Raw genomic sequence first — 55,776 nt, 5'->3', positions numbered from 1 at the left:
GAAGAGAAAACAAATTGCGATGCGGCGTGGGATCTTCTGACGAGAGACGCTGAAAAAATTCCAGAATATGTGATTCATGCCAGAGGCAAGATAATCGGCTGGACGTTTCGTTATGATGTCGTCGGCGGAGAATGCGTTTTGAGCAACGAACTGCGCTTGCCAAAAGGCCAAACCGTCGCCCTCAATTATACTTCTATAGATTACGACTCATTCGATGCGTTCCCAAAGCTTTGGATCAGCACCTTGGGGATAGATATCACCGCTCTTCCCGGTCGTGTCTCGACGATAAATGTCACTGCGCCGCACGAAGGGAAACTTGAGGCCAAAGCGAGTCAAGAAGCGTTAGGCTCCAACACGACGAACGACGCAACAAAGCGTCTGACTGTGCCAGCAGAGGTTGTCAGCGTCGAAGCATACAAGGCGTGGATAGGCGAGAATGCCCGTACGGACTGCGAGTCATAATCAGCACATCATTCCTGTGAACTGGCACACCTAGTCAAAACCCCACCCGTCACCGGCTGCCTCACCCCAGTCGTGCCGGGATATGTCAGTGGCAAGCCTCTGAGCGACCGCACGGCCAGATAGGCCCAGGCCTCCGCCTCCATCGCCCCACCATCAAAACCCGCTTCCTCCGCCGCGATCACCTTTGCGCCAAGCTTCGCTGCCTGCTCAGAAAATTCCGCCATGATGACGGGGTTCAGCCGACCGCCGCCACAGACAACATATGTCTTTGCCGATTGCGGCAGATAGTTTGCAGATTTGAGGATCGCCGCGCCGGTTAGATGCGCCAGCGTCCGCGCGCCGTCTTCAAGCGATACCTCACCCTTTGCGGGCGGAGTAAAATCTGACCGATCCAGCGAACGCCGGATATTGGCGGAAAAGAACGGGCTTTCCATATATCGTGAAACGAGCGACGGAACGACAGCACCCCGCGCCGCCGTCCCACCGCCCTTGTCATATGCCTTGCCGGTATGCGCTTCGATCCATTGATCGATCAGCATATTGCCCGGGCCGCTATCGAAGGCTGCCAGTTCGCCGTTTTCGCCAATATAGGTGAGGTTCGAAATGCCGCCGATATTAACGAACACGGCGGGCGTTTCGAACTGCTTGGGCAGATTGGCCGCCAATGCTGCGTGGTAGACCGGAATAAGCGGTGCGCCCTGCCCGCCATGGACCATGTCATTGGCGCGCATGTCATAGACGACATCGATGGCGGCTTCCTCAGCCAGCAGAGGACCATCACCAATCTGCACGGTCAGTGCATCATCCGGGCGGTGCAGAACGGTCTGACCATGAAAGCCGACGACATCAATCGAATCGGCGCTTAAGCCATGACGAGACAGGAAGGATTTGACCGTTGCTGCGTGGGCAAGCGTCAGCATTCTCTCCGCCTCACCCAAATCCTGCGGCCGCTCATTGCGCTGACGGATGGATTTGGCCGTAAGGAGCGCCTTCTGCCACGTGGCGCGCAGCGTGGCATCATAGGGAAAATAGCCGCTCGGACCGTGCCGGACGACGCTTTCCCCATCCGTTCGCAGCAGGGCGATATCGATGCCATCCATGGACGTGCCGCTCATCAGCCCTATCGCTGTTTTGACCTCGCCCATGCCGCTTCTCCTGCCTGATGGAATCATCTCGTTACCGATTGCCGATATTCATGGCGCAAACGGGTGCATTTTACAAAAAACAATGCTAATGGCGCGGCATTCACCGGCTTTTCGGTGATGCAATAGACCCAACCAGAAAGAAAAAGGTTATGTCCAGGTTCAAGTCCGATTTCCTCCGCACGCTTGATGAGCGCGGCTTCATTCACCAGGTCTCCGATGAGGCAGGTCTCGATGAACTCTTTGCCAAGGAAACCGTGACTGCCTATATCGGCTTTGATCCGACCGCGCCCAGCCTGCACGCTGGCGGTCTGATCCAGATCATGATGCTGCACTGGATGCAGAAGACCGGCCACCAGCCGATTTCCCTCATGGGTGGCGGCACTGGCATGGTTGGCGACCCCTCTTTCAAGGATGAAGCGCGGCAGTTGATGACGGTCGATACGATCGAAAGTAACATTGCCTCCATCAAGCGCGTATTCTCGAATTACCTCGATTACGACCGTGCGACCACGCCTGCCATGATGATCAACAATGGCGACTGGCTGCGCGATATCAACTACCTCGAATTCCTGCGCGACGTCGGCCGTCACTTCTCGGTCAACCGCATGCTGTCCTTCGAGAGCGTCAAGACGCGTCTGGACCGTGAACAGTCGCTGTCCTTCCTCGAATTCAACTACATGATCCTTCAGGCCTACGACTTCGTAGAGCTGAACAAGCGCACTGGCTGCCGTTTGCAGATGGGCGGCTCGGACCAGTGGGGCAACATCATCAATGGTATCGACCTTGGCCACCGCATGGGCACGCCGCAGCTTTACGCGCTCACCTCGCCGCTTCTGACCACCTCGTCTGGCGCCAAGATGGGCAAGTCGATGAATGGTGCCGTGTGGCTTAACCCGGATATGCTCTCGGCCTATGATTTTTGGCAATACTGGCGCAACACGGAAGATGCGGATGTTTCGCGCTTCCTGAAGCTCTACACCACGCTGCCAATGGACGAGATCGCCCGCCTTTCGGCGCTCGGCGGCTCTGAAATCAACGAGGTCAAGAAGATCCTGGCGACCGAAATCACCGCCATGTTGCATGGCCGTGAGAATGCCGAACAGGCCGCCGAAACGGCCCGCAAGACCTTTGAAGAAGGCGCGCTGGCAGACAACCTGCCCTCCATCGAGGTGCCGAAGGCCGAGCTCGAGGTAGGCATTGGCTTGCTGTCGCTGATCGTGCGCGCTGGCCTTGCAAGCTCCAACGGCGAAGCTCGCCGCCATGTGCAGGGCGGCGCGGTCAAGATCAACGACCAGAGCATGTCGGATGAGCGTCAGGTCATCGGCGCTGGCGAGATCACAGCAGATGGTGTCATCAAGCTGTCGCTAGGCAAGAAGAAGCACATTCTCGTTCGGCCTGCCTAAGGTCTCGAACGGCGCACAATGCAAAAAGGCAGCCTTGGGGCTGCCTTTTTCCGTTTCGATATGCGGTTGAACGATCAGTTTCTGAGCTTGTAGCCAGTCTTGAACATCCAGCTGATGATGCCAAGGCAGACAGCCAGAAAGACCGTGATCATGACAATGCTCAAGACCGGATTGACGTCCGATATCTCGTAGAAACTCCAGCGGAAGCCGCTGATGAGATAGAGAACCGGATTGAAGTGACTGACCGTCTGCCAGAAAGGCGGCAGCATGCTGATGGAATAGAAGCTTCCGCCGAGGAATGTCAGCGGCGGAACAACCAGCATGGGAATGAGGTTCAACTGCTCGAAATTCGACGCCCACATGCCAATGATGAAGCCAAAAAGGCTGAAGCTGACGGCGGTGAGCACGAAGAAGAGCAGCATCACGAAGGGATGCGCGATCGAGACATCGACGAAGAATGAGGCGGTGATCAGAATGATCGTGCCGATCAGCAGCCCCTTGGTTGCCGCCGCGCCGACATAACCAGCCAGAATTTCCGTCATGGCCACCGGGGCAGAGAGGATCTCGTAAATCGTGCCGGTAAACTTCGGAAAATAGATGCCGAATGAACCGTTGCTGATGCACTGCGTCAGCAATGTCAGCATGATCAGGCCGGGCGTGATGAACGCGCCGTAGGAAACGCCATCCACTTCCTGAATGCGCGAGCCGATGGCCGTACCGAAGACGATGAAGTAGAGCGAGGTGGAAATGACCGGCGATACCACGCTCTGCAACAGGGTGCGTCGCGTGCGTGCCATTTCAAACAGATAGATGGATTTGATGGCTTCGAAATTCATTTTTGACCTCCCACCAGCGCCACGAAAATATCTTCGAGTGAGCTCTGGCGTGTCGAAATATCCGTGAAGTGAATGCCCGCAGCGGAAAGCGCGGCCAACAGATCGGCGATGCGGCCTTGTTCGCCATTGCCTTCATATTCGTAGGTCAGGCAAGTTCCGTCTTCGGAAAGGGAAAGGTGAAAGCCGGAAAGACTATCCGGCAGAACCCTGATCGGCTCGATCAGCTCCAGCGAAAGCTGTTTGCGGCCCAGCTTCTGCATCAAAGCAGTCTTGTCTTCCACCAGAAGCAACTCGCCGCCGCTGATGACGCCAACGCGGTCGGCAATCTCTTCGGCTTCTTCAATGTAGTGCGTCGTCAGAATGATCGTGACACCGGTGGCGCGAAGCCCTTCCACGACCTTCCACATATCGCGGCGCAGTGCCACATCAACGCCTGCTGTCGGCTCATCCAGAAACAGAATTTGTGGCTCGTGCGCCAACGCCTTGGCAATCAACACACGACGCTTCATGCCGCCGGAAAGCTCCCGCAGCATGTTGTCCTTCTTGTCGAAGAGCGAGAGGGATTTGAGAATGCTCTCGATGAGTTGTGGATTTTTCTTCTGGCCGTGAAGACCTCGGGAAAAGCTCACGGTGTTCCAGACCGTTTCGAACTGGTCCGTCGTCAATTCCTGCGGCACAAGGCCGATCAAGGCCCGGGTCTTGCGAAAGTCGCTGACGACATCATGCCCGTCCACCAGCACCCTGCCCTCGCCGGGGTTAACGAGGCCGCAGATGATGGAAATGAGGGTGGTCTTGCCCGCGCCGTTCGGCCCGAGAAGCGCCAGAATTTCACCCTTGTAAATATCGAGCGTAACGCCCTTGAGTGCCTGAAATCCATTGGCGTAGGATTTGGTCAGGTTCTGGATGGAAACGATTGGCTTTTGGGGGGAGTTCATAAGACATCTTTCAACACAATCCTGCTCGATATCATATAGGTTCCAGCTTGCGCGAAAACCATCCCTGCCGCGAAATCATACTCCATTTAACCCGGTTATTGGCCGTTTATTCTCAGTCGCAATGGCGATAGCCGGATTTGCGTGTGCGAAGATCGAAGTGGAAATGGTTCCAGTGGTTTGGGTCGCTGCCGGGGCCAAGCACTGTGGAGAAATACTTGCAGCTATCACTGCGGACCGCTTTCAAAAGACCCTTTTCGCGGAAGGCAAACAGGCTCTTTTTACGCACATCGATTTCCTTGCCGTTTTTCAAGGTGATGGTGCCGATGTCGATGGCGTTGCCGCGCGCATGCTCGGACCATGGGTTGCTGGAACGCGAATTCATCTTGCGGCATGAATAGCCACCCATCGGCGTAATACGCTCCACGCCGGAGAGATAACGGAAGCGCGACGATGGCACGAGCTCGAACTTGACCCATTTGGCAAAGGCTAGCGTGACCTGACAATTGAGCTTCACCGCAGGACGGATTGCCACGCCGCTGGCAAGGCCCGAAAGCTCAATGGGGTAATCGATACCGCAGGTCGGTCCATCCGACACGCGCGCCACATCGCGAAATGCAACGCCGAGCCTGCGCAGTTCAGAACGGCAAGACACCTCGGCCTGCGGCATCATACCTGGTGGAGCAGACATGCGGCGTTCCTGCATCGGGTTCTGCGGCATCAGCATTGCTACGTCCTGCACGGGCTGGCGTTGCTGGCCCTCACCGGGCGGTGGCAAAAGACGCGATTGGCTGGCTGACTGGCGGCGTAAGGGCGCAGAGGGCGGCTGGCTGTCCAGCTCATCCATCGTCGCAGGACTGGATCTACCGGATACTTCCATATCCTGCTCTTCCGCCAAACCGCGCACGGGTGCAACGCCAAGGCCATCATCCATATTCACCCCGCCCTGCCCCTCGGCCATGTCAGCCGAGGGCTGCGGCGCGACATCAGTGCCGCCAAGGCGTTGTTGCTGCGCATCCAGTGTTGAATATTGCTGCCCCGGCCCTGCCTGAAGAAGCGGATCACGCGATGGTTGCTGTTCCGGCATGGGCTGAGACATGGCCAAGTCATCGTTCATTGATTGGCCTGGAACACCGGCTGCGGGAGGCGCGCTGTAATTCTGCTGTTGCGCGGAACGGATGGAACTGACCCGTGTGGCACCGTCTACCTCAGCCGGCGGCACCAGCCCTTCGGCAGAGCAGGATGCAATCACCGTGGAGATCGTCAGCAACGTCACAAAACGACGCGGAAGGGAAACATACGCCATACAAGAACCCGTACCCTCAGCGGCCACAAAGAGTGGCAATCGAATCAAATCATAAAGAAATTTGGTAAAGGAAATCTTTGCGAGCGTGAGGTTCTTTTCGGTTTGCTTAAATAACGAAAACGGGCGCCGCAAAGCTGCGCCCGTATAGAGAGTATCGGGTTTGACGATCAGGCAGCGCGTGAAAGGCCCTGACATGCCGCATCGCCGGAAAGCTGAAAGCGCGACAAAAGCGAACGAAGCTGTTGGCTTTCTTCCGCCAGTGTCTGGCTGGCAGCCGTCGTTTCCTCCACCATTGCCGCATTTTGCTGCGTCATCTGGTCCATGTGGTTCACGGATGCGTTGATCTCGTGAAGGCCAGTCGCCTGCTCGCGGGCCGCGGTGGCGATGGTGTTGACGTGGCCATCGACGCGGTTGACCAGAACCATGATTTCGTCGAGCGCATCTCCCGTGGAGCGGACAAGCGAGACACCGCCGCCCACATGTTCAGCAGAGCTGTTGATGAGCGACTTGATCTGCTTGGCGGCATTGGCGGAGCGCTGCGCAAGCTCACGCACCTCCTGCGCGACAACGGCAAAGCCCCGACCTGCCTCACCAGCGCGTGCGGCCTCGACACCGGCATTCAGCGCAAGAAGATTGGTCTGGAAGGCGATCTCATCAATGACGCCGATGATCTGGCCGATCTTCTGGGATGAATCTTCGATACGGTTCATCGCATCCACTGCATTGCGGACGATCTGGCCCGAACGGTCTGCACTGCTCTTCGTCTCCGTCACCATCTGGCGCGCCTCGTTGGCACGTTCAGATGATGTGCGAACGGTCGATGTGATCTCATCCAGCGCCGCTGCGGTCTCTTCCAGTGCTGCAGCCTGTTGTTCGGTACGTTTGGAAAGATTGCCGGTCGCCTGGCTGATGTCGGAAGCACTATCGTTGACGACATGGCTGGTGCGGGCAATGGCGCCGATGACATTGTGCAACTCGCCAACCGCGCTGTTAAAATCATGCCGCAGCTTTTCATACTCCTGGCCAATGGCACTGACCTGAACGGTCAGATCGCCACCTGCCAGACGCTCAAGTGCCCTTGCGAGTTCGGCCATTGCATGGGATTGCTGCTGGGTCGTCGCGTTGATGATCTTCTCATTATTGATCCGGGCTTCCTCCAGAGCACGCTGCTGCTCGGCTTCGCGCAATTGGGATTGGCTGCGCTGATTGACGGAGTCGCGCAGGATCAGCAACGTCTTGGCCATAGCGCCGATTTCATTGCGGCGATCTGTATAGGACACCTCGGCATTGCCATCACCATCGGCGATACGGGCCATGCTTTCCTTGAGCGATGCCACGGGCCGGGTAACCCCACCGACGACGAAAGCCGCGGCACCCATGACGAGGATGGCGCTGCCTGCACAAATGCCACCAACCCAAAGCGCCTCATCCCAGAACGCAGCTTTCAGGTCGTCCACATAGACGCCCGTGCCGACAATCCAGCCCCAGGGAGCAAATCCTGCCACATGGGAAAACTTCTCGACCGGATCAGGCGAACCAGGCTTTGGCCAATAGTAATCGACAAAGCCCTTGCCATTTGCCTTGACGGTGCTGACAAACTCCATGAACAGAAATTTGCCATTCGGATCTTTATTGCCCGAGAGGTCCGTGCCGTTCAGCTCCGGCTTGACCGGATGCATGACCATTTTCGGACCCATGTCATTGATCCAGAAATAACCGCTGCCATTGTCGTAACGCATGGCGGAGAGGGTCGCTTTGGCCTGCAGTTGAGCAGCTTCGCGCGTCAACGCCCCGCTTTGCTCCAGGCGGTAATAATTATCAAGAATAGCGACGGCGGTCTGGGTCATGGATGCAAGTCCGGCTTTACGCTCCTCTTCCGTCCCCTTGTATCCGCCAAACAAACTGAAGGTGAGAGCTGCCACCATGATGCTCAGGAATAAAGCGACAAGCGCATATAAGCGCATCGAAATGGTCATGTGTTTCATGCCGTTACAGTCCCCCACTTTTATACGAGGAGAGACTATAGTTATTAAAAAATTATTATTAATAATTCTAGCAGTCTTAACGAATACAGTTCGGAATGCCTTAGGAAGCGAATGAAATTATTATGTCGCAATTGTCATTGTATAAATTTAACACTTCTCCGAATATACAAATTTTTTACAGTAAAATAAATCTGATTTATTTTTTATAGTTGAAAAATGACAGAATTCACATGCCGCTAAAGAAGCGTTAATCATCCCTGAGTATCGTTATGGCATGCAACTAACCATGAGGGGGCTCGAAGATGGCCGTGCCAAGCTTCCGTTTTACACACTACGATCTCAAAGTATTGCGCGCCGGTGCGGTTATTGAGGTATCACTGAACGCCGTCAACAATGTGCGGCTGATGACCTCGGGCAACTATCAGCGCTTCACCGAAATGCTGGATTTCAAATTCATGGGCGGCGTTGCGAAGAAATCGCCGCTGCGTTTGACCATTCCTGAAACCTCGCACTGGCACCTTATCGTAGACTGCGAAGGTCATCACGCGCTTGCGGAATCGTCCGTAAAAATGCTGCCGCCCCGCACCGTCACGCATATTCGCGAAAACGCGGTGGCCATGCGCTAGGCAGTTACTTGGCGTTTCGCTCGCGCCTAAGCTTCGCCCACCAGTCCAGCCGTTTGCGAATATCGCGCTCGAAACCACGATCCGGCGGATCATAAAACGTGGTCCGCCCCATCTTCTCCGGGAAATAATCCTGCCCTGAAAACGCATCCGGCTCGTCGTGGTCATAACGATAGCCATCGCCATAGGCTTCGCTTTTCATCAGCTTCGTTGGCGCGTTGAGAATATGCTTGGGCGGAAGCAGAGAGCCGTTTTCCTTCGCCGCACGCATGGCCGCCTTGTAAGCGGTATAGACGGCATTGGATTTGGGGGCCGTCGCCAGATAGATGCAGGCCTGCGCCAAGGCGAGTTCCCCTTCCGGCGATCCGAGATAATCATAAGCATCTTTGGCGGCATTGCAGATGACCAGCGCCTGTGGATCAGCAAGCCCGATATCCTCCACCGCCATGCGCACCAGACGGCGCCCGAGATAAAGCGGGTCTTCGCCCGCATCCAGCATCCGTGAAAGATAATACAGCGCGGCATCGGGATCAGACCCCCGCACGGACTTATGCAGCGCCGAAATCAGATTGTAGTGGCCATCCTGCGCCTTGTCATAAACCGGCGCACGCCGTTGCACGATATGCGTCAGGCCTTCGGTATCGAAAATCTCGTCCTTGCGGACAGCGCGCCAAACCTCTTCCGCCAGCGTCAGCACCGCACGACCATCGCCATCCGCCATGCGAATGAGAGATGCACGGGCATCATCCGTCAGCGGCAGGGGCTTTTCCTCGACCGTCTCAGCGCGTGTCAGAAGTTCGCCAAGGCTTTCCTCATCATGGGACTTGAAGGTCAGCACGCGGGCGCGGGACAAAAGAGCGGCGTTGAGCTCGAAGGATGGGTTTTCGGTCGTCGCGCCGACCAGAATGATCGTGCCATCTTCCATGACAGGCAGGAAACTATCCTGCTGGGCGCGATTGAAACGATGGATTTCGTCCACGAACAGCAGCGTCTGGCGCCCGTTCATGCGCCGCGCACGCGCACCTTCAAAGACCTTTTTCAAATCCGCCACGCCGGAAAAGATGGCGGAGATCTGCTCGAAGGCCAGTTGCGCCTCGCCCGAAAGCAGGCGCGCAACCGTCGTCTTGCCAGTACCGGGCGGTCCCCAGAAGATCATCGAGCCGAGGGAACCGCTCTCTATCATCCGGCGCAGAACGCCCTCTTCGCCCGTCAGATGCGACTGGCCCGTGACCTCGGCAAGCGTGGTCGGGCGCAGCCTGTCAGCCAAAGGCCGCCTGTTGGCGACCTCTGCCGGTATCTGTGGCGCGAAGAGATCGCCGCTCATCGCAGAAATTGCCGAATGCGCTGGCCATCGCGAATAAGCTCCAACCGCCAGAAGCCGGGATTGTCATCCAATGCCTTCTCGACATCCGCCGAGGTCGCCATCTCAGCGCCGTTGAGAGACACAATGATGTCCTTGGGCTGAAAGCCGACGCGGGCCGCTGGAGAACCACGCTTCACATCCATGATGACAACACCCTCAGCACCTGTCGGCAACCGCAGCTCATCGGCAAGCTTGGGCGAAAGATTGGCGACAGTTGCGCCCGCAAACGGATTGCGACCTTCCAGTAGCCGTTCGTCACGCGGGGCGGTTTCCGGCGCTGAATCCAGCGCTATGGTGAGGTTCTTTTCCTTGCCCTTGTCGATCACGGTGATGGTCGCGGACTTGCCGATGCCGGCGGTGGTCAGGCGGTAGCCCAGCGCATCGGGATGCTCCACCTCGATACCATTGACGGCTGTGACCACCTGGCCCGGCTCGATGCCCGCCTTTTCCGCAGGACCGTCCTTGACGACACCAACGACAAGCGCGCCGCGTGCGCGTTTCAGACCCAGCGCCTCGGCCACTTCTGATGTCACAGGATCAAATGTCGCGCCGACATAGGGACGCTGGAAGGTCGTATCGCCCTTTTCAGCCGCAGCCAGGAACACGCGCACAAGATTGGCCGGGATGGCAAAACCAATGCCGTTCGAGCCACCACCGCGCGAGAAGATGGCTGTGTTAATGCCGATCAGCTCGCCCGCCATGTTCATGAGCGCACCACCGGAGTTACCGGGATTGATGGAGGCGTCTGTCTGAATGAAGAAACCGAAATCACCCTGGGTGACCTGATTGCGTGCCAGTGCTGAGACGATGCCGCTGGTGACCGTCTGCCCAACGCCGAAAGGGTTACCAATGGCGAGAACGAGATCACCCACTTCCGTGGCGTCAGAATTGCCAAGTGCGAGAACCGGGAAATTCTCTTTCGCATCAATTTGCAAGACGGCGAGATCGATGCGGTCATCCTTCATCAGCACCTTGGACGAGAACTCACGTCCGTCAGCCAGCGCCACCTTGATATCGTCGGCACCATCGATGACGTGGTTGTTCGTCACCACAAGACCGCCGGCGGTAACAATCACGCCTGAGCCCAGCGACGACTGTTTTTCCGTGCGGTTTGGCAATTGCTGGCCGAAAAACTGCTCGAAGAAAGGATCGCCAGCGAAAGGCGAACCGCGTTTCTGCACCATGCGCTCGGCATAGACGTTCACGACCGCTCCCGAGGTGCGCTTTACCAGCGGCGCAAAGGAGAGCTGCATTTCCGCAGTGCTGGAGGGCACGGTCTTGTTATCCTGCGCCCGCACCGAAACCGGCAAAACGAGCATTGTCGCCAAAAGGCCGGTGGTCAAATACTTCAACATGCTTGGCATGTGATTCCTCATCCTCATCAATATGATGGAGTTATAACGCTTGAGCCTATAAATCAAAGGGCGGCAAGATAATGACGGGCTGCGCCATAAGACTAGAATGGAACAACTTATGCTCTCCCAGACTTAAGACGGCATATAAAGTCCGGTTTTGGAAAAGAGATCCACATGAGTTTTAAAAAACACGTTCTTGCTGGTTTGCTTGTTATCGCATCCTACTCCCACGGCTCGCCTGTTGGAGCCGCCAGCTTCGATTGCACGAAGACTGACCTGAAAGCGGACGAGAAGACCATCTGCGAAAATCGCGCCTTGAACGATCAGGACGTGCGCATGGCGACCACATTCGAAATTCTCACGCAATTGATGGCGATGGGCGCGCGCGACTCGCTGAAAACGGAACAGAGCGAGTGGCTGAAAACCCGTGAAACCTGCGCTGCCGACACTGAATGCCTGACCAAATCCTACGATGACCGTATGAAAAAGCTTGGCGAAGCCTTCCAGAATATCAATCGTCCGCTTTAAGCTGAAGAAATGATACTCGCCATCAGCCCGTGCAACTGGTCTCGATAACCGGTGCGGGCAGATGGCGCATCTTCGCGTGAGGTCATCACCACGGACAACTTTCTGGATGGCACGATATAGAGCATCTGCCCGCCATAGCCCCACGCGTAATAGACCGTCTCCCCTGCCATTTCCTTGATGAACCAGCAGTAGCCATAACCATCACCGTTGAAGACCGAATTGGTCCGCTGAACCCATGATTGCTCCACCCAGGCCTGCGAAACGAGACGCTCACCATCCGGCGTCACTCCGCCACGCCGATAGAGTTCACCAAATGCCAGCAGCGACCTCGCCGTCATCGCCATCTGGTTTCCACCGAGATAGATGCCCTGCGGGTCCCGCTCCCATGAGCCGATGGAAAACCCATCCAGAGGCGAAAACCATTCACGCGCCAGAGCCAGTGTCGACTTGCCCGAAGCCTTGGTCAGAATGGCAGATAGAAGATGCGTTGACCCGGTGGAATAAAGCATACCGCCACCCGGTTCGCCCGCAAATCCAGAGCCGAGCGCCGTGCGCACCCAGTTTCTGCTCGACACCCAGCGACCGTAATTCGGGCCGGACATGCGCTCCAGACCCGATTGCATGGAGAGCAGGTTGCCTATCGTTACCCGCTCGATGCGCGGATCGGGCTTGGCCGGAAAGTCGGACCGAATAACAGACGAGATCGGCTGATCAACCCCCTCAAGAACCTTGCGATCGATCGCCATCCCAACCAGCGCGGAGACGATAGATTTGGAGGCCGACTTGATGTTGGTAGAGCCGTTCAAAGACGCACCATGATAGGCGCGGCTTGCGACCTCCTTGCCGTCAAGATTGACGATGACGGTCTTCAGGCTTGGCAGCGCGTCTGCATCTTCCAGAAGCTTTGGTAAGCTAGCACCCGGCACCTGGGCGCGAACGACCGAGGCCAGGGGGAGCGAAGCGATGAGGGCAAGTGCTGTGCGTCTTTTCATGAAGATTATTTAGTGAATTTTAAAATAAGCAGAAGGCCTGTCACCGCTTTGTGAATTGCCGTCACCTCGGACTCACCCGACGGTGACAAAGCCAAAGCAAACAATGACTTCCACAGCTTTGGAGACTCAAATTGCCAACGCATTGAATCATCGCATGAAGAGATCATTCCTCATAGATCATCTTCTTCGTCATGCCGCCATCCAGCACCATAACCTGCCCGGTCATGAAGCCAGCCCCAGCAAGATACACCACCGCATCAGCAATATCCTTCGGCCTGCCAACCCGCCCAACCGGATGCTGGGAATGATCTTGCTCACGCAGGTCCGTATCATTGGTGATCCAGCCCGGCGCAATCGCATTCACCCGGATTTTCGGCCCGAGACTCACCGCAAGCGCATGGGTCAATGCCACCAGCCCGCCCTTGGATGCCGCATAGGCTTCCGTCTCCGGCTCGGACATGAAAGCGCGGGTGGAAACCATATTGATGATGCTGGCACCCTCCCCCATCAGCGGCACCGCAGACCGCGTCATCAGGAACGCCCCGGTCAGATGACTGTCCGTCACCTTGCGCCAATCGGCCAGCGATAACTCATGGATAGGCCCGGTGTTGGGCGATGCAATGCCTGCATTGTTAACGAGAAGCTCAAGACCGTCCCAGCCGAGCTTCTCAAATGCGGCGGCGACCGAGCTTTCATCGCCGACATCGCAAGGTACGTGCTGAGCCTTTGTTCGGGTTTCCTCAATATCGAAGCACGCCACCGTCCATCCGCCCTCAAGCAGAGCCGCGATGATACCAGTTCCGATCAGCCCGGCGCCGCCGGTTACAATTGCGCGTTTCATTGATTCTGGTCCTCATTTTTCACATTCGGCCAACGTGCTGAAGCAGAACCAGTTCCGATTCAAAATCACGGTTGGCAGACACGCCAAAATTGCGCATGTTGAATGCCATGCGATCTGCCGACAGAACAATACCAAGATTGGTTTCGAACCGCCTGACCCTTCGGCGCTTCAAGATTACGGATGCGCCAGCGCTGGCACGCATCACAAATGATCCGCTGGTGCTTTGCAACCTCTTACGAACATCATGTCCCTTCACAATCGATGATGCCCGAACGAAGATACTTCGCTTTCAAGGGAAAAATCTGCCCGTGTGGGCAATTGATAACGGCCAACTAATCGGCCTCATCGGTCTTGCAGGTGAGTTTGGGCTGTGGCTAGGGCGAAGCGCATGGGCCAGAGGCTATGGAGAAGAAGCAGCGCGGCTCGTCATAGATCATGCCTTTAAGCACATGAACATGCCAGCTCTTCACGCTAACCCTATCAGCGACAATAAAGCATCCCACCGTCTCATGCAGAAGCTTGGGTTCAGGAAAATTGGTAGAGCGCAATCTCTCTGCGCACAGCGAAACAGAATAGTTTCGCTTGTCAGGTACGAGTTGAGAAACCCATTTCACTTGGAAACGGGCTAGTCTCACTCACCCCGTCATTCTCGGGCGTGGTCAGATCCTCGGGACAAGCCCGAGGATGACGCAGAATGTGTCTCACTGCCGAACGACGGCTTTACTCCGGCAGTATCCGCACAGCGCCCTTGTCCGCGCTGGATGCAAATGCCGCATAGGCCTTCAACGCGGTGGTGACATTGCGCTTGCGGTGCTCTGCTGGCTTCCAGCCAAGCTGGTCCTGCTCGGCGCGGCGCGATGCGAGTTCGGCATCGGAGACCTTGAGGTTGATGGTGCGGTTAGGGATGTCGATCTCGATCGGATCGCCCTGGCGCACGAGGCCGATGGCGCCGCCCTGGGCTGCTTCAGGCGAGGCATGGCCAATGGAGAGGCCAGACGTACCACCGGAGAAGCGGCCATCGGTGATGAGGGCGCAGGCCTTACCGAGACCCTTGGATTTCAGGTAGCTGGTTGGATACAGCATTTCCTGCATGCCGGGGCCGCCCTTCGGGCCTTCGTAACGGATAACAACAACGTCTCCAGCCTTGACTTCGTTGGACAGGATGCCCTTCACGGCAGCGTCCTGGCTTTCGTAAACCACGGCGACACCGTTGAACTTCAGGATCGATTCATCCACGCCAGCGGTCTTTACGATGCAACCATCCTGCGCGATGTTGCCGTAGAGAACGGCCAGACCGCCATCCTTGGAGAACGGCTTTTCGACAGAGCGGATGACGCCGTTTTCGCTATCGGTATCCAGCTCATCCCAGCGCGAGGACTGGCTGAAAGCAACCTGCGTCGGCACGCCACCGGGCGCGGCCTTGAAGAAGTCACGCACGCTCTCGCTGTTGGTGCGTGTAATATCCCAACGGTTGATGGCATCACCAAGCGTTTTCTCATGCACGGTGTAGCAATCGGTATTGAGAAGACCGCCGCGCTCCAACTCGCCCAGAATGCGCATGATGCCGCCGGCGCGGTGAACGTCTTCCATGTGCACGTCCTGCTTGGCAGGCGCGACCTTGGAAAGGCATGGCACTCGGCGCGACATGCGGTCGATGTCTTCCATGGTAAAGTCGACGCCGCCCTCATGGGCTGCGGCCAGAATGTGCAGCACGGTATTGGTGGAGCCGCCCATGGCGATATCCAGCGCAATCGCATTTTCGAACGCAGCTTTGGTCGCAATCGAGCGCGGCAGAACCGTATAATCGTCCTGCTCGTAATGGCGGCGCGCCAGATCGACGATCAGGTGGCCCGCCTCAACGAACAGGCGCTTGCGATCCGAGTGCGTGGCCAGCGTTGAACCATTGCCGGGCAAGGCAAGGCCGAGCGCTTCGGTCAAACAGTTCATGGAATTGGCCGTGAACATGCCAGAGCATGAGCCGCAGGTTGGACATGCAGCGCGCTCGATGGTGTCGACTTCCTCATCGGTCATCTTGTCATCGGCAGCAGCAACCATCGCATCAACGAGGTCAAGCGCAACGGTCTTGCCATGCAGAACGGCCTTGCCCGCTTCCATCGGACCGCCGGACACGAAAACAACGGGAATGTTAAGCCGCATGGCGGCATTCAGCATACCGGGCGTGATCTTGTCGCAGTTGGAAATGCAGACCATAGCATCGGCACAGTGGGCGTTGACCATGTACTCAACGGAATCGGCGATGATCTCGCGCGATGGCAGCGAGTACAGCATGCCATCATGACCCATGGCGATGCCATCATCCACGGCAATCGTGTTGAATTCCTTGGCAACGCCACCGGCTGCTTCGATTTCTCGCGCAACCAGCTGGCCGAGGTCTTTCAAGTGGACGTGGCCCGGCACGAACTGCGTGAACGAGTTGACGACAGCGATAATCGGCTTACCGAAATCGCCATCCTTCATACCGGTGGCGCGCCAAAGGCCACGCGCACCGGCCATGTTGCGGCCGTGGGTTGTCGTTCTGGAGCGATAAACTGGCATGTGCTTATTCCTCGATTTTTCTCATACAAGAGCTGTTTTGCACAGCACCGCTGCGCCCTGCCCTTGCTTTTGAATGGGTTTTACTCGAAAGCCGCCCGCCTGTCACTGCCACCTTCAGGCAAAACAGTACGGTTCGGTACGGTACGGTTTATTCCGCTGCATCCTTCAGGCCGTTCTCGCGGCCCAGCGTCATTCTGCTGAGAAAGCCGTCATGGTTGGGGCACTGTGAAAGACGGTGCCGAAATGCCTCGACCAACCATTTTGCTGCGGGCCCGCAGGGCGAGTCCGCCTTGTGCAGGGCATAAAGCGGATATTCACCACCCTCGTAGGAATCAAGATCAAGCGCTTTGAGACTACCGTTGATGATATCATTGCGCACCACAGATACGGGAAGACCACCCCAGCCCAGCCCACCCTTTATCAGTTGGTACTTGGTGGCGATATCGCTGACGCGCCATTTTTTATAGGACAGTACGTTGAAATCCTTGCCTTTGGTCAGGCCGGACGCGTCGGTGACCACAAGCTGCACCTCTTCGCGCACATCTGCCAGCGTCAGCGGGCGGTTCAGCAGCACCAACGGATGGTCGGCAGCGGCCACCGGCACCATGAAAGAGTGGCCGACCTTGTCAATCACAAGCCCGTCATCCTGGTGGAACATGGCGCCGCCAATGCCGATGCCCGCCTTTCGGCTCAAAACCATATCCATAACCATGCCAAGCTCGCCGACACTCAGGTTCAGCGTGACGGTGGGGAACTGAACGCGAAAATCTCTCAGCGCATCCACCACCGCTTCGGCAGGCACCATGGTGCTGATGGCAAGTGAAACTTCGGCCTCCAGCCCCTGCTTCAGACCCTTGGCACGGGCGCGCAAATCCTGGAGACCCGCAACGATGCGGCGCGCGTGCTCCAGCATCGCCGCACCTTCATCCGTCAATTTGGGCTGGCGAACGCCATTGCGCTCAAACAGCGTGACTTCCAGCTGCGTTTCAAGATTGGCAATCGTATAGCTGACAACGGATTGGGCCCGGTTCAGCGCACGTGAGGCGGCGGAAAAGCTGCCGGTCTCTGCCACGGAGAGAAAGACCTGCAATTGGTCGAGTGTCGGATTTGCTTCCATGGTCCATCCAGTTTCTCGATAGGTGACTTCCAGATTATCACAGTTTTCTAGATGACAACATTGAACGATACAAGCACCAACGATTGGGGTCCCCTGCCCCATTCAACCTCCATATTGTCAAAAAGGATATTTCCTATGTCGAAAATTCTTCTCGTAACGTCCAGCCCACGCGGCGACGAATCCCTGTCCAACAAGTTTGCTGGCGAACTGGCTTCCAAGATCCAGGCACAGACAAACGGCTCGATCACGCATCTCGACCTCGGCCAGACCCCGATCAAGCACCTCGACACGACGATGACATCCGCCATTCGCAAGGCGCCTGATGATCGCAACGGCGAAGAGGCTGTAGCTGCCCAGTATTCTGACGAGCGCGTTGCGGAACTGCTTGCTGCCGACACCATCATCATCGGCACCGGCCTCATCAACTTCAACATCTATTCCGGTCTGAAGTCCTGGATCGACGTTATTGCCCGCGCCGGACAGACGTTCACATACACAGAATCCGGCCCAGTTGGCCTTGCGACAGGCAAGAAGGTCTACATCGTGCTGTCATCTGCCGGCATCTACTCGGAAGGCCCAGCAGCACCTCTGGAGCATGCTGTTCCATACCTCAAGACCGTTCTCGGCTTCATGGGCATGACCGATGTTGAAGTCGTGCGCATCGAAGGCCTTGCCTTCGGTCCGGAAGCTGCTGAAAAGGCGATTGCCTCAGCAACTGCCAAGGTTGAAGAACTGGCCAAGGCTGCCTGATATGAAAAAAGCGGCGCTATAAACGCCGCTTTCCATAAACTACCCAACGGCTGCGATAATCTCGCGGCCGTTTTTTATTTGAACAGCGACGCGCCGCTCTGATCGATGATCAGCTGGCCCTTGCGCACGGTAAATTCCACGGCATCTTCAAGGCTGGAGAACATATCCGCCCGCACGAATTCATGAACGAGCGTCTCTTCCCCCACGATCTTCTCAATGCGTCCGGCCAGACGATATTGGCCGCCCTCTTTCATCGGCGTCGCGATGATGACGCAATCCTTGTAGGGATGCGGCTCTGCCGATTCAGCCTTCTTCGGTGTGGCATCTGATGAGGATGAACCGAACGCAGAAAAGAGTTTGGAAAAGAACGAGGCCATGATCTACCTTCCTTTATAGAGTTGGCAGGGCGTTGCATCACCATGCCCGTTTGGCCACCGCATCAGATGATGAGGTTGGCCAGGATTTCGTTTTCGGTGATGTCCTCATAGCCGAGGCCCGCATCTTCGAAACGCTGGAACAGACCACTGAAATTCTCCCGGTCGGTCGTCTCGATGCCAATCAGGATAGAGCCGAAATTGCGGGCGGATTTTTTCAGATATTCGAAGCGCGCAACGTCATCATCCGGGCCAAGAAGATTGAGGAAATCACGCAGCGCGCCCGGGCGCTGCGGCAGGCGCAGAATGAAGTATTTCTTCACGCCGGTGTAGCGCATGGCGCGTTCTTTTACGTCAGGCAGGCGGTCGAAATCGAAGTTACCGCCGGAAACGACGCAAACGACGCGCTTGCCTTCAAGCTTGTCTCGGCCAAGCTGCTCCAGCGCGGCAATCGCCAGCGCACCGGCAGGCTCCAGCACAACGCCTTCCAGATTGAGCATATCGATGATCGTCACGCAGATGGCGTTTTCGGGGACGAGCTCAACCTGCTCCGGCGAAAAGTGCTGCAAAGCCTCGAAGTTGAGTTCGCCAATACGCGCAACCGCCGCACCATCAACGAAATTGTCGACCTTGTTCAGCGTCACCCCTTCGCCCGCCGTAAGGCTGGTCTTCAGGCTCGGCGCACCAACAGGTTCGCAGAAAACGAAACTGCCTTTGGCGAGATCCTCTGAAAAATAGCCAGTCAATCCGGCTGAGAGACCGCCGCCGCCAACGGGCATCACCAACAGATCGGGCAGTTGGCCTTCCGGCAACTGATCAGCAATCTCGGCGGCAACAGTCGCCTGCCCTTCGATGATGTCCTTATGATCGAAGGGGGGAACCATATAGCCCGATGTTTCTTCGACGAACGTGCGGGCAGCGGCATAGCACTGATCAAAAATATCGCCTACGAGCCGGATTTTGATGAATTCACCACCGAAGATGCGGGTCTTGTCGATCTTCTGCTGCGGCGTCGTCACCGGCATGAAAACAACGCCATGAACGCCGAAATGACGGCAAGCAAAGGCAAACCCCTGTGCGTGGTTTCCGGCAGATGCACAAACGAAGATCTTGTCCTTGCCCGTTGTGGCAACGGCTTTGCGCAGAAAATTGAACGCGCCTCTAATCTTGTAGGAACGAACAGGCGTCAGGTCTTCACGCTTCAGCCAGATCTCCGCGCCATAGCGGCGGCTGAGATGTTCATTCAACTGCAAAGGCGTTTCAGGAAACAATTCCCGAACTTCGCGCCGTGCGGCTTCTACAAGCAATTTGTCCACGATTTTCAATCCATTGAATTTCAGGTTGGCTCCCGCTATGCCATAGGAAAACGCTGGAGACAAAGACTCTTTGCGCAACTTCGGTACGCCTCACTCAATCAAGGTTTCATTTCTTGAACAGCAACCTTCTGCGCGCGGTCCTCTATATCGCTTCCATCTTCGGGCTTTACATGGCGACCGCAATGTTTATCCCGGCCATGGCCGACCTTTATTATGGAAACAGTGATTGGGCGGTGTTTGCCACATCCGGCTTCATGTGTGGCGGTCTGGCACTTGCCGGTGCGCTCGCCACCCGTGCGCCCATGCCCACCTTCAACAAAAGGTTCGGCTTTCTGCTGGTCAATGTCCTCTGGCTGGTGTTCTCGCTTGTCGGCGCTGTGCCACTGTATCTGTCTGAACTCAATCTCAGCTTTGGCCAGGCCCTGTTTGAATCCATTTCCGCAATCACCACCACGGGCTCGACCGTTATTGCCGGGCTGGATAATGCCCCGCAAGGCATCCTGCTCTGGCGCTCGTTGCTGTGCTGGCTGGGTGGCATCGGTATTGTTGCCCTCGGCCTCTTCATCCTGCCGCTGCTGCGCGTTGGCGGCATGACCTTTTTCCGGATGGAATCGTCAGACACCTCAAGCGACCGCCCTTTCGCGCGACTTGCGAGCTTTACCAAAGCGTTTGTCGCCATCTATGTGATCATGACACTGGCCTGCACCATCGCATTCGATTTCGCAGGCATGACCCATTTCGATGCGCTGAACCACGCCATGTCCACAATCGCGACAGGCGGCTTTTCCACACATGATGCGTCTTTTGCGTTTTTCGGAAACAATATCGCACTTTTGTGGATCGCCACATTCTTCCTGATCCTGGGAAGCCTGCCCTTCTCCGTGATGATCCTGCTGGCCGTGCGCGGACGCCTGGATATTCTGCACGATCCGCAGATACGCGTCTTCATCGGCTACCTCTGCGCAATATCGCTGGCGGTCGCCATCTACCACCACGTCACAAATGGCGTGCGGCTCGATCATGCACTCAGCCACTCCTTCTTCAACATGGCATCGATTCTTTCGACAGGCGGCTTCGCCAGCGATGACTACACGCTCTGGGGTCCCTTCGTGGTGGTCGTTGCCTTCTTCGCCACCTTCATGGGAGGCTGTTCCGGCTCGACAGCAGGCGGCATCAAGGCATACCGCTTCATCATCGTCTTCAGCGTCGTGAAAACCGGCCTGAAAAAACTGCTCTATCCGGATGCCGTTTATTCTGTACGCTATGGCAAACAAGTCGTGGACGCAGAGACGATCCGCAACGTCTTTCTTTTCATCAGCTGCTATATTGCTCTGTGGATCGGCGGCAGCCTTGTCATGAGCGCCATGAACTATGACTTCCTCACCGCAACGTCAGCAGTCGCCACCGCACTCGCCAATGTTGGCCCCGGCGTCGGCCCCATCATCGGCCCCGCAGGTAATTTCTCCACCATCAAGGACCCGGCGCTCTATCTTCTATCGCTGATGATGTTGCTGGGCCGCCTCGAAATACTGACCGTACTCGTGCTGCTGATGCCGCTGTTCTGGAAGGCTTGAGAGCAATTTGGGGGGGATGGTGCGGACGGCGGGACTTGAACCCGCAAGACCGTGGGTCGGCAGATTTTAAGTCTGCTGCGTATACCGATTCCGCCACGTCCGCTTGCGATTTTTATCTACACAGTGCAACCGGCTGTGGTCAACCGGGCGTCGTGGTTGCGGTGTGATTTAACCACACCAGGATTGGGCTGGCGAGCCGGTGCGGCGGGCAAGGCCTTCGCGCACAAGCTGATCGGCGAAGGACACGCCTCCCCGCGACAGGGTGGAGGAGCTGCCGGTGGATGCGACCTGAAAACCGCCCGCGTTCAACATGTCGCGCAGGCGAACCTTGGCCGTGAATCCCTTCTGGCGTTCCTCCAGGCAGCGAGCCTGCTCGGTATTTGGCACCTCGATACCCGACAGATGCATTTTCACGCCCTTCATCCAGAACGTATTGCCATCGGCCACGCAATTGTTGAGGCCCGAACGGCCGCAAAAGGCAAAGGCAGCGGGCTTTTCACCAAGCGATACATTTTGCACAGCTGGGCGCGGCGCAGGCAGGGTCGCGGATGTCGTTTGCATCGCAGCCGCTCCTGCTGGCATGGCGATGGAGCGCGGCGGCACTGGAGCGCCGTTAGAAGGCAGACCAGCAGTCTGCGTTGGCGCGGACTTTGCCCGCTCGGTCGAGACCTCGCGTGGGGTGGATTTTTGGGGCGATGAGGCTGGTTTCGAAACAGAGGCTACGGTGTTTTTCAACTGAGGCAGCAAGCTATCGCGATGCTCGTAAACCTGAATGCCACCAACGGCCACCCCCAGCAGCAGCAACCATGACCACAGTCCAGAACCACCTGACTTGGCGGATGAACGGCGGCGGGCGGCGGGCTTTCTCTTGCTCACGGCGAAACTCCTTGTCTACGGCGCGCTGCAATTGGAATTGGCAACGGCAGCAAATTCGCTTTTCGAGGCGCTGGCAGAGGCAAGCAGAGATTATGCTCGCTCTACCGGCACGCAGGCGCATTATCTGCGCAAGGAGTTTCCGAAAGGTTGGCATTTGAGATAAATGCCCATCAAAAAATGGAGTTATCCCAAGCTTTTCTTGAGATCAGCGGACCTGATCCAGCAGGCGCTTACATTCTAGAAGATCGAACAGGGCCTCCTGCAACAGCGCACGGTCGTCCTTGTTGATACTGGATTTTCCGAGGGAGATTTCCGACGTGTCGTCTGCAGCACCGCCAAAACCGAAAAAGCGGCCGCTCGGCTTTGCCTTGGGGCGACCGACGACTTCGTCCTCCTCCGCGCTGGCAACGCGTGGCTCGACTGTCTCGCCACTGGCCGCCATGATGGCTTCCATCGTTGCCATATCGCCTGAAGCGATAGCAGACACGAAGCGGTTGCCATTGGTCTTAAGCAGCTTTTGCACGCCCTTGATCGTATAGCCGTGATCATAAAGAAGGTGCCGGATGCCTTTTAGCAGATCGACATCATCGGGACGATAATAGCGGCGGCCACCGCCACGCTTCATGGGCTTGATTTGCGGAAAGCGGGTTTCCCAAAAGCGCAGCACGTGCTGCGGCAGATCCAGATCCTCAGCCACTTCACTGATGGTTCGAAAGGCGTCGGGGCTCTTATCCAAGTTCAACTCCCATCCACACCATAGGCAGGATTCCAAAACAAGGCTCAAGGTACGATGCGAATCGTATAGATATCAACGGCTAGGCGGTTGAAATTCAATCATGTTCACAGGAAGAAACCGCACTCCGCGTGCGGAAACATGAATTCGGGACGATGGCGCCCCCTTCAGACGCTGGTCTTCTGCGTCTTTTGCTTGGCTTTGCGGGCGGAGTGAGCCTTGAGAATGCGCTGCTTGAGAACGTTCGATGCCTTGAAGGTCATCACACGGCGCGGCGAAATCGGCACTTCCTCACCGGTCTTTGGGTTGCGACCAATGCGCTCGTTCTTTTCACGGATTTGAAATGTTGCAAATGAGGAAAGTTTGACAACTTCCCCGCGCGTGATCGCATTGCAAATCTCGTCAATCACGGTTTCGACCAGTTCGGCGGATTCGGTTCGGGACAACCCCACTTTACGAAACACAGACTCGGCTAGATCCGCACGTGTCACTGTTTTCCCGGCCATATTTCCCCGCACCGCTCTCTTTTTATCTTGCTGAACAGCGCGGAGATTATTGCCCTTGTTGCAACCGGTCAAGCAGAGTTTCCGGATTAGTTAAGTCATTTCCATTAATAGTGGCAATGGCTTACAGGGTATTATCCATAAACTTTACCAGCGCAGTAGAACTGCACCCCATGTGAAGCCCCCGCCCATGGCTTCCAGCATGACCAGATCGCCCTTTTTAATGCGACCATCGGCAGCAGCAGCAGCCAGCGCGAGAGGAATGGAAGCAGCCGATGTGTTGCCGTGCTGATCAACTGTTATGACAACTTTTTCGCTTGGAATGCCGAGTTTTTTTCCTGCACCATCGATAATGCGGAGGTTGGCCTGGTGTGGCACAAGCCAGTCCAGATCATCCACCGTTGTGCCGGTTGCCTCAAACGCAGCCTCAACGACATCAGTAATCATGCCAACCGCATGTTTGAAAACCTCGCGGCCTTCCATACGCAGATGCCCCACGGTACCGGTCGTAGATGGCCCGCCATCCACATACAGCTTATCCTTGTGGGAACCGTCTGAGCGCAGGTTCGATGTCAAGATACCACGATCGGAGGTCTTGCCCTCGCCCTCACCCGCCTCAAGGACCACCGCACCAGCACCATCGCCAAACAGCACGCAGGTCGTGCGGTCGGTCCAGTCGAGAATACGAGAGAAGGTCTCGGCACCAATGACCAGAACCCGCTTGGCCATCCCACCACGGATATAGAGGTCAGCCGTGGCCATGGCATAGACGAAGCCCGAACAAACGGCCTGAACGTCAAACGCGAAGCCGCTCGTAATGCCAAGGCGGCTCTGGATGTTGACCGCCGTTGCCGGGAACGTGTTGTCAGGCGTGGATGTCGCTACAATGATGAGATCAATTTCATCCGGCTTGATACCGGCATTCTCCAGCGCTGCGCGCGCGGCCAATTCACCAAGTGAAGCGGTCGTTTCCCCCTCACCGGCAATGTACCGCTGCTTGATGCCAGTGCGCTGGACGATCCATTCATCCGTGGTCTCGACAATTGCCTCAATGTCCTGGTTCGTCATGACACGCTTTGGCAAAGCGGCGCCGTAACCTCTTACGATTGAGCGTATCATTTATTCTTCCTCATCAACTACGAGCGCTTCAGGGCCCGGAGGCGGAAGGCGTCTTGCGTGGTATGCTTTCAAATCGTTTTCTATTTTCGCGGTCAAACCGTTATGTGCCATGTCGTAGCCAACATCGACCGCCGATGCGAAACCAAGCGCATCCGTGCTTCCGTGGCTCTTGATGACAATGCCGTTCAGGCCCAGAAACACACCGCCATTGACCTTGCGGGGGTCCATTTTCTCGCGCAGCACATCAAAGGCGCTTTTCGCCAGGATATAACCGATCTTGGCAATGAAGCTGCGGGAAATTGCCTCGCGTAACAGGGTGTTGATCTGACGTGCCGTGCCCTCGGCCGTTTTCAGGGCAATATTGCCGGTAAATCCTTCGGTCACGACCACATCGACCGTTCCCTTGCCGATATCATTGCCTTCGACAAAGCCGCGATAATCGATGGTGCCGAGATCAGCCTCGCGGATGAGGCGCCCAGCTTCGCGAACTTCATCCTGACCCTTGACCTCTTCGACGCCAACATTCAGCAGGCCGACCGTGGGGCGATCAATGTCGAACAGCGCGCGCGCCATGGCACCGCCCATGATGGCGAAGTCGAGAAGCTGTTGGGAATCCGCACCGATGGTTGCCCCAACGTCCAGAACGATGCTTTCGCCCTTCAGCGTGGGCCAGATACCGGCAATGGCGGGTCGCTCGATGCGTGCCATGGTCCGCAGGCAGAACTTCGCCATGGCCATCAGCGCGCCGGTGTTTCCAGCGGAAACGATGACGTCGGCCTCGCCAACCTTCACGGCTTCGATGGCGCGCCACATGCTGGAAACGTACCGGCCACGACGCAAGGCCTGGCTGGGCTTTTCGTCCATGGTGACAGACACTTCACAATCGAAAAATTCCGATCTGTTCCGAAGTGTTGGATACTGCGCCAGAATAGGTTCACATATGGCCTTCTGCCCGTAGAGCAGAAAGGTTACATCGGTATGCCGCTCCAGTGCCTTGGCAGCACCTGCGATGGCAACATCAGGGCCAAAATCTCCGCCCATGACGTCAATTGCTATTCTGATCACTCGTCCCTGATCCTTCTTACCGCCGTGCGGTTGGAATTTTGCGCGAAAATAACGTTTCCGCGCTCTCTTACAACTGAATTATTGGCAATGACCAAAGAGATTCAGTCTTTTTTCCAGTCCTTCAACGCCGCAAAAGGCGATGGCTTCTTCTCTACCTCGGCGTTTTCATCACCAAAGCCGGTGAAGTCGACGTCCGGCTTGCGTGGATAGGGCTCGATTGCAAGTGCTGCAAATTCCGCCACAACCACACCGACATCGATCGTGTCACCGCTGAATTGATCGGGACTATCAGGACCATCAGGATCAAGCACGATCTCGCCCTGCTCGTTGGTCATCAAGCGCGCCAGTTTGGAGCCTTCCGGCACAAAAATCTGCTCGATCTTTTCATCGATCACGCTTGAGACCGGTTCCAAAGATACGACACAAGCCTGAGTCAGTGCGGCCCGCACATCGCCGGTAATCTTCAGCCCATCCTTTTTCCAGCGTGTGACCTGCAATTCGCTTTTCAGATACTCCACAGACAAGACGTCCCACAACTTTGCCAGCCCTGCGAGTTCTTCCGGGCTTGCGGTGAGACCAATCCTGACGGGATTGGCAGAAATGTGACCTACCTTAACGAGATAGGAAAAAGGAACGTCATCATTGGCCGCGTGTTGCGAATTCATTAAAACCTCTTCAAATCCGGGATGGGCATGCTAACGCGCCCCGTCGCGATCAATTCTTCCGACTGCGCAGCCAGGGCATTTGCAGCCCCCATCATCCAATCGGCAAGGCCGCGCATATCGGGCGCGGACGTGTCTGGCTCTGGGTATATATTGCGGGCAAGGGCTGCCGCAAGGGCCGCAGCGTCCTGAGTATCGAGTGCAGAAGCATAGGCCTCAAGCCGCCCGTAAAACATTCCGGCGAATTTTTTCATGCGCTTGGGCACACCCTGGTCGCCAATACCAAGCTCACGCATGGAGTGATCGAGGTCCTGAAAAAAAGCGTCGATAATCTCTTGTGCAATTTCCTGCCCGCTGGTCGCGGCGGATTTCATGCGGCGAAAATACAGAATCATCACAATGGACAGCAGCTCGAAACGCCCCATGACGGTATCAGGCACACCCAGATGCAAATAAAAATCCGGGTGACGTGCAACAGTTGTCAGCGCGGTATATTGCCTGTCAACGATGGCGCGATTGTTGTTTTTCTTCTTGAAAAGGCCAAACACCATCGAAATTTCCGAATATTGATCGGCGAAATCGCGTCTCGCCCCTAGCACTTGTTGCATGATTGCCAAAGCTGGTTTACCGAAGCATCCGAGAATTGCAATGCCGTTGAGGTCACGTTGATGATCGGACAGCCATTGCTTTCCTTTGTGAAACGGGGAACTCCTGTCCCCGGATTGACATAATCGTGTGTACAGAAGCGGTACAACACGCAATGCCGGAAGGTGCCATTCATGATCGCAGTCGGGGAAACGCAGGTGAGCAAGCAGAAATCCGCAACGCAGACCAAATTTCTCAGCAAGACCGCGCTTGCGATCGTCGTCGCATCCAGCCTGCTGACGGCCTGCTCCAGCACCACCGACGTTTTCCACAACGGTTACGTGGCTGACGAACAGTCTCTGCAGCTGATCCCTGTCGGCTCTAGCCGCGAACAGGTCCTGCTGACCATGGGCACTCCCTCTACGACCGCGACCTTTGGTAACGAGGTGTTCTATTACATCTCCCAGAAACGCGTGCGCAAAGCGGCCTTCATGAAGCCGACGCTGGTCGAGCAGAATATTCTCGCGATCTATTTCGACAAGAACGGCGTTGTCTCCCAGAAGGCCAACTACACGCTTCAGGACGGCAAAGTCTTCGATACGATTTCTCGCACAACGCCGACGGGCGGCAGGGATCTTACCTTCCTGCAACAGCTTCTGTCAGGCGGAACCGCTGGTGCCGGTATTGCGAAAAGCATTCTTGGCCAGAGCGCTGGCGGCGGCAGCGGCTTCTAATCCAGCATACATCAATGCAAAAGGCCCGCGACATGTGTCGCGGGCCTTTTTGTTTGTAGCGAAGTCTTAGTGCGCCAGAACGGCCAGCAGAAGAAGCGCCACGATATTGGTGATCTTGATGGCCGGGTTCACCGCCGGACCAGCCGTATCCTTGTAGGGATCACCCACCGTATCACCCGTGACGGAAGCTTTGTGTGCGTCTGAGCCCTTCAGATGCGTCACGCCATCCTTGTCGATGAAGCCATCTTCAAAGCTTTTCTTGGCATTATCCCAGGCACCACCGCCCGATGTCATGGAGATGGCGACAAACAGGCCGTTGATGATCACGCCCAGCAGAGAAGCGCCGAGAGCCGCAAAGGCCGATGCTTTCGAGCCAGAAATCAGCAGCACGCCGAAATAGACGACGAGCGGTGCCAGAACTGGCAACAGCGATGGAATGACCATTTCGCGGATCGCTGCCTTGGTCAGAATATCGACCGCCCTGCCATAGTCAGGCTTTTCCGTGCCCTGCATGATACCAGGCTTTTCACGGAACTGGCGGCGCACCTCTTCCACGATGGAGCCTGCGGCCTTGCCCACAGCCGTCATGGCGATACCGCCGAAGAGATAGGGGATCATACCCCCAAAGATCAGACCGGCCACCACGTAAGGGTTGGAGAGGCTGAAGGAGATATCGCCAATATCCTTGAAGTAGGGATAGAGATCGCCATTCGCGGCAAAGTACGACAGGTCATTGGAATAGGCCGCAAACAGCACCAGCGCGCCAAGGCCAGCCGAGCCGATGGCATAGCCTTTGGTCACAGCCTTGGTGGTGTTGCCAACCGCGTCAAGCGCATCGGTCGCCTTGCGCACATCTGGATCAAGCCCCGCCATTTCCGCGATACCGCCCGCATTATCGGTCACGGGACCGAACGCATCGAGGGCGACGATCATGCCCGCAATGCCGATCATGGCGGTCACTGCGATGCCGGTGCCGAACAGGCCTGCAAGCTGATAGGTGGAGAGAATGCCGCCAACGATGACGATAGCTGGGAGTGCTGTGGATTCCAGCGAGACCGCCAAGCCCTGAATGACGTTGGTGCCGTGGCCGGTAACGGAAGCCTGCGCGATGGAATTGACCGGCCGCTTGTTGGTGCCGGTATAGTATTCGGTGATGACCACGATGAGGGCCGTCACCAGAAGGCCAACGATACCGCACAGAAACAGGTTGGTGCCGGTAATATCCATGCCCGCCACGGTGCCGATGGAGCCCCAGCCGATGGTAAGCGATGTTGCGACGGCCAAGCCCGCGACAGAAAAGACGCCAGTTGCGATGAGCCCCTTATAGAGCGCGCCCATGATGGAGTTGTTGGTACCGAGCTTGACGAAAAACGTTCCGGCAATCGATGTTAGAACGCAGACACCGCATATCGCCAGCGGATAGAGCATGGCGCTTTCCAGCACCGGTGCTCCAGCAAAGAAGATGGCCGCGAGGACCATCGTTGCCACCACAGAAACGGCATAGGTCTCGAACAGGTCAGCCGCCATACCGGCGCAATCGCCAACATTGTCGCCGACATTATCGGCAATCGTAGCAGGGTTGCGTGGATCGTCTTCAGGGATACCCGCCTCAACCTTGCCCACCAGATCGCCACCGACATCGGCCCCCTTGGTGAAAATACCGCCGCCCAGACGGGCGAAGATGGAGATGAGTGATGCGCCGAAGCCCAGCGATACCAGCGCGTCGATCACCTCGCGCGATCCGGTTGCGTGGCCCATGCCAGCTGTCAGCACGAGGTAATAGATTGAGACACCCAAGAGAGCGAGGCCTGCCACCAGCATGCCGGTGATGGCGCCCGACTTGAAGGCGATATCAAGACCGGCCGCCAAACTGTGGGATGCGGCCTGCGCGGTGCGCAGATTGGCGCGAACCGAAACATGCATGCCGATAAAACCTGCGGCACCAGACAGGACGGCACCGATGATGAACCCGATGGATGCTTCCGGCGAAAGGAAGTACCAGACGGCGGCTGCGACGATGATACCGACAATTGCGATGGTGAAGTACTGACGGCTGAGATAGGCCTGTGCGCCCTCACGAATATAGCCTGCGATCTCCTGCATGCGTTCGCTGCCCTGATCGGCATCCAGAACGCTTTTCGTTGCCCAGACCGCGTACACCACGGACAGGACACCGCATAAAATTACCAATGCAATGACAGTCATTCGCACTTACCTCCAATGTGCCGGGCTCACTCCCTGCCCGGTGGGCGAAACCATGCGGGGCGCGAGGGTGCAATGACCCTTACGCCGAGGTAAGCCGCCTTTCCCCTCCCGGGAGCAACGGCTTGCGCGCGGAGGATGCGTTGCCGAAACCCGCTGCGTCAAGCCCGAAACATGTCAGCTGAAAATCTTAAGCCTCTGATACAGAGCGGTTCTGCTTTTGTTTTAGCAAAAGAAAAAGAACCAGGAGAAAACAGGTCCCTGCCACGGGCCAGATGATGAGATTCATGAACGACCAGCCCAAGGCTGAAAACACCTGACCTGATGCAAATGACGAGATGGCCACGGTTCCAAACAGCACGATATCGTGGAATCCCTGCACCTTGTCGGCCTCATGCGGGCGGTAGCTGGACGAAACAATCGACGTTGCGCCGATGAATCCGAAGTTCCAGCCCACACCGAGAAGGATGAGTGCCGCCCAGAAATTCCAGAGTTCGATTCCCATATGCGCAACAACCGCACAAGCCATCAGAATGACCAGCCCGGCAGCCACCACCTTTTCCGCGCCAAAGCGGGCAATCAGCATGCCCGTGAAAAAGCTGGGCGCGAACATGGCCAGCACGTGCCACTGGATGCCAAGCGTTGCCAGCTCAGTTGGGAAGCCACAGCCGATCACCATGGCAAGCGGCGCGCCCACCATCATGAACGTCATCAGCGCATAGGACCCGATGCCGCAGATCATGCCCGTAACGAAGCGATGGGTGCTGACGATGGCCATGAGCGGCCGTGCCGGTTCATCCGTCGCAGATACACTGTGCAGTTCCGGCAGTTTCAGAAAAGAGAATATGGCGGCGGCAACGAGGCCGAGCGGGATAAGCGCTATGAAAGCACCGGCAAAGGTAACCGGCGCCAGCAGATCCTTGCCAAAAATGGCCAGCTGCGGTCCGATGATGGCAGATCCGATGCCACCCGCCAGAATCCAGGATATAGCTTTCGGCTTGTAGAAGGAGGGTGAAGCGTCAGCAGCGGCGAAACGGATTTTCTGCGTGAAGCCACTGGATATGCCGATCAGCATCAATCCGGCGGCAAACAGCCAGAATTCGGAGCGCAGAAGTGCGACAGCCGCAATGCCCCCACCCGTGGCGCACAAAAGTGCACCGAAGATGAAACCCGCCTTGCGCCCCATATAGCGTGACGCAATGGCAACGGCGATGGCGCCAAGCGCCACGCCAATGTTGAAGCCGGTCAGCGGTGCAGTCGCCAAGGCCTTGTCGGTACCCAGAAGCTGATAGCCCGCCAGCGCGCCAACGGAAAAGCTGAGCGGCCCGGCAGAGCCCATGATGGCTTGTGCCGCCATGAGGAGGAAGACATTGCGCTTGGCCTGCGCCAGTTGATGTTCAAGACCGACAACAGAAACAGCGCTCATATCTTCCTCAGTATCCTAGATCAGCGTTTTGCCTCGCCGCGCACCTGCTTGGCGATACGGTCCAGAACCGCGTTCACCAGCTTTGGCTCGTCATGTTCGAAGAACGCACGGGCGATCTCGACATATTCGGTGACGATGACCGCAACTGGAACGTCCTTGCGCTCCAGAATTTCAAACGTGCCAGCACGAAGGATTGCGCGAACCGTGGTGTCGAGGCGCGACAAAGGCCAGTCTTCCTGAAGGGCAGAGCGCACGAGCGGATCGATCTTTGTCTGATCCCGAACAACGCCTGCAACGATGGAGCGGAACCAGGATGGATCAGCCTTCAGATAGGTCTCGCCATCCACTTCCTGGCCCAGCCGATGCGTCTCGTATTCGGCAACGACTTCCATCACGCCGGTGCCGCCAACGTCCATCTGGTAAAGGGCCTGCACGGCAGCAAGCCGCGCCGCACCGCGTTGGTTGACGGGCTTTGTGGATGGCAGGCGGGGCTCGGAACCGTTTTCAGTGTTGTTCATGGTCTCAGCCACCCAGTTTTTTCTTCAATTCAATCATGGTCAGCGCTGCACGGGCCGCAAAGCCACCCTTGTCCTTGTCGGACCGGCGAACACGCGCCCAGGCCTGCTCTTCGTTTTCAACGGTCATGATGCCGTTGCCGATGGCCAGCGATTCACTGACAGCCAGATCCATCAGCGCACGCGAGGATTCATTGGAAACGATATCGAAATGGTATGTTTCACCGCGAATGACCATGCCGAGCGCAACGAAGCCATCATATTCCGCGCCGTCATTGTCTGCGCCGTCAAGCGCCATTGCGATAGCAGGCGGGATCTCAAGAGCACCGGGTACGGTGATGATGTCATAGGTGGCGCCAGCTTTATCGAGCGCAAATTTCGCGCCATCGAGAAGTGCATCGGCCATATCGTCATAAAAACGTGCTTCCACGATGAGAAGATGGGGCTTGGACATAAGATTTTCCTGAAAGGCTGCGCCGGATCATCCCGGCTTTTGGCGCGGTCAAACCATGGCTAGCCCCGATTGGCAAGCATTTTTCGCGCATGGCAGGCGCGTCCAGTTGTTTGAGAGGCGTGGACGATCAGCTTTTCTGGAAAGCAAGATGGACACCCAACCCCATCAAAACAGCGCCCGCTCCCCGCCGGACCATAGTCTGGATGCCACTGGAACGCTTCAATCGTCCGACCATTGCGCCCGCCAGAAGTGCACCGACCAGATCAGCCGACGAGAAAATGATGTTAACCACAATACCAAGGATCAGAAACTGCAGCCAGATTGGAAATGACGCTGCCGGGTCAACGAATTGCGGCAAGAAAGCCAGAAAGAACAGTGCGGTTTTCGGGTTGAGCACATCAACGATAATGCTGTCGATGAACGCTCGCCTTGCCGATTTCGGTTGAAACGTTAGGTCAACATCCTTGCCCTCCATCTTGCTGCGCAGCATGGAAAAGCCTAGCCAGATCAGGTAGAGCGCGCCGCAAAGCTTGACCACAAAATAAAGCCACGGCACGGCCTGAAATAGCACGGATAAACCCGCTGCCGCTGCAATAATGTGAAAATAGCAACCGACATGAATACCAAGCACGGCCATCAGCCCCGCAAGACGCCCTCGCGCCATAGTCTGCGCCGCAGCATACAACATGGCCGGGCCGGGAATATAGGCAAACAGTGCCGTCGTTACAAAAAAGGCAGTCAGCAATTCATAAGACGGCATATCGATCCCCCAACTGCCCCACCGCATTTGCAGCACTATGACAGTTACATCAGGTCCGACATTTATGCAGCAGGAAACTCAGCAAGTCTGGCCGCATAACGCGCCATGGTATCGACCTCGAAATTCACGAAATCACCCGGCTGGCGGTCGCCCCATGTGGTGACGGAGAGTGTGTGGCGGATCAGGAGCACGTCGAAGTCCGTACCGTTGACAGCGTTGACGGTGAGCGACGTGCCATCAAGCGCGATGGAGCCCTTGGGTGCCACGAACTTTGCAAGGTGGTGCGGTGCACGCAGACGGATGCGCACCGCTTCGCCTTCATGTTCGATGGAAAGGATTTCGGCCTTGTCATCCACATGGCCCGAAACGATGTGGCCGCCGAGTTCGTCGCCAATCTTCAACGCCCGCTCGAGGTTGACACGCGTGTCCTTTTTCCAGCCCGAGATGGTGGTGAGCCGCAGCGCCTCTTCCCATGCTTCGACCTCGAACCAGCGCTCGTTGCTGCCAGCATCTGGCAGCTTCGTTACCGTTAGGCACACGCCACCATGGGAAATCGAAGCGCCGATATCGATGGTTTTGGGGTCGTATGCCGTCGCAACGCGCAGACGCACGCCTTCCGGCAGCGCTTCAACTTCGGAGACGGTTCCGACATCGGTGACAATTCCGGTAAACATCAAAGCGGCCTTTCAAATTCAAAACAGCGATCCGGCCCGTAAGCGGTCTTGCCGACAAAGGTAAATTCTTCTGGGATATCGGCACGTTTGAGCGGGCTTTCAACCCCACCCTCGCCAACTACCACGGGGCTTTCAAACAAAAGGATGCGATCCACCAGACCGGCCTCAAGGAAGGCTTTCGCAACGCGTGCGCCGCCCTCAACCAGAAGCTCCGACATTCCGCGATCTGCGAGAGTGGCAAGGAGGTCGGCGAGTGAGGAGGTTTCCAGAACTTCAACATCCGCTGCCATCAACGCTTCGCGCCTTGATGCGAGGTCGGCCTCAATTTCGGCCACCGCCACGACGGGCACATCGCGCGTTGTACGCACAAGCTTTGAACTCAGCGGCAAATCCAACCGTCGATCCAGCACGATCCGCACCGGCGAGCGATGCTCAAGGCCTGTAATGCGCACGGTGAGTTCGGGGTCGTCAGACATGACAGTGCCAAGACCGACAAGGATTGCATCACAACGCGCGCGCAAAAGATGTACAGCGTGACGCGCCTCAGGACCGGTGATTGCCACCTGCCCTCCACCGACCCTGCCGATCATGCCGTCAGCAGAAACCGCAATCTTTAAGACGACATGCGGGCGTTTCTTCAGCTTGCGGGTGAGGTATCCGGCGAGTTCCCGTTTGCTTTCCTGCCGCAGAACTCCGGTCTCGACCTCTATACCGGCGTCGCGCAGAATCTGATTGCCGCGCCCGGAAACCCGTTCATCCGGATCATCGACAGCGACGACAACGCGGGCGATGCCGAAGTCGACAAGGGCGTTTGCGCAGGGCGGGGTTCTGCCAAAATGGGCACAGGGCTCAAGCGTCACATACGCCGTTGCGCCCCTCGCCGCTTCGCCCGCGATTTCCAGCGCCTGTCTTTCCGCATGGGGACGACCGCCAATGGCGGTCACGGCTTCGGCGATGATCTCACCGTCCTTGACGATAACGCAGCCGACGGAGGGATTGGTATCGGTAAGGCCCGCATGGAGGCGCGAGACCTCGAGAGCACGCGCCATAAACTTCTCATCATCGGCGCGAGACGTCATGACTTACGCACCGGCGTCCGTGTCACGCGCAATCTTGGCGTTGATCTCCGAAATGACCTTCTCGAAATCTTCAGCGTGGCTGAAATCGCGATAGACGGAAGCGTAGCGTACGAACGCCACATCATCGAGACCCTTCAGCGCCTCAAGCACCTGCAAGCCGATTTCTTCTGATGGAATTTCCGTCTCGCCGGAACTTTCCAGGCGACGGGCAATGCCGGAGACGGCACGCTCTATGCGGTCGCGATCCACAGGGCGTTTGCGCAGTGCGATCTCGAAAGACCGCACCAGCTTTTCACGATCAAACGGCAGCTTGCGGCCGCTCTTCTTGATGACCATCAGCTCGCGCAACTGCACGCGCTCATAGGTCGTGAAGCGACCGCCGCAATCCGGGCAAATGCGCCGCCGGCGGATGGAGGTGTTATCCTCCGCCGGTCGTGAGTCCTTGACCTGCGTATCTTCCGAGCCGCAAAAAGGGCAGCGCATTACTTAATTTCCTTACAGGTACGGATACATCGGGAAACGGTCCGTCAGCGCAACGACCTTTTCACGAACGGCAGCTTCAACGTCTGCATTGCCTTCATCGGAATTGGCAGCCTTGAGACCATCCAGCGTCTCGACAATCAGATTGCCGATCTCACGGAATTCTGCTTCCTTGAAGCCGCGTGTCGTACCAGCAGGCGTACCCAGACGGATACCGGAGGTAACGAAAGGCTTTTCAGGATCGAACGGAATGCCGTTCTTGTTGCAGGTAATGTAAGCGCGACCAAGAGCGGCTTCCGCACGCTTGCCGGTCGCGTTCTTCTTGCGAAGATCGACCAGCATCAGGTGGTTGTCCGTGCCGCCGGAGACGACATCCAGACCGCCTTCGATCAGCGTCTCCGCCAGAACCTTGGCGTTTTTCACAACCTGAGCAGCGTATTCCTTGAATTCAGGCTTCAACGCTTCACCAAAGGCCACAGCCTTGCCAGCGATGACGTGCATCAACGGGCCGCCCTGAAGACCTGGGAATACGGCAGAGTTGAATTTCTTCGCCAGAGCCTCGTCATTGGTCAGGATCATACCGCCGCGTGGGCCGCGAAGCGACTTGTGCGTGGTCGTCGTGGCAACGTGGCAGTGCGGGAACGGCGATGGGTGCTGACCACCGGCGACCAGACCGGCAATATGTGCCATGTCCACCATGAGGTAGGCGCCAACTTCATCGGCAATCTCACGGAAGCGCTTCCAGTCCCAGAAGCGGGAATAAGCCGTGCCGCCAGCAACGATAAGCTTCGGCTTGGTTTCCCGTGCCTTGCGCTCCACGTCTTCCATATCGAGAAGGTTGTCGCCTTCACGAACGCCGTAGGACACCACGTTGAACCACTTGCCGGACATGTTGACCGGCGAACCATGCGTCAGGTGACCACCGGAGTTCAGGTCAAGACCCATGAAGGTATCGCCCGGCTGGAGCAGCGCGAGAAACACGGCCTGGTTCATCTGCGAACCGGAGTTTGGCTGGACGTTGGCGAAGTCGACGCCAAAGAGCTTCTTGGCGCGCTCGATGGCCAGCTCCTCGGCAATGTCAACGAACTGACATCCACCGTAGTAGCGCTTGCCAGGATAGCCCTCGGCGTACTTGTTGGTCATGATCGAGCCCTGTGCTTCAAGCACAGCGCGGGAAACGATATTTTCCGAGGCGATCAGCTCGATCTCGTGGCGCTGACGACCGAGCTCCTTCTCGATTGCGCCAAAAATATCTGGATCGACGTCGGCGAGCGGACTGGAGAAGAAGGCATCTGTATTCGTCATGATGAAAGCTCCTGAAACAGTAATGCGATGGCGTCTTAGCGCCCTGCCCTTTCAAGAGCAAGACAGCCTGCGAGATTTGCCCGTCAAACTGCGACTTTGTCAGAATAATTCAATCTTTCTGACGCCGCCGCCCCCAAAAGATAAAGCCGCGTTCAAAGAAAACGCGGCTTTCAGATATCTTCAGAACGATGGATCAGTTGCGAGGGATCAGATCGTCATCGATCGAACCCGATGGCTGTTCCATGGTGTTGGTTGTGTTCAGCGCCAGTTCGGCATTGCCGTCCTTGCTGTAGATGTCATCGCGGAACTGCACAACGCCGTCGCGGGTCGACCACGCCGTGATGTAAACGAAGTACACGGGAATTTCCTGCGCCAGCTTGATCGGCGTATTGACGCGGCTGGCAATGACCCGCTCGATTTCCTGTCGCGACCAGCCCGGAGTGTCGCGAAGCATCCAGGATGTCAGGTCGCGAACATTCTGCACGCGCACACAGCCAGACGATTCAAAACGCATCAGCTTGTTGAACAGGCCCTGCTGCGGCGTGTCGTGCATGTATTCGTTGTTCGGGTTGTGGAAGTTGATCTTGGTCGAAGACATGGCGTTGTTCTTGCCCGGATCCTGACGGAACATCAGGTTCGGAGCCTTCGGCGCATTCCAGTCAATTGTCGTTGGAGACACTTCCTGCCCCTTGCCATCCAGAAGGCGGATGTTGTTCCGCTCAAGATAGGTCGGGTCCTTCCGCATCAGCGGCACGATGTCCTTTTCGATAATCGAACGCGGCGCAGTCCAGTAAGGGTTGAGAATGATCTCATAAACCTTGGAATTGATGATGTGCGTGGGACGCGTATCGCGACCAACAACGGCGGTATTGCGCAACACGACGCGGTTGTTCTCAACGGCTTCGATGGAAGCGGCTGGAATGTTGACCATGATATGGCGCGGGCCAAGATCGCCCGACATCGTGTTGATGCGAACAAGGTTGGTCTGAAGCTGCGCGAGGCGGATCTGAGCCGAAACATTCAGCGCCTTCAGCGTGTACTCACCGATCACGCCATCGGCCGGAAGGCCGTGACGCGCCTGGAAGCGCTTCAACGCACCATCCACATAGGAATCGAACGAGCTGGACATACCGGCTTCACGCGGCAGGTCGCCGGAGATCATCAGACGCTGGCGCAGTGCCTGAACGGATGGATCGCTGACGCCGATCTGAAGCTTCTGCTGGCTTGCAGGAACGTCTGGCCAACCGCCATTCGAAACGATCTGCTGATACTGCAGCATGGCCTGCTGCACATAGGCTGGTGATTCAGGGCTGAGAACTGGCGTGTTGGATGCAACCCCGGCGGTGGAGCGCGATGAGTTTGCATCAAACTGGTCGTCCCAGTTACCACGACGCGACGATCCGATGAGATCGTTGAACGCATCCTGCGCGAATGCGGGCGCGGCAAGAGCCACAGCACCGAGAGAAACGGCAGAGCGCAGCATGGCGCGCCGGGATAATACTTCAGAGACGATTTTCTTTGTCATTTCACCTACCAGCCACTTCATCAGGCATCTTTTACAACGCCTAAAACAACATCGTTAACAAACACGTATAGCGTGCCTGCCGGCAGGATGAACTCGATGCGAAACTTTTGGATGACGCATGACGCGAACACGGGAGATACCGCCGGCTCCTAGCCTGTGGCGGTCCCATACCAATATGGCCAATTCGTGTCACCTGAAGCGCACTCACGAAGCTGTGTCGGCCTGTGATTTTGCAACGAGGACACGTAATAATGCAACAAGCCGGACGCGAGACGCGTCCGGCTTTGCTTGAAGGCTGTTTTATGGCCAGCGATTACAGGCGGTAAGCAATCGAGTCGTTCCAGAAACGGTCCAGACGCTGAAGCATCTTGTTCATTTCTGCGAACTCGCCGGTGCCGATGCCGCCGACTTTTTCGATGGAGCCGATGTGGCGCTCGTAGAGGCCTGCAACGGTTTCTGCGATGGCCTGGCCCTTCTCGGTCAGGCTGATGCGAACCGAGCGGCGGTCGATGCGGGAGCGCTGGTGATTGATGAAGCCGAGGTCTACCAGCTTCTTGACGTTATAGGATACGTTGGAGCCGAGGTAGTAGCCACGCGAACGAAGCTCGCCGGCGGTCAGTTCGGATGTGCCGATGTTGAAAAGCAGGAGCGCCTGAACTGCGTTGACATCATCGCGACCCTGACGGTCGAACTCGTCCTTGATGACATCGAGCAGGCGGCGGTGGAGGCGCTCAACCAGGTGGAGCGATTCCATGTAAAGAGAGCGGATGGTTTCGTCCTGAGTGTCGGAAACTGCGGCCTGTGGCTTTGCTTTGCTATTGATCATGACTGCCTCACTGTTTTGTTTGGCGGTGTTTGTTTGTTTCCCGCCTTGAGAGGAAATCTAAGCAATGCGCATAAAATTCTACTTAAAATGCAGGATTAACGAAACGTTACTTGCATGATCGGCATTTGGTGCGACCCGGCACCTGTCCAAATAAGACACAATCGCCTCTATATTTTTCAATGACTTAGGCATAATTTCTGCTCAAAATCAGGGCTGAATTGCTTTAATTTTATGGTAAATCAATTCTTGAGCGTTCGTCATTTTGGCGCGCATCCAGCCAAAAAGCGACCTGGAATAGTATATAAACCGTTGACACGATGCCGTGCATGACAGGCACTATAGTGTTGTTTCCGTAAATATCCGGCCAGACCTTGTACATGGCAATCTGGGTACCCGCCCCGATGACCCACATGACCGCCCCCCAGGATGCGCCAAGCCAAAGCCCGAGCGCTGCGACAGGAAACACGACGGCAAGGCTGGTGCCGGCAACACGCCATGGCATGTTGAGCATATCGAAGCGCGCAAGCCCGCTTAGGGAGTAGCCCGTCAGCATGGCCCAATATTGCAGGCCGAACCAGAAACACGAAAGCGCCACCAGCCTCAGAAAGGTGATGTAGAGAATTTCGGCAAGCGACATCTTGGGATGCGGTAGAGAATCAGGTTCCATGATGTCAGGATAGTGGCCTGTGGCGGGCGCGACCAGCAGATATTGATATGAGGAAATGCGCCTGTCAAAACCCCGTAACGATCTGCCGCATTCGCATGTCGTTTTCCCTGTGTTATGTGCAGGGTATATTTGGAAAGGCAGATATATATGACCGACAAGACCCATCTCGTGGACCACATTACCGGCCACCGCCGCATGCGCAGAAACCGCAAGGCAGACTGGACCCGCCGACTGGTGCGCGAAAACATGTTGACGGTGGATGATTTCATCTGGCCTGTGTTCATCGTGCCGGGCACCAATATTCTGGAGCCGATCCCGTCCATGCCGGGCGTCAATCGCATGAGTGTGGACAGAGCGGTGGAAGCAATCAAGGAAGCTGCGGATCTCGGCATTCCCGCCATCACCACCTTCCCCAATATCGAGATGGGCTTGCGCGATGAAACTGGCTCTCAGGTTCTGGAAGCCAACAACCTCATCAATCAAGCCACACAGGCCATCAAGAAAGCGGTCCCCAATATCGGCATCATCACCGATGTGGCGCTCGATCCTTTCACAAGCCACGGCCATGACGGCATCCTGCGCGAGGGTGAGATCATCAACGACGAGACCGTGGATCAGGTCGTCAAAGCCGCAATCATGCAGGCGGATGCGGGTTCCGACATCATCTCTCCATCCGAAATGATGGATGGTCGCATCGGCGCCATCCGCCGTGGGCTGGATGCGAGCGGCCACCAGAATGTGGGCATCATGTCCTACGCCACGAAATTCTCATCAGGCTATTACGGCCCTTACCGGGATGCGATTTCTACCAGCGGCCTGCTGAAGGGCGACAAGAACAGCTATTATATCAGCCCCGCCAATGGCACCGAAGCGCTGCGCGATGCCGCGCTCGACGTCGAGGAAGGGGCCGATATGCTGATGGTCAAGCCCGGCCTGCCCTATCTCGATATCTGCTGGCGCCTGAAAGAAGCCTTCGGCCTGCCGACCTTCGCCTATCAGGTCTCAGGCGAATATACCCAGATCAAAGCCGCCGCCATGAATGGCTGGATCGACGGGGACCGCGTGATGATGGAAACGCTGCTGTGCTTCAAACGGGCTGGCTGCGACGGCATTCTGACCTATTTCGCGATCGAGGCCGCCAAAAAACTCGCAAGGGGATGACAAGGGTCGATTGGCTCATCATTGCATTATGCGGTTTCAACACCATATAATTTTCCGAACAGGAGACACCGTCGATGAGCCTCGACCCGAACACAACATACGTTCCCACCGATGACTGGCGCACCTATAGCGGCGTGCTGAGCCGTCGCGTCTTCGCCTTCATCATTGACTATATGATCGTGCTGCTGCTCTGCATCCCGGCAGCGATCATCATCTTCTTTCTGGGCGTTCTCACACTTGGCCTCGGCTTCGTGCTGTTCCCTGCCATGTTCTTCATCGTCGCAATCCTGTATTTCGGCATGACGCTCGGCAGTTCCGCACAGGCAACTCCGGGCATGCGGGCTGCGGGCATTGCCATGGCACGGGTCGATGGCAGACGAATCGATTTTCTTTTGTCGAGCGTACACATTGCTCTGTTCTGGATTCTCAACTCGGTTCTGACGCCCCTCATTCTGCTGGCAGGGCTGTTTACCGAACGCTCGCGTCTGCTTCATGACTTTCTGCTGGGTACGGTTATCGTTAGAACAACCTGAACTCAGGGGAAAGCCGCGTGGGTTGTGTCAAAATGATGTGCAACCCACATCTGCCAGTTGACGTTTCGGAGCTTTTTGCCATTCTAATGCAAGAGGCTTGGCTGGCGAAGGGAGCGATCAGGGTTCGATGAACACGCAGGCGACGCCTTCACCACAATTCTATCTCACAGCTCCGGCTACCTGTCCCTATCTGCCCGGCCAGTTGGAGCGCAAGGTCTTCACGCATCTGGTCGGCCCTCGCGCGCCGGAAATGAATGATCTGCTGACGCAGGGCGGCTTTCGCCGATCGCAAAACATTGCTTACCGCCCGGCGTGCGAAACCTGCCGGGCTTGCGTTTCAGTGCGCATTCTGGTGGATGGATTTGCACCCACAAAGTCCATGCGCCGGGTTTTGAGCCAGAACAGCGATCTTGTCTCGACCGTCCACCAAGCTGAACCTTCAACCGAGCAATTTTCCCTTTTCCGTCAATATATTGACCATCGCCATCAGTCTGGCGGCATGTCCGATATGTCGGCTCTTGATTACGCTGTCATGGTGGAAGACTCGCACGTTAACACCCGCGTTATCGAATACCGCAAGCGCGAACCGGGCGCGGGTATCGATGACAGCAAACGCGGTGAGCTGGTCGCTGTCGCGCTGACCGACACGATGAGCGACGGCCTTTCCATGGTCTATTCATTCTTCAACCCGGATTATGAGAAGCGCTCCCTTGGCACGTTTCTCATTCTTGATCATGTAACCCGCACGCAAAAGCTGGGCCTGCCCCATGTCTATCTCGGCTATTGGGTGAACGGCTCTGAAAAAATGGGCTACAAGATCCGCTACCACCCGCAAGAACATCTGACCCCGCGTGGCTGGGAGCTTTATGTGCCGGACGACAGTTCGGGCACGACATGATGACCACAAGCAGGAAATAGCGTGCCGATACGATTTAAGACAATTCTTGCCGCCGGCGCGCTGATCGCCCTTGTGGCTTCAGGAGCGAATGCCCAGACAGGCTGGAGCCCAAGCGAGCAGATCAAGACATATCCCATCACCGGCCAGACCGGCTTTGAACTCTACCAGTCCATTGGTGAGCGCGGCCCGCAGATAGGCGTTCAGGCGGTGGCCCACACCACCTTCAAGCTAACATGGAAAAGAGACTACCGCCCTCAGCCGGATGGTGCCTGCGTGCTGGCAACGGCGCGGCCCAATCTCACCATCATCTACACATGGCCCAAGGCACCTGCGAACCTGCCCTCACCCGTTGCCGCAAGCTGGCAGCGCTTCATATCCGGCGTGGAGAAGCATGAGCGTGTGCATGGCACGCATATTCTGGATATGGTCAAAAAAATCGAGGCCTTCAGCGTGGGCCTTCGCGCCGAAAATGATCCCAAATGCCAGAAGGTGCGCGAGGTGCTGCAGAAGCGTCTCGGTGAACTGTCCAACGAGCAACGCCAGCGTGGCCGAGATTTCGACCGTGACGAGCTTTCAAATGGCGGCGCGGTGCATCAGCTTATTCTGACGCTGGTCAACGGTCCCTGAACGGGGCCGATTATTCCGCCGCCTCGCCTTTCAGCACCGGCTCTGACAGAATCACCATCTCAAGCTCGTAGGAATAGCCTTCGAGCATCGTGTAGGCCTGCTCGATAACCTCGATCTGGGTCTCGGCATTCTTGATGGCGTCGGCAATGGACTGGCTACGAGCTCGCAGCATGGAGCCCAGAACATCCGTCTCCGGCTTGCGACCGAGACGGTCCATATGTTTGCGCACCCGGGCGCGGTGGCGCTCCAGTTCCAGAATGTGAAACCGGCTTTTGAGAATATCGTCCGTCAGCTTGCGGCGCATGGCGGCCACTGGGTCGAAGCTGCCGGGTTCGCGCTCATCCAGAATGAATTCATTGACCAGCGTTTCCAGCATCAGAAGACCCTTCAGATCCTTGGCATCAGCCAGTTGCGGATCATAGCCGGTATCATCGAAGACCCGGCGTCGCACGGGATCCTTCAAAAGGTCATAGGCCAGTTGCAGCTTGGCAAACTGTTCGGCGTCGCCACCGCTGTCGGGATGGGCGCTTTTGGCCACTTTGCGATAGGCAGCTTTGATCGCCGCATCATCCGCATTGCGCTCAACACCCAGCAAAACATAAGGATCGATCACCGAAACACCTGTACCCGCATTCACAAAAATCGGCCTGACCCGCAACGAACGGGTGAGATCGTAAACAGATCATACGAAATTTTCTCTGCCCAAGGCACCCCTTTGTTGCGGTTTTGAACGCAAAACGACTTAGCGGTCCGCGCACCCGCAGCAATGCTGCCATCGCCCTCAATTTTGTTCACTGCATGGCAATGGAAAAAACGCAGCCGACAAACATGTGGATTGCCTGTCGGCGTGGACCGTCCCGGCACAGGCAAAACACGGCTAAATCGGAGCGTTAACCACTGGTTTTAAAGGATTCTGGCGTATTCGAAAAACGTGCTGTAGTCTCATTCTTAACTCTGGCGAAAGGCACCACCATGTCGGAAACAATCACTCAGACAATCACGGACTATGTGCAAGCAGTGACTGATGCCAATGCAAGCCTCCTGCGCGAAGTCTTTGACCCACGCGCCTCCATCGTCGGAAATTACGAAGGCGCCACGGATTGGCTTTCGCTTGAAGACTTCATCCACCAGATCCACCCGGCTGACGCGAGCGCGACAGAGAACGCACCGAACTTCCAGATCCACGGCATAGACCAGACCGGTGACACCGCCTCCGTCAAACTCACCACCCGCCTCGCAGGCGTAGAATTCGGCGAATACCTGTCCCTGCTCCAGCGCGACAAAAACTGGACCATCATCCACCGCCTCTATTACCTCCAGGGCTAACCAGACGCCCCGAAATCACCCTCCAACAACTTTTTCCGCATCAAATTCATTTTTCCACTTTACACGACCAGAGAATCTGATAATTCCACCCGCACTGGAATGCCCTTGTAGCTCAGTTGGTAGAGCACCTGATTTGTAATCAGGGGGTCACGAGTTCGAACCTTGTCGGGGGCACCAGTATTTTCAAGCAATTAAGTGCTCACCTCCTCAAAACCATTTCTCTCTGTGTTTCAAACCGCAATGGCCGGTTTTAGGTGTCTTCACTGACTATCGGCAATCCGACGCAACATTGTTTGCAACATCCATCACGCTCTGGCAGGTTGCTGCCTTGAGCATGGAGGTTGCAAATGGATAAGTTTCTTCAAGTGGTCGGCTGGGTTGGGATAGGGATTGTTACCCTGGTCTTGCTTGCAGTCATGGCGAAAGCGGGACGAGGCGATTATGCAATGCTTGCCTTGTTGGGGGCAATGACATGGGCTTTGCCGGCAGTCATCGGCTTCGTGATCATTGCCGCTTTTGGCAATATGCTTTCCCAACTCAAAGCCATCCGCGCCGCTTCCGAGCGCCAAGCTGATATGTTTCAGTCGATCATGGCTAGCCGGAGAACTGCCGAATAATGAATTTGCCTCCGTTTGTGCCGATATAGCGACACTCGGCCTAACCGAGCAGGCGTTACTTTTAAACAGCGCTTTTTTTCTGTTTGATACACTTGCAGCTGCGGGCAGCCAGCGCTCGCTTGTTCGCCCATCGCAGTTTTCAACTCAAATCCAGCGTCATCACCACCGGACAATGGTCTGAGGCCTTTGGTCTGTCCCAGCCTGTGCGTGGGTAGCGCTCAATGTCCTGGCCCGGCGGGAAGACGGTTCGGTAGGGTTGACCGGCGCGCACGATCTCCGGGACGCTTGCGGCGTTGAGTTTGGCAAGATGCGGCGATAGCCAGATATAGTCGAGTTGGCAGAGATGCTGCTCCTGCGGACCACGGGAGTGGTACAGCGTCCAGCGGTCCATCGCATCGCGCCGCGTGACAGGGTTCACCGCAAAATCATCGTTGGTAAAAATGTCGAGCGCGCTGCGCTCCTCACTTACAGGCGCGAAGGTATAGCCCGTGCGGCGGTTTCCAGAGATGATGACGCGCTCCTGATAGTCGTTCATGTCACCACATATGGCGAAGTTTCTGGCGTCCTGCGGCAGATCCTTGAAGCGGTTTTCCACGATGTGGCGGATGGCGCGTGTTTCGGCTTCGCGCACAGGCATCGTGCCGAGCCGGCCATCGCCAGCTTCTCGGGCGTTGCTCATGGATTTCAGGTGGCAGACATAAAGGCTGAACGGCTTGCCGCCGATCCGTAAATCAAGTTCCAGGCAATCCCGCTTGAAGATCTTGTCATCGATACGGTTGGTTAGCGACAGAGATTCGTTAAACAGGTCAAGCTCGCGGTAGGTCAGCGCGGCGTGGCTCTTGATCTCGACAAGTTCGATCTTTTCACCATCCAACGTTTCCTCGCGCATGATGACGGCCACATCGATGCCGCGACTGTCATTGCCTTCAACAAGGTATTTCTGGCGGTACCCATTTCCCACCATGCGGTAGAGATAGCCATATTCGAAGGCCTGAAGGGCGGCCATGTTGTCCACTTCCTGCAGGCAGAGAATATCGGCATCCGCATCTGCGATCGCCAGCGCCGAGAGCTGGCGTGTATCATCGGTCGAAGCCAGCATGCGTGCGCTTTCCAGCGCCTGATAGGCCGCCTCATCGCGCACATCGAAAAGCTGCATGGCGCGGTCGCGCCGCGTCTGGTTGCGAAAGCCGCTATAATCAAAACGGGTGAGGAGATTTTCGATGTTGAAGGTGGCAAGCCGCAGCGACATACGTCATTCCCTGTTGGCCCCCACCATATCCACAATAGCTCAGACTTGCCAATGCAGGCTTCACAGCCGCCAGGCAGAGCGGATAATGACCGGATAAAGAGAGCCGACGGTGGCGGGTTCACGGGAATAGGCGCGCAGCACCTGCCCGTCTGGCAAAGTCAGCCGCAGGGCGTAACGTTCGCCCTCATAAAGAACATTCGTTACCCTGCACGCAATGCCCTCCCCATCCTGCAAGACATCCTGCGGGCGAACCAGAATGTCACTGGCCGGTGATTGCGCTAAGTTATCCGTCAGAAGAGGTCGCAACGCAGCCCAGTCGAGGGTGCGGTTCGCGCTTTCCACGTTGGAAACCGAGAGGATCGCGCCCTGCCCCACTAGCCCACCCACCAGCCTGCCTTCAGGCCGGGCGTAGAGCTCTGCGGGCGCGGCCATTTGCAAAAGCTTGCCCTCGGACATGACAACGACATCAGTCGCCAGGGCCATGGCTTCGGCCTGATCATGCGTCACATAGACCATCGTCGCGCCTGAGGTGGCATGAAACTCGCGGAATGTTTCTTCCATTTCCTGCCGCAGATGCCGGTCCAGATTGGCGAGAGGCTCATCCAGCAGCACCACATCCGGCTCCGTCACAAGGCAGCGGGCCAGCGCCACGCGCTGCCGTTGCCCGCCTGATAGTTCGGATGGACGTCGGTCCGCATAGGCCTCCAGCCGAACAGTGGTCAACGCATGTGCCACCTTTTGCCGATAGCGTTCGCCGGAAATGCCCCGGACCTTGAGAGGATAGCCAGCGTTTTCGGCCACCGTCATATGCGGCCAGAGCGCGTAGGACTGAAACACCATGGCCATGTTGCGCCGCTCTGGCGGCACCATGCTGCCAGCATCTGCCAAGACCCGATCACCCAGCAATATGGCACCATCAGTCGGTTGTTCGAAGCCCGCAATCATGCGCAAAACCGTGGTCTTGCCACAACCGGAAGGGCCGAGCAGCGCCAGAAACCCGCCATCGCGCACGGTGATCGAGACATCGTTGACCGCAGGTTTGCCTGCCCCGAAAGTCTTGGAAAGACGGTTGAGTATCAGTTTCGCCAAGGCACAACTCCCTTCGGCAGTTTTCGCCCGAGGATTTCCAGAAGCAGCATGAGAACAATAACCATCGCCACCACCAGCACTGACAGCGCCGAGGCCAGATCGAAACTGCCGCTGTCATCGAGATTGTAGATGACAACGCCCAGCGTCTGAGTACCTGCAGACCACAGCAGCGCAGAAACGGTGAGTTCGTTGCAGGCGATGAGAAAGACGAGAATGACCGATGCACCGGCGGCAGGCCCGACCAGCGGCAGAATGATATCGAACATGCGCCGCCAGAAACCCGCACCGGCCAGTCTTGCCGCCTCTTCCAGCGCCGGATCGAACTGCGTGAAGGCTGATACCATCGGCTTCAGGCTTACAGCGAAGAAAGAGGAGAAATAGGCCAGCAGAATGATCCACAACGTGCCGTACAGCGTGACGCCAAGCAGAGGAATGGGAGCGGCGAACAGCAGCACATAGGAAACGGAAATAACGACGCCCGGCAGCGCATAGGGAATATCGACCAGCGCCGAAAGCAGGAACATGAAGCGGCTTTTGCCCCGCACCAGAAAATAGGCAGTCAGCACCGTCACCGCAAGGAGACATAGGGATGTGGCAGTGGCCAGAAACAGCGAGTTGGCAAAGGCCGTGCGCGTTACCGCCTGGCGCAACAGAATTTCTTCATAGGCATGGAGCGTTGCAGTTTTGAAGGTCAGCGGCACGCCATAGGCAGGCGCAAGCGAACTGACGATCAGCGCCGTCAGCGGCGCAACTAGCATGAAGAAGATGCCGAGCCAAAGCGCAAATTCGGCACCCAAGCGAAAGCCGCCGAGCCGGAAGGTGGCAGCCTTGCCGGAAAGCCCGATAATGCGGTAATCGCGGCCCTTCATAGCCCGTTCCTGAATAGCAAGCCCAATGACGGAGATGATGGCAATCATGCCGGACAGCATCGCGATATCGCCAAAGGTGCTGGTGCCGAAGCTGGAAAAGCGGCTGTAGATCAGTGTCGGCAGCGTATAGATCGAAGCGGGAATGCCGAGAATGGCCGGAATACCGAAATTGCCGACACCCGATACGAAGGAGATCGCGGCTCCCGCTATCAGCCCCGGCATGGCAAGCGGCAGGATGATGTCTTTCAGCACTTGCCAGGAAGTCGCGCCAGAAAGCTTGGCCGCCTCTATGCCATCCTGCGGCAGCGCCAGCAGGCCAGAGCGCAGCGAAAGATAAACCAGCGGCGCGTGCTGCACACCCAGCAGCAGAGCAATGCCACCCATGGAATATAGGGGCTGAGGCGAGCCCAAAGGCGGAGCAAGGCCGATGGCTTTCAACAATGTGCTGGAAGGTCCTGTCATGCCAATCCATGCCAGCGCCGTCACCTGCGGCGGTATCATCATCGGCAGCATGAACAGGAAACTGAGGGCCGATTTGCCTCGGATATCACATAAGGTCAGCGCCAGCGCGAAGGCACCGCCAATGACAAGCGAAATGACCATGCCGAAGAACGATGTGGACAGCGTGTTCAACGCTGCCTGCCACAGCGCCGGGTCGCTCAGCAGCGGCCACATATCACCCTTCAGGGATGACAGAATGCCCGTATAGGCAAGCCGCCCCAGCGGCAGCGCGCTGAGGAGGAAGACCACTGTGATGACAAAGGGAAACAGCCAGCGCGGCTGGCTGTTCTGTGAGATTGATGACAAGCGTCGCACTCCATCTCGACGTTATCCCCGGGGCTTGCCCGAGGATAAATGACGCCGATGCAATCCTATCAGCCCTTGGAATCGAAGATGTCAGAGAAGGCTTTGAGGTCCTTTTCGGAATTCTTCAACGCTTCAGGCGCATTGATTGGCAAAACCTTGATCTTGTCGCGCGCTGGGAAGCCTTCTGGCAGGGCAACATCGTTGCGGGCTGGAATGTAGCCCAGCTTGACGAATCCTTCCTGGCCCTTGGCGGAGAGAACGTAATCCACGAACATCTTGGCCGCATCAGCATGCTTGGTGTGCGCCAGAATGCCGACAGGCTCGGTCACAGCCGAAACGCCTTCTTCCGGGAACACGAATTCCACCGGAGCGCCCTTGGCCTTTTCGCGGATCGGCATGTAATCGACAACCACGCCATAGGCCTTTTCGCCAGAAGCAACGGACTTCAACACCGCGCCATTACCGCCAGCGGCAATTGCGCCGTTGGCCTTCAGCGCCTTGTAATAATCCCAGCCCAGCGTGCTGACACCGGCAAGCGTTTGCGCGTGAATGAGGGCCGCACCTGAGGTCAGCGGGCTTGGCATGGTCACCAGTCCCTTGGCTTCCGGCTTTTCCAGATCTTTCCAGTTGGTCGGCTTCATAGCGGCCTGCGTGTTGTACATGATGCCGGTGGTGATCAGCTTTGTGGAGTAATAATAACCGTCTGCATCATAAAGCGCCGCATCGTAATGGGCCGCTTCCGGGGATTTGTATGCCAGCAGCTGCTTGTTCTGCTTCATGCGTTCAAGCGTCACCGTATCGGCAATCAACAGAACGTCTGCCGCTGCATTGCCCGCCTCGATCTCGGCCATCAACTTAGCCATGATCTTCGGCGTTCCATCGCGGACCCATTCGATATCGATGCCGGGATTGGCGGCCTTGAAACCATCGACCGTGGCCTGCGCATCTTCATTCGGCTGGCTGGTATAAAGCACCAGATCAGCAGCCTGCGCGCTGCCCACCAGAATACCCAGCGAAACGATGGCGGTGAAAGTGGAGAGGAGCGTTTTCATGAATGCGGTTCCTGTTGATAGCTGGCACCGCTAAAACACATATCCATAACACGTATGTGACAGACAAGTTTTAGCGGCGACGCCGACAGGTCGCAATTTCAGGAAATAGCCCAGGCACTTCACCGTCACAACGTGACAGTGCCCTCGATCAATGTCGTCACGGCACCACCGATCCAGATATCATCGCCAATCTTATCGACACTCACGCGCCCTGCCCGGCCAAGCGCCGTGCCTTGGCTTGCGACATAGCTGTCGGCTGCGATGCCGCTGCCGATAAGCCATTGCGCAATGCCCGCATTCAGGCTGCCCGTAACAGGGTCTTCATAGCCATCGGTAAAGGCACGCACTTCAAAGTCGGCGTCGATTTCACCGCCGCATGGCGCGACAACACCAACGTGGAACCCCGCATAAAGAGCGCTATAGTCAGGTTTGATATCAAGCACATCCTGACGATTGCGCAGCAGAAGCGAAAGCCAGCCGGGGCCATTATCTGTCCAGTTCGCGCCGACGATGGTCTCGGGCGACAATGCAAGTGCCGCCCTCACCTTCTCCAGCGTTTCGGCATCCACAGGGCCGGATTTGCGCAAGGGCGGCGCGGCGAATGATAGCTTGCCATTATCAACCCTGATACGAACGAGACCTGCCTCGCATTGCTGCACCACCTCTTGGACACCGGCTTTGTGGTTGTGGCGCAGCCAGACATGGCAAGTACCAAGCGTCGGGTGGCCGGCAAAAGGCAGTTCCTTGTTCGGCGTGAAGATGCGCACGCGATAATCCGCGCCGGGCGCGGTCGGTTTCAGAATGAATGTCGTTTCGCTGAGGTTGGTCCAGTTGGCAAAGGCCGCCATCTGCTCATCCGTCAGCTCATCCGCATCACATACTACGGCAAGCGGGTTGCCCTTCATCGGCTGCTCGGAAAAGACGTCTACCTGCTGAAATGCGTGCTGGCTGGACATGGATAATCCTCTCGTTGGGATGGCGCAGAACAAAATTAGTCGTCACCCTCGGGCTTGTCCCGAGGGTCTGATCACGTTTGATGTTGGGATGCGTTAGATCCTCGGGACAAGCCCGAGGATGACGTAAAAACGACCGCTTAAACCAGCGGCATCGTCGCGGAAGAGGTCGCTTCCGCGCTGGCAATCAGGCGGCCAAGGCGCTTGATGCCTTCATCGATCATCTCCTCATTGGCGCAGGAGAAGCTGATGCGCAGCGTGTTGGAACCGGAGCCATCTGCGAAGAAGGCCTTGCCCGGCACGAAAGCCACGCGCTCTGTCGAAAGAGACTTTGCTAGAAGCTCGGCTCCATCAAGGCCTTCCGGCAACGTCACCCAGATGAACATGCCGCCTTCCGGCCGAACCCAGCGGGCGGATTTGGGCATATACTTGTCCAGCGCCACCAACATCGCATCGCGCCGCGCACTATAAGCAGCCTTGATTTTGGCAACCTGCTTGTCAAAACCACGCGAAGCCACATGTTCGACAGCCATCTGGTTGATGGTCGAAGAATGCAGATCAGCCGCCTGCTTCATCAACACCAGCTTGCGAATGACAGGCATGGCAGCAACCACGAAACCAACGCGCAGGCCAGGCGCCAGCGTCTTTGAGAAGCTGCCGGAATAGATGGTGCGTGTCTGATCGATGCCGCCGCTGCGGGCTATATCCAGCGCCAGAATTGGCGTGACCGGCTCACCATCAAAACGCAGGTTCTGATAGGCACCGTCCTCGATAACGGCGATGTCCAACTCGTCAGCCAGTTCCAGAACCCGGTTGCGTCCCGCCAGATCGACAGTCTCGCCGGTTGGATTGGAGAAATCAGCCGAGAGATATGCGAACTTCACGGCACCACCGGCTTTCGTCGCGTTGTCGCGGTAGGTCTGCGGCGTGCGGTTGCCAGAAGGGTTCAGCTGGTCATAGGTAGGCTCATAAGCATTGAAGGCCGAGAGCGCGCCGAGATAGGTCGGCCACGTCACCAGTGCGGTGTCATTGGGCGAAATGAACAGCTTGCCGAGATAATCCAGCGCCTGCTGCGAGCCTGATGTGATGAAGACGTTATCGACAGCGCATTCGATGCCGATCTTGGCCATGTCCTGCACAATCCATTCGCGCAGCGGCTTGTAGCCTTCGCTGACGGAATATTGCAGAGCCGAGCTCACCTTCGGGCCGGAAAAGATATCTTCATAGGCCTGACGGAATTCCTCATCCGGAAACAGTGCAGGGTCGGGAATGCCACCGGCAAACGAGATGATGTCGGGCTGCTCCAGAAGCTTCAGCAATTCGCGAATTTCGGATGCCTTCATGCGCGATGAGCGCGTGGCGAAAATCTGTTCCCAGTCAAGCATGGGTTCGTTTCCTCTTATGTGTTCTTCTGCGCATAGATGTATAGAAACATCGATAGGTCAGCAATACTGACTTATCGAGTTTCGGTACGGTTTCACGATATTTCTGAGCATGCTCCCGGACGCAGCAAAGGCATACATACTTGCAAAAGAGTCTACAATCAACGTTGAGACGGATTGACGCCGAAGGCTTTTCCGGGTTCGAGTGCGCCAACTTGATTTGTCGCATGGAGGAGAAGAAATGCTCAAGAATATCGACCCGGCGCTGAACGCCGATGTGCTGCACGCCCTGCGCGCCATGGGCCACGCGGACACGCTCGTCATCACGGATACCAACTTTCCGTCCGACAGCATCGCGCAGCACACCAATGTCGGCCAGGTTTTGCGGATGGAGAACATCTCCGCCGCCCGCGCCATCAAGGCCATCCTCTCCGTATTCCCTCTCGACACGCCCATTCAGCCCTCAGTCGGGCGCATGGAAGTCATGGGTGCGCCAGACCAGATCGAGCCGGTTCAGGCCGAGGTGCAGGCCGAAATCGATGCTGCGGAAGGCCAGTCTGCGCCCATGTATGGCATAGAACGTTTTGCGTTTTATGAGCAGGCCAAGAACGCCTATTGCGTCATCACGACGGGCGAAACCCGCTTTTATGGCTGCTTCATTCTCACCAAGGGCGTTATTGCGCCAAAGGGCTGAGCGGGGCCAGACGCGGCCCGCAGCGCGCTGGTGTTGCTCATATTCGAGCGGCACCCTTCAGTGTGTAACGGCCATGACAAGCCAGTCATAACGATCCAGATGCGCAAGCATTGTCTGCGCATCTCTAAAAGCGTTGTTTTCCTTCAGGGAGTGCCACGCCTCTTCGGCCAGTTTGTGAGATTTTGCTGGTCGTCCTGAGGCGAGAATATCGAGCCGCTCGCGCAAAATGTCTGTCATACCCGGCGGCGTCCAGCCTCCGGTATGGGCAAAACCACCCGGCGCCGGCACGGAAGACCCTCGCACATATCGTTGCAGGACTGTCTCGATAGGCCATCCATAGATAAGGGCTCTGATCTCATCTTCCGACCAGCCGAGCGCGGGCAGATGCCGCGCAAGCAGCGCATGGTTCGTATCATGGCTTGCGCTGAGGGATGGTAGAGCTTTGAAGTCCGGTGCAAGCATAACGAGAGCGGCAAGACCGGGGCTGATGAAAGCCGGCTCCAGCCAGGATGGCGCTGCACCGTCAGGCCCCAGATAAAAAGCCGTGTTGATATCCTCTAATTGCGCCAATCCGCCATATCTCGCCTTCGCCACCTCCGCGAACGCGCCTCTGTCGCCGCTCGCCCATTCCCGCATCAGCTTATGGAGATCGCGTTCGAAATCAGATGTTACAGCACAGCGAAATGCATGATGAAGGACTGCCATTCCCACTTCCCCCCTAAAAATCGCCACCGGCTTGTAATAGCCGGCAGCGACGTGTGTTCCGCTCACATTTCCGAGATTTCTCAGCGGAAGTCTATTGTGCGGTGCAGTTTTCAAGCGTTCCGTTGATCACAGTGACGTTCGAACCGGCGGTTGTTGCAAGGCTCTGGAAGCCCGACGCCGCAACACGGCTGGCGGCAGCGTTGGTCGTTGCATCCGTGATCTGGCTTCTTGCTATGCTCCAATGACCGGGAGGATCGTTGTCGAATGTAATGACCCAGGGGAATGGCTTCGGCTTGTCAGCTTCGCTGGCATTGACTGGGATATCGGCGTTGCCAACATTGGCTTCGGCACCCGGCTCTGGGGCATCAACATCAGGCAGATCCACCTTCACAAAGCATTGAGCAAGAGGCAAGCCAGCGCGAGCGGCGGCGGCGTTGTCATAATGAAAGAACGATAAAGTGGGTGGGGTACCACTTACACCAAAATTGTCTTTCGTCCAAACAACCACACCGGTTGCAGCATTGGCCGTCACGCTGCGATAGACGGAATAGGCGTAGGCGGGACTGACCGCACCCAGCGCCAATGCAACGACGCTGATGGACAATAAACGATTACGAAGACTTCTGTTCATGGCAATTTCCTTTTTCCATGGAGAGACGACCGCTCCTCGCACCATGCGAAGAGCGTTGACCGACGGCGTTTGCCGACGGATCCGGGTGATGCGAGCGGTGTTTGCCGCTGGCTTGAGGGTTGGAAGATCGAAGGGTGGCTTTGTCAGACGTCCGTCATGGCGTCATTCCAATGGCGGTTGAGAGCGACGAATGGCGCCAGATCGAGATGCGTACGCGGCCCTGTCGCTTAAGACCCGTTCTTCGTAGAAAAGGTACCATTGACATTGTAAGTGACGGTGATGCGGGTGTAGCCGGTCGTAAAATCACATTGCGCGGCACCGGTTGTGTCATAGGCAACGACATCTCCGTCGGCCTTGTAGCCGGTTTTCACGTAAAATATCGGCTCGGGTGTGCAGGTCATCGTCGCGTTTGGTGACGGTGCGATGTAGCTCGAAAGCAGAATGGAGCCGTCGCCATTGATCGTTGCGAGGCCGCAATATATTTGCGGATCCGGTGTCGGCGTATAGGGAGGCACAATCACCCCGAAGGCGCCGGAGGGTATCCCGGGCTGATTGACCGGGGCCGACATGCCAAGCGGACTAATACTTAGCGTCGTGCAATCAAGCGCAGTCGTTGTTTCAGAAGCAAGCTCGATCGAGCGCACAACATTGGTACTTGCAACCCGCACCGGCGATCGTGCCCTTGCAGATCGAGAAGGCGGAACCGCCGGGGCTGTGCTGATGGCACCAGCATAAATTTGCGCCCCCATCTCGAAGTTTATTGAAGCGCCCGTGGTGTCATAGTTTCCGACGGCCTGGCAACCCAAGCTGCCACTCAGTATGGAACTGGCAGCTACAGCCGGATCAAATGTTGCCTGCTGCTGAAAGACATAGAAATATTGCGCCGTTGCCGACATATTCCGAACGACGATCGTGTAAGAGCTGGTGCTCATAGCGGTTCAACCACTCTGTTTATAGCCTCGCCTGCCCGCCACCGGTAAAGGTGGCGGACGGTCGTGTCTTGAGTACGGGCGGCTAATGCCCGGCCCGTCTAAGCCGTCTTGCGACGACAGGATTACTGGAGCTGAGCACTCCAGTTGCCGTTCGGCAGCAGGCTGACATTGCATGTGGTATAACCACCGGTGAAATCGGCCAGAGCAGCATTTACGCTAGACTGGGAGAAGTTCATGACAGAACCCGGGGTGTAAACGCCTGTCTGGACGTAGTATTTCAGGACGGGCTGGCAATCGGTGTTGTTCTGTGGATTGGCTTGAACGAAGTTGGACAGAACGACGCTGCCATTAACGTTCACGGCCGAGCCGACGTTGTAGTACGGCGGAGAGGTGAAGGCGGGTGTTGTGATACGGAACGCACCAGGCTGAACACCTGCGCTGAACTTCGGAAGGCTGAGACCCAGCGGCGATATCGTAGCAATCGTCGTGTCGTTGGGCGTCGTGGTGCTTCCAGCGGCGGGTGCAAGCTCAATGGCACGCGAGGCCGAGGAATAGCCAGACGAACTGCCCTCAACAGGAACCGAATTGGTCTGTTGAATACCG

General features: G+C 56.8%; 59 protein-coding genes and 2 tRNA genes (2 of these 61 running past the window's edge). 16 read left to right on the top strand and 45 right to left on the bottom strand.

The genetic code is table 11. The features are described 5' to 3' along the window. Positions 1 to 462, top strand: partial view of a hypothetical protein gene (locus tag ACQZ51_RS08990; protein WP_448776519.1) — the 3' portion only. The gene continues 120 nt to the left of window position 1, outside the view; the window shows 462 of its 582 coding nt (coding positions 121–582); its start codon lies off the left edge, out of view; the stop codon is at positions 460 to 462. Between the two features lie 8 nt (positions 463 to 470). Here the strand turns inward: ACQZ51_RS08990 and ACQZ51_RS08985 are convergent, their stop codons facing one another. Then, positions 471 to 1,607, bottom strand: a complete 1,137-nt coding sequence (locus ACQZ51_RS08985) for an anhydro-N-acetylmuramic acid kinase (RefSeq protein WP_448776518.1) — start codon at positions 1,605 to 1,607, stop codon at positions 471 to 473. Positions 1,608 to 1,756: 149 nt separating this feature from the next. Here ACQZ51_RS08985 and tyrS point away from each other — a divergent pair, with 149 nt between their 5' ends. Further along, positions 1,757 to 3,010, top strand: coding sequence for a tyrosine--tRNA ligase (gene tyrS / locus ACQZ51_RS08980; RefSeq protein WP_448776517.1), 1,254 nt, complete (start codon positions 1,757 to 1,759; stop codon positions 3,008 to 3,010). Between the two features lie 74 nt (positions 3,011 to 3,084). Here the strand turns inward: tyrS and ACQZ51_RS08975 are convergent, their stop codons facing one another. From ACQZ51_RS08975 to ACQZ51_RS08960, 4 genes are all read right to left on the bottom strand, one after another. Further along, positions 3,085 to 3,846 (bottom strand): ABC transporter permease, encoded by a 762-nt coding sequence (locus ACQZ51_RS08975; RefSeq protein ID WP_448776515.1) that lies wholly within the window; start codon positions 3,844 to 3,846, stop codon positions 3,085 to 3,087. Continuing rightward, positions 3,843 to 4,781: an ABC transporter ATP-binding protein gene (locus tag ACQZ51_RS08970; RefSeq protein WP_448776513.1), complete on the bottom strand. Its 939-nt coding sequence runs from the start codon at positions 4,779 to 4,781 to the stop codon at positions 3,843 to 3,845. The genes ACQZ51_RS08975 and ACQZ51_RS08970 overlap by 4 nt, the downstream gene beginning before the upstream one ends. Positions 4,782 to 4,893: 112 nt before the next feature. Beyond that, on the bottom strand, positions 4,894 to 6,084 hold the full coding sequence (locus ACQZ51_RS08965) for an extensin family protein (protein WP_448776511.1): 1,191 nt from the start codon (positions 6,082 to 6,084) through the stop codon (positions 4,894 to 4,896). Between the two features lie 167 nt (positions 6,085 to 6,251). Beyond that, positions 6,252 to 8,048 (bottom strand): methyl-accepting chemotaxis protein, encoded by a 1,797-nt coding sequence (locus tag ACQZ51_RS08960; protein ID WP_448776651.1) that lies wholly within the window; start codon positions 8,046 to 8,048, stop codon positions 6,252 to 6,254. 323 nt (positions 8,049 to 8,371) lie between these two features. On the opposite strand from ACQZ51_RS08960, the gene ACQZ51_RS08955 reads away from it, so the two are divergent. Beyond that, positions 8,372 to 8,695 carry a DUF1883 domain-containing protein gene (locus ACQZ51_RS08955; protein WP_448776509.1) on the top strand — a complete coding sequence of 108 codons (324 nt, stop codon included), beginning with the start codon at positions 8,372 to 8,374 and terminating at the stop codon, positions 8,693 to 8,695. Between the two features lie 4 nt (positions 8,696 to 8,699). Here the strand turns inward: ACQZ51_RS08955 and ACQZ51_RS08950 are convergent, their stop codons facing one another. Then, positions 8,700 to 10,016, bottom strand: coding sequence for a replication-associated recombination protein A (locus ACQZ51_RS08950; protein WP_448776508.1), 1,317 nt, complete (start codon positions 10,014 to 10,016; stop codon positions 8,700 to 8,702). Beyond that, complete coding sequence (locus tag ACQZ51_RS08945) at positions 10,013 to 11,419, bottom strand: DegQ family serine endoprotease (protein WP_448776506.1); 1,407 nt, start codon at positions 11,417 to 11,419, stop codon at positions 10,013 to 10,015. The genes ACQZ51_RS08950 and ACQZ51_RS08945 overlap by 4 nt, the downstream gene beginning before the upstream one ends. Before the next feature lie 165 nt (positions 11,420 to 11,584). Between ACQZ51_RS08945 and ACQZ51_RS08940 the strand changes: the two genes are divergently transcribed. Then, positions 11,585 to 11,938 (top strand): lysozyme inhibitor LprI family protein, encoded by a 354-nt coding sequence (locus tag ACQZ51_RS08940; RefSeq protein ID WP_448776505.1) that lies wholly within the window; start codon positions 11,585 to 11,587, stop codon positions 11,936 to 11,938. On the opposite strand, the gene ACQZ51_RS08935 is transcribed toward ACQZ51_RS08940, so the two are convergent. From ACQZ51_RS08935 to ACQZ51_RS08925, 3 genes are all read right to left on the bottom strand, one after another. Further along, positions 11,935 to 12,930 carry a serine hydrolase domain-containing protein gene (locus ACQZ51_RS08935; RefSeq protein ID WP_448776503.1) on the bottom strand — a complete coding sequence of 332 codons (996 nt, stop codon included), beginning with the start codon at positions 12,928 to 12,930 and terminating at the stop codon, positions 11,935 to 11,937. The two genes, ACQZ51_RS08940 and ACQZ51_RS08935, sit on opposite strands and share 4 nt — an antisense overlap. 163 nt (positions 12,931 to 13,093) lie before the next feature. Continuing rightward, positions 13,094 to 13,771, bottom strand: coding sequence for an SDR family NAD(P)-dependent oxidoreductase (locus ACQZ51_RS08930; protein ID WP_448776502.1), 678 nt, complete (start codon positions 13,769 to 13,771; stop codon positions 13,094 to 13,096). 19 nt (positions 13,772 to 13,790) lie between these two features. Continuing rightward, the gene (locus ACQZ51_RS08925) at positions 13,791 to 13,973 is read right to left on the bottom strand and encodes a hypothetical protein (protein ID WP_448776655.1); all 183 of its coding nucleotides are present in this window, start codon (positions 13,971 to 13,973) and stop codon (positions 13,791 to 13,793) included. Between ACQZ51_RS08925 and ACQZ51_RS08920 the strand changes: the two genes are divergently transcribed. Continuing rightward, entirely contained in the window at positions 13,909 to 14,400 is a 492-nt protein-coding gene (locus tag ACQZ51_RS08920) for a GNAT family N-acetyltransferase (protein WP_448776649.1), read from the top strand. The genes ACQZ51_RS08925 and ACQZ51_RS08920 overlap by 65 nt on opposite strands. Positions 14,401 to 14,491: 91 nt before the next feature. Here ACQZ51_RS08920 and ilvD read toward each other — a convergent pair whose 3' ends face one another. After that, positions 14,492 to 16,327 (bottom strand): dihydroxy-acid dehydratase, encoded by a 1,836-nt coding sequence (gene ilvD, locus ACQZ51_RS08915; RefSeq protein WP_192064024.1) that lies wholly within the window; start codon positions 16,325 to 16,327, stop codon positions 14,492 to 14,494. A gap of 148 nt (positions 16,328 to 16,475) precedes the next feature. Continuing rightward, complete coding sequence (locus ACQZ51_RS08910; protein WP_448776501.1) at positions 16,476 to 17,444, bottom strand: LysR family transcriptional regulator; 969 nt, start codon at positions 17,442 to 17,444, stop codon at positions 16,476 to 16,478. Between the two features lie 135 nt (positions 17,445 to 17,579). Between ACQZ51_RS08910 and ACQZ51_RS08905 the strand changes: the two genes are divergently transcribed. Next, positions 17,580 to 18,194 carry an FMN-dependent NADH-azoreductase gene (locus ACQZ51_RS08905; protein WP_448776499.1) on the top strand — a complete coding sequence of 205 codons (615 nt, stop codon included), beginning with the start codon at positions 17,580 to 17,582 and terminating at the stop codon, positions 18,192 to 18,194. Between the two features lie 74 nt (positions 18,195 to 18,268). Here ACQZ51_RS08905 and ACQZ51_RS08900 read toward each other — a convergent pair whose 3' ends face one another. Together ACQZ51_RS08900 and ilvA are read right to left on the bottom strand one after the other, a co-directional pair. Beyond that, the gene (locus ACQZ51_RS08900) at positions 18,269 to 18,571 is read right to left on the bottom strand and encodes an HlyU family transcriptional regulator (protein WP_448776497.1); all 303 of its coding nucleotides are present in this window, start codon (positions 18,569 to 18,571) and stop codon (positions 18,269 to 18,271) included. Between the two features lie 62 nt (positions 18,572 to 18,633). Next, entirely contained in the window at positions 18,634 to 19,908 is a 1,275-nt protein-coding gene (gene ilvA, locus ACQZ51_RS08895) for a threonine ammonia-lyase (protein WP_448776648.1), read from the bottom strand. 89 nt (positions 19,909 to 19,997) lie between these two features. Between ilvA and ACQZ51_RS08890 the strand changes: the two genes are divergently transcribed. Further along, positions 19,998 to 21,458 carry a TrkH family potassium uptake protein gene (locus tag ACQZ51_RS08890; protein ID WP_448776495.1) on the top strand — a complete coding sequence of 487 codons (1,461 nt, stop codon included), beginning with the start codon at positions 19,998 to 20,000 and terminating at the stop codon, positions 21,456 to 21,458. Positions 21,459 to 21,475: 17 nt separating this feature from the next. Here the strand turns inward: ACQZ51_RS08890 and ACQZ51_RS08885 are convergent. From ACQZ51_RS08885 to ACQZ51_RS08850, 8 genes are all read right to left on the bottom strand, one after another. After that, a tRNA-Leu gene (locus ACQZ51_RS08885) sits at positions 21,476 to 21,561 on the bottom strand. Between the two features lie 65 nt (positions 21,562 to 21,626). Next, positions 21,627 to 22,334: a nuclease gene (locus ACQZ51_RS08880; protein WP_448776493.1), complete on the bottom strand. Its 708-nt coding sequence runs from the start codon at positions 22,332 to 22,334 to the stop codon at positions 21,627 to 21,629. 205 nt (positions 22,335 to 22,539) lie between these two features. Then, positions 22,540 to 23,070, bottom strand: coding sequence for a MerR family transcriptional regulator (locus tag ACQZ51_RS08875; RefSeq protein WP_448776491.1), 531 nt, complete (start codon positions 23,068 to 23,070; stop codon positions 22,540 to 22,542). 164 nt (positions 23,071 to 23,234) lie between these two features. Further along, positions 23,235 to 23,573 (bottom strand): integration host factor subunit alpha, encoded by a 339-nt coding sequence (locus ACQZ51_RS08870; protein WP_448776489.1) that lies wholly within the window; start codon positions 23,571 to 23,573, stop codon positions 23,235 to 23,237. 144 nt (positions 23,574 to 23,717) lie between these two features. Continuing rightward, positions 23,718 to 24,689: a beta-ketoacyl-ACP synthase III gene (locus ACQZ51_RS08865; protein ID WP_448776487.1), complete on the bottom strand. Its 972-nt coding sequence runs from the start codon at positions 24,687 to 24,689 to the stop codon at positions 23,718 to 23,720. Then, complete coding sequence (plsX, locus tag ACQZ51_RS08860) at positions 24,690 to 25,754, bottom strand: phosphate acyltransferase PlsX (protein ID WP_042616015.1); 1,065 nt, start codon at positions 25,752 to 25,754, stop codon at positions 24,690 to 24,692. A 101-nt stretch (positions 25,755 to 25,855) separates the two neighbouring features. Then, positions 25,856 to 26,419: a YceD family protein gene (locus tag ACQZ51_RS08855; RefSeq protein WP_448776485.1), complete on the bottom strand. Its 564-nt coding sequence runs from the start codon at positions 26,417 to 26,419 to the stop codon at positions 25,856 to 25,858. Next, entirely contained in the window at positions 26,419 to 26,967 is a 549-nt protein-coding gene (locus ACQZ51_RS08850; protein WP_448776646.1) for a ubiquinol-cytochrome C chaperone family protein, read from the bottom strand. Before ACQZ51_RS08850 ends, ACQZ51_RS08855 begins: the two co-directional genes overlap by 1 nt. A 228-nt stretch (positions 26,968 to 27,195) precedes the next feature. Between ACQZ51_RS08850 and ACQZ51_RS08845 the strand changes: the two genes are divergently transcribed. Further along, a complete protein-coding gene (locus tag ACQZ51_RS08845) occupies positions 27,196 to 27,735 on the top strand; it encodes an outer membrane protein assembly factor BamE (RefSeq protein WP_448776484.1) in 540 nt (179 codons plus the stop codon). 66 nt (positions 27,736 to 27,801) lie between these two features. Here ACQZ51_RS08845 and ACQZ51_RS08840 read toward each other — a convergent pair whose 3' ends face one another. From ACQZ51_RS08840 to ACQZ51_RS08785, 12 genes are all read right to left on the bottom strand, one after another. Further along, on the bottom strand, positions 27,802 to 29,940 hold the full coding sequence (locus tag ACQZ51_RS08840) for a sodium-translocating pyrophosphatase (protein WP_243255650.1): 2,139 nt from the start codon (positions 29,938 to 29,940) through the stop codon (positions 27,802 to 27,804). Between the two features lie 187 nt (positions 29,941 to 30,127). Continuing rightward, on the bottom strand, positions 30,128 to 31,363 hold the full coding sequence (locus tag ACQZ51_RS08835; RefSeq protein WP_448776482.1) for an MFS transporter: 1,236 nt from the start codon (positions 31,361 to 31,363) through the stop codon (positions 30,128 to 30,130). A 20-nt stretch (positions 31,364 to 31,383) separates the two neighbouring features. Further along, complete coding sequence (gene nusB, locus ACQZ51_RS08830; RefSeq protein ID WP_448776480.1) at positions 31,384 to 31,881, bottom strand: transcription antitermination factor NusB; 498 nt, start codon at positions 31,879 to 31,881, stop codon at positions 31,384 to 31,386. A gap of 4 nt (positions 31,882 to 31,885) precedes the next feature. Beyond that, positions 31,886 to 32,332 (bottom strand): 6,7-dimethyl-8-ribityllumazine synthase, encoded by a 447-nt coding sequence (ribH, locus tag ACQZ51_RS08825; protein ID WP_448776479.1) that lies wholly within the window; start codon positions 32,330 to 32,332, stop codon positions 31,886 to 31,888. A 127-nt stretch (positions 32,333 to 32,459) separates the two neighbouring features. Further along, positions 32,460 to 33,092, bottom strand: a complete 633-nt coding sequence (locus ACQZ51_RS08820) for a LysE family translocator (protein ID WP_448776477.1) — start codon at positions 33,090 to 33,092, stop codon at positions 32,460 to 32,462. Between the two features lie 62 nt (positions 33,093 to 33,154). Then, positions 33,155 to 33,766, bottom strand: a complete 612-nt coding sequence (locus ACQZ51_RS08815) for a riboflavin synthase (protein WP_448776475.1) — start codon at positions 33,764 to 33,766, stop codon at positions 33,155 to 33,157. Further along, the gene (ribD, locus tag ACQZ51_RS08810) at positions 33,766 to 34,845 is read right to left on the bottom strand and encodes a bifunctional diaminohydroxyphosphoribosylaminopyrimidine deaminase/5-amino-6-(5-phosphoribosylamino)uracil reductase RibD (protein ID WP_448776473.1); all 1,080 of its coding nucleotides are present in this window, start codon (positions 34,843 to 34,845) and stop codon (positions 33,766 to 33,768) included. The genes ACQZ51_RS08815 and ribD overlap by 1 nt, the downstream gene beginning before the upstream one ends. A gap of 3 nt (positions 34,846 to 34,848) precedes the next feature. Beyond that, positions 34,849 to 35,328, bottom strand: a complete 480-nt coding sequence (gene nrdR / locus ACQZ51_RS08805) for a transcriptional regulator NrdR (protein WP_042616025.1) — start codon at positions 35,326 to 35,328, stop codon at positions 34,849 to 34,851. A gap of 12 nt (positions 35,329 to 35,340) precedes the next feature. Further along, a complete protein-coding gene (gene glyA / locus ACQZ51_RS08800) occupies positions 35,341 to 36,630 on the bottom strand; it encodes a serine hydroxymethyltransferase (protein WP_448776471.1) in 1,290 nt (429 codons plus the stop codon). 193 nt (positions 36,631 to 36,823) lie between these two features. Continuing rightward, entirely contained in the window at positions 36,824 to 38,155 is a 1,332-nt protein-coding gene (locus ACQZ51_RS08795) for a L,D-transpeptidase family protein (RefSeq protein WP_448776469.1), read from the bottom strand. Between the two features lie 313 nt (positions 38,156 to 38,468). After that, positions 38,469 to 38,978 (bottom strand): transcriptional regulator LdtR, encoded by a 510-nt coding sequence (gene ldtR, locus ACQZ51_RS08790; protein ID WP_192064461.1) that lies wholly within the window; start codon positions 38,976 to 38,978, stop codon positions 38,469 to 38,471. A 232-nt stretch (positions 38,979 to 39,210) separates the two neighbouring features. After that, positions 39,211 to 39,648 (bottom strand): DUF6163 family protein, encoded by a 438-nt coding sequence (locus ACQZ51_RS08785; protein ID WP_042616110.1) that lies wholly within the window; start codon positions 39,646 to 39,648, stop codon positions 39,211 to 39,213. A 147-nt stretch (positions 39,649 to 39,795) separates the two neighbouring features. Here ACQZ51_RS08785 and hemB point away from each other — a divergent pair, with 147 nt between their 5' ends. From hemB to ACQZ51_RS08765, 4 genes are all read left to right on the top strand, one after another. Further along, a complete protein-coding gene (gene hemB, locus ACQZ51_RS08780; protein ID WP_448776467.1) occupies positions 39,796 to 40,809 on the top strand; it encodes a porphobilinogen synthase in 1,014 nt (337 codons plus the stop codon). Between the two features lie 74 nt (positions 40,810 to 40,883). Then, positions 40,884 to 41,342 carry an RDD family protein gene (locus tag ACQZ51_RS08775; RefSeq protein ID WP_448776465.1) on the top strand — a complete coding sequence of 153 codons (459 nt, stop codon included), beginning with the start codon at positions 40,884 to 40,886 and terminating at the stop codon, positions 41,340 to 41,342. Between the two features lie 127 nt (positions 41,343 to 41,469). After that, positions 41,470 to 42,240: an arginyltransferase gene (locus tag ACQZ51_RS08770; RefSeq protein ID WP_448776463.1), complete on the top strand. Its 771-nt coding sequence runs from the start codon at positions 41,470 to 41,472 to the stop codon at positions 42,238 to 42,240. Positions 42,241 to 42,282: 42 nt separating this feature from the next. Continuing rightward, positions 42,283 to 42,867: a DUF922 domain-containing Zn-dependent protease gene (locus tag ACQZ51_RS08765; RefSeq protein WP_448776644.1), complete on the top strand. Its 585-nt coding sequence runs from the start codon at positions 42,283 to 42,285 to the stop codon at positions 42,865 to 42,867. 10 nt (positions 42,868 to 42,877) lie between these two features. Here ACQZ51_RS08765 and ACQZ51_RS08760 read toward each other — a convergent pair whose 3' ends face one another. Further along, a complete protein-coding gene (locus ACQZ51_RS08760; protein ID WP_192064463.1) occupies positions 42,878 to 43,480 on the bottom strand; it encodes a DnaJ domain-containing protein in 603 nt (200 codons plus the stop codon). Positions 43,481 to 43,839: 359 nt separating this feature from the next. Here ACQZ51_RS08760 and ACQZ51_RS08755 point away from each other — a divergent pair, with 359 nt between their 5' ends. The 3 genes from ACQZ51_RS08755 (at position 43,840) to ACQZ51_RS08745 (ending at position 44,810) form a co-directional block, all read left to right on the top strand. Next, a complete protein-coding gene (locus ACQZ51_RS08755) occupies positions 43,840 to 44,193 on the top strand; it encodes a nuclear transport factor 2 family protein (protein WP_042616031.1) in 354 nt (117 codons plus the stop codon). 101 nt (positions 44,194 to 44,294) lie between these two features. Further along, positions 44,295 to 44,370, top strand: a tRNA-Thr gene (locus tag ACQZ51_RS08750). A gap of 170 nt (positions 44,371 to 44,540) precedes the next feature. Then, positions 44,541 to 44,810, top strand: coding sequence for a hypothetical protein (locus ACQZ51_RS08745; RefSeq protein ID WP_448776461.1), 270 nt, complete (start codon positions 44,541 to 44,543; stop codon positions 44,808 to 44,810). Between the two features lie 139 nt (positions 44,811 to 44,949). Here the strand turns inward: ACQZ51_RS08745 and ACQZ51_RS08740 are convergent, their stop codons facing one another. From ACQZ51_RS08740 to ACQZ51_RS08715, 6 genes are all read right to left on the bottom strand, one after another. Then, the gene (locus ACQZ51_RS08740; protein WP_448776459.1) at positions 44,950 to 46,059 is read right to left on the bottom strand and encodes an endonuclease/exonuclease/phosphatase family protein; all 1,110 of its coding nucleotides are present in this window, start codon (positions 46,057 to 46,059) and stop codon (positions 44,950 to 44,952) included. A gap of 60 nt (positions 46,060 to 46,119) precedes the next feature. Continuing rightward, a complete protein-coding gene (locus ACQZ51_RS08735; RefSeq protein ID WP_448776458.1) occupies positions 46,120 to 47,148 on the bottom strand; it encodes an ABC transporter ATP-binding protein in 1,029 nt (342 codons plus the stop codon). After that, positions 47,136 to 48,824: an ABC transporter permease gene (locus ACQZ51_RS08730; protein ID WP_448776457.1), complete on the bottom strand. Its 1,689-nt coding sequence runs from the start codon at positions 48,822 to 48,824 to the stop codon at positions 47,136 to 47,138. Before ACQZ51_RS08730 ends, ACQZ51_RS08735 begins: the two co-directional genes overlap by 13 nt. Before the next feature lie 68 nt (positions 48,825 to 48,892). Beyond that, complete coding sequence (locus ACQZ51_RS08725; RefSeq protein ID WP_448776455.1) at positions 48,893 to 49,876, bottom strand: ABC transporter substrate-binding protein; 984 nt, start codon at positions 49,874 to 49,876, stop codon at positions 48,893 to 48,895. A gap of 125 nt (positions 49,877 to 50,001) precedes the next feature. Further along, the gene (locus tag ACQZ51_RS08720; protein ID WP_448776454.1) at positions 50,002 to 50,832 is read right to left on the bottom strand and encodes a PhzF family phenazine biosynthesis protein; all 831 of its coding nucleotides are present in this window, start codon (positions 50,830 to 50,832) and stop codon (positions 50,002 to 50,004) included. Positions 50,833 to 50,969: 137 nt separating this feature from the next. Beyond that, positions 50,970 to 52,214, bottom strand: coding sequence for an aminotransferase-like domain-containing protein (locus ACQZ51_RS08715; protein ID WP_448776453.1), 1,245 nt, complete (start codon positions 52,212 to 52,214; stop codon positions 50,970 to 50,972). A 238-nt stretch (positions 52,215 to 52,452) separates the two neighbouring features. Between ACQZ51_RS08715 and ACQZ51_RS08710 the strand changes: the two genes are divergently transcribed. After that, a complete protein-coding gene (locus ACQZ51_RS08710) occupies positions 52,453 to 52,905 on the top strand; it encodes an RbsD/FucU family protein (RefSeq protein WP_448776451.1) in 453 nt (150 codons plus the stop codon). 57 nt (positions 52,906 to 52,962) lie between these two features. Here ACQZ51_RS08710 and ACQZ51_RS08705 read toward each other — a convergent pair whose 3' ends face one another. From ACQZ51_RS08705 to ACQZ51_RS08690, 4 genes are all read right to left on the bottom strand, one after another. Further along, the gene (locus tag ACQZ51_RS08705) at positions 52,963 to 53,610 is read right to left on the bottom strand and encodes a hypothetical protein (RefSeq protein WP_448776450.1); all 648 of its coding nucleotides are present in this window, start codon (positions 53,608 to 53,610) and stop codon (positions 52,963 to 52,965) included. Between the two features lie 91 nt (positions 53,611 to 53,701). Next, positions 53,702 to 54,241, bottom strand: coding sequence for a hypothetical protein (locus ACQZ51_RS08700; RefSeq protein WP_448776449.1), 540 nt, complete (start codon positions 54,239 to 54,241; stop codon positions 53,702 to 53,704). 227 nt (positions 54,242 to 54,468) lie between these two features. Beyond that, positions 54,469 to 55,173 (bottom strand): hypothetical protein, encoded by a 705-nt coding sequence (locus ACQZ51_RS08695; protein ID WP_448776447.1) that lies wholly within the window; start codon positions 55,171 to 55,173, stop codon positions 54,469 to 54,471. A gap of 122 nt (positions 55,174 to 55,295) precedes the next feature. Beyond that, positions 55,296 to 55,776: the 3' portion of a hypothetical protein gene (locus ACQZ51_RS08690; protein ID WP_448776446.1), read on the bottom strand. The gene runs 191 nt beyond the window's last position; the window shows 481 of its 672 coding nt (coding positions 192–672); the start codon falls outside the window, past its right edge — the gene reads right to left on this strand; its stop codon occupies positions 55,296 to 55,298.

This window comes from Agrobacterium sp. CG674, from assembly GCF_053521645.1.
The sequence above is the reverse complement of the archived record's forward strand: the minus strand, read 5'-3'. Positions and strand labels throughout refer to the sequence as shown.

What these genes read in the sequence shown, in the direction of transcription:
- ACQZ51_RS08985 (WP_448776518.1), bottom strand. Translation starts at nt 1,607, where the DNA reads ATGGGCGAGGTCAAAACAGCGATAGGGCTGATGAGCGGCACGTCCATG.
- tyrS (WP_448776517.1), top strand. Translation starts at nt 1,757, where the DNA reads ATGTCCAGGTTCAAGTCCGATTTCCTCCGCACGCTTGATGAGCGCGGC.
- ACQZ51_RS08975 (WP_448776515.1), bottom strand. Translation starts at nt 3,846, where the DNA reads ATGAATTTCGAAGCCATCAAATCCATCTATCTGTTTGAAATGGCACGC.
- ACQZ51_RS08970 (WP_448776513.1), bottom strand. Translation starts at nt 4,781, where the DNA reads ATGAACTCCCCCCAAAAGCCAATCGTTTCCATCCAGAACCTGACCAAA.
- ACQZ51_RS08965 (WP_448776511.1), bottom strand. Translation starts at nt 6,084, where the DNA reads ATGGCGTATGTTTCCCTTCCGCGTCGTTTTGTGACGTTGCTGACGATC.
- ACQZ51_RS08960 (WP_448776651.1), bottom strand. Translation starts at nt 8,048, where the DNA reads ATGCGCTTATATGCGCTTGTCGCTTTATTCCTGAGCATCATGGTGGCA.
- ACQZ51_RS08955 (WP_448776509.1), top strand. Translation starts at nt 8,372, where the DNA reads ATGGCCGTGCCAAGCTTCCGTTTTACACACTACGATCTCAAAGTATTG.
- ACQZ51_RS08950 (WP_448776508.1), bottom strand. Translation starts at nt 10,016, where the DNA reads ATGAGCGGCGATCTCTTCGCGCCACAGATACCGGCAGAGGTCGCCAAC.
- ACQZ51_RS08945 (WP_448776506.1), bottom strand. Translation starts at nt 11,419, where the DNA reads ATGCCAAGCATGTTGAAGTATTTGACCACCGGCCTTTTGGCGACAATG.
- ACQZ51_RS08940 (WP_448776505.1), top strand. Translation starts at nt 11,585, where the DNA reads ATGAGTTTTAAAAAACACGTTCTTGCTGGTTTGCTTGTTATCGCATCC.
- ACQZ51_RS08935 (WP_448776503.1), bottom strand. Translation starts at nt 12,930, where the DNA reads ATGAAAAGACGCACAGCACTTGCCCTCATCGCTTCGCTCCCCCTGGCC.
- ACQZ51_RS08930 (WP_448776502.1), bottom strand. Translation starts at nt 13,771, where the DNA reads ATGAAACGCGCAATTGTAACCGGCGGCGCCGGGCTGATCGGAACTGGT.
- ACQZ51_RS08925 (WP_448776655.1), bottom strand. Translation starts at nt 13,973, where the DNA reads ATGCGTGCCAGCGCTGGCGCATCCGTAATCTTGAAGCGCCGAAGGGTC.
- ilvD (WP_192064024.1), bottom strand. Translation starts at nt 16,327, where the DNA reads ATGCCAGTTTATCGCTCCAGAACGACAACCCACGGCCGCAACATGGCC.
- ACQZ51_RS08910 (WP_448776501.1), bottom strand. Translation starts at nt 17,444, where the DNA reads ATGGAAGCAAATCCGACACTCGACCAATTGCAGGTCTTTCTCTCCGTG.
- ACQZ51_RS08905 (WP_448776499.1), top strand. Translation starts at nt 17,580, where the DNA reads ATGTCGAAAATTCTTCTCGTAACGTCCAGCCCACGCGGCGACGAATCC.
- ACQZ51_RS08900 (WP_448776497.1), bottom strand. Translation starts at nt 18,571, where the DNA reads ATGGCCTCGTTCTTTTCCAAACTCTTTTCTGCGTTCGGTTCATCCTCA.
- ACQZ51_RS08870 (WP_448776489.1), bottom strand. Translation starts at nt 23,573, where the DNA reads ATGGCCGGGAAAACAGTGACACGTGCGGATCTAGCCGAGTCTGTGTTT.
- ACQZ51_RS08865 (WP_448776487.1), bottom strand. Translation starts at nt 24,689, where the DNA reads ATGATACGCTCAATCGTAAGAGGTTACGGCGCCGCTTTGCCAAAGCGT.
- ACQZ51_RS08855 (WP_448776485.1), bottom strand. Translation starts at nt 26,419, where the DNA reads ATGAATTCGCAACACGCGGCCAATGATGACGTTCCTTTTTCCTATCTC.
- ACQZ51_RS08850 (WP_448776646.1), bottom strand. Translation starts at nt 26,967, where the DNA reads ATGGTGTTTGGCCTTTTCAAGAAGAAAAACAACAATCGCGCCATCGTT.
- ACQZ51_RS08845 (WP_448776484.1), top strand. Translation starts at nt 27,196, where the DNA reads ATGATCGCAGTCGGGGAAACGCAGGTGAGCAAGCAGAAATCCGCAACG.
- ACQZ51_RS08840 (WP_243255650.1), bottom strand. Translation starts at nt 29,940, where the DNA reads ATGACTGTCATTGCATTGGTAATTTTATGCGGTGTCCTGTCCGTGGTG.
- ACQZ51_RS08835 (WP_448776482.1), bottom strand. Translation starts at nt 31,363, where the DNA reads ATGAGCGCTGTTTCTGTTGTCGGTCTTGAACATCAACTGGCGCAGGCC.
- nusB (WP_448776480.1), bottom strand. Translation starts at nt 31,881, where the DNA reads ATGAACAACACTGAAAACGGTTCCGAGCCCCGCCTGCCATCCACAAAG.
- ribH (WP_448776479.1), bottom strand. Translation starts at nt 32,332, where the DNA reads ATGTCCAAGCCCCATCTTCTCATCGTGGAAGCACGTTTTTATGACGAT.
- ACQZ51_RS08820 (WP_448776477.1), bottom strand. Translation starts at nt 33,092, where the DNA reads ATGCCGTCTTATGAATTGCTGACTGCCTTTTTTGTAACGACGGCACTG.
- ACQZ51_RS08815 (WP_448776475.1), bottom strand. Translation starts at nt 33,766, where the DNA reads ATGTTTACCGGAATTGTCACCGATGTCGGAACCGTCTCCGAAGTTGAA.
- ribD (WP_448776473.1), bottom strand. Translation starts at nt 34,845, where the DNA reads ATGACGTCTCGCGCCGATGATGAGAAGTTTATGGCGCGTGCTCTCGAG.
- nrdR (WP_042616025.1), bottom strand. Translation starts at nt 35,328, where the DNA reads ATGCGCTGCCCTTTTTGCGGCTCGGAAGATACGCAGGTCAAGGACTCA.
- glyA (WP_448776471.1), bottom strand. Translation starts at nt 36,630, where the DNA reads ATGACGAATACAGATGCCTTCTTCTCCAGTCCGCTCGCCGACGTCGAT.
- ACQZ51_RS08795 (WP_448776469.1), bottom strand. Translation starts at nt 38,155, where the DNA reads ATGACAAAGAAAATCGTCTCTGAAGTATTATCCCGGCGCGCCATGCTG.
- ACQZ51_RS08785 (WP_042616110.1), bottom strand. Translation starts at nt 39,648, where the DNA reads ATGGAACCTGATTCTCTACCGCATCCCAAGATGTCGCTTGCCGAAATT.
- hemB (WP_448776467.1), top strand. Translation starts at nt 39,796, where the DNA reads ATGACCGACAAGACCCATCTCGTGGACCACATTACCGGCCACCGCCGC.
- ACQZ51_RS08775 (WP_448776465.1), top strand. Translation starts at nt 40,884, where the DNA reads ATGAGCCTCGACCCGAACACAACATACGTTCCCACCGATGACTGGCGC.
- ACQZ51_RS08770 (WP_448776463.1), top strand. Translation starts at nt 41,470, where the DNA reads ATGAACACGCAGGCGACGCCTTCACCACAATTCTATCTCACAGCTCCG.
- ACQZ51_RS08755 (WP_042616031.1), top strand. Translation starts at nt 43,840, where the DNA reads ATGTCGGAAACAATCACTCAGACAATCACGGACTATGTGCAAGCAGTG.
- ACQZ51_RS08745 (WP_448776461.1), top strand. Translation starts at nt 44,541, where the DNA reads ATGGATAAGTTTCTTCAAGTGGTCGGCTGGGTTGGGATAGGGATTGTT.
- ACQZ51_RS08740 (WP_448776459.1), bottom strand. Translation starts at nt 46,059, where the DNA reads ATGTCGCTGCGGCTTGCCACCTTCAACATCGAAAATCTCCTCACCCGT.
- ACQZ51_RS08725 (WP_448776455.1), bottom strand. Translation starts at nt 49,876, where the DNA reads ATGAAAACGCTCCTCTCCACTTTCACCGCCATCGTTTCGCTGGGTATT.
- ACQZ51_RS08720 (WP_448776454.1), bottom strand. Translation starts at nt 50,832, where the DNA reads ATGTCCAGCCAGCACGCATTTCAGCAGGTAGACGTCTTTTCCGAGCAG.
- ACQZ51_RS08715 (WP_448776453.1), bottom strand. Translation starts at nt 52,214, where the DNA reads ATGCTTGACTGGGAACAGATTTTCGCCACGCGCTCATCGCGCATGAAG.
- ACQZ51_RS08710 (WP_448776451.1), top strand. Translation starts at nt 52,453, where the DNA reads ATGCTCAAGAATATCGACCCGGCGCTGAACGCCGATGTGCTGCACGCC.
- ACQZ51_RS08705 (WP_448776450.1), bottom strand. Translation starts at nt 53,610, where the DNA reads ATGGCAGTCCTTCATCATGCATTTCGCTGTGCTGTAACATCTGATTTC.
- ACQZ51_RS08700 (WP_448776449.1), bottom strand. Translation starts at nt 54,241, where the DNA reads ATGAACAGAAGTCTTCGTAATCGTTTATTGTCCATCAGCGTCGTTGCA.
- ACQZ51_RS08695 (WP_448776447.1), bottom strand. Translation starts at nt 55,173, where the DNA reads ATGAGCACCAGCTCTTACACGATCGTCGTTCGGAATATGTCGGCAACG.